Here is a 57,671-nt window from a genome sequence, read left to right as displayed (position 1 = left end):
AGAGTAATGCGCTGAACAGCACCATCAGAGCACAGTGCATCAGAAAACGCCCAAGGTGAGCCGCCTGCCCAACAAACCAGGTCGTTGTCGTACCAATATAGGGTTTTACTTTGGCAAGCAGAGTTGTACCGCCGCCATCAAGCAAGGCATGCCAGGAACTATAAAGCTTATCCCCAAAGAACGGGATGCTTTGCAGCCAGGCAAAATCGGGTGGAGACAGTTGGCCGGAACTGGCTGATTTAACCAGTGGTGCACTGGTATCCACCAGACTGTTGACTAACAACGAAATGGGGATGACAAACAGCAGTATCAGCAACAGTGTCATGACCAGAACGGCCAAAATACGTTTTCCCCACAGCAGTTTTTGCAGCCGAATCAACACCGGCCAGGTGGCAATAACCACAGTTCCGGCCCAGGCAAAGCCCAGAATGAACGGTTGAACTATCCAGATACACGCGATAATCATTAACGAAATAAACAGCACAGAGATAAGGACCCGTGCAATGTCCTGGTGAGGCTTTATCGTTTCCATAATAGTGTCATCAGCCGGTAATTACGCCATGATGCCCGGTAAAAAGCATCGTGATTAGCATAAGTGTCCATAAGGTATTGCAGATCTAATGATGATGTATTCCGCTATCTTTTTACAACTTAAAAGCGAAATAAAATCCCCCAAGCGTGGCATACAAAAATGTGATAAAACCATGAGTGCGCAACGCAAACGATAACTCATCTCTTTTTTCGTCAGACAGAGTCAAGTGCGAATGATCCCACAAATTTCTCAGGCGCCAGGTTTAGTGCAACTGGTGGTGAATTTTTTAGAAGCACTGGAGCAACAGGGTTTTACCGGCGATACCGCTACAAGTTATGCTGATCGCCTGACAATGGCGACAGATAACAGCATTTATCAGCTACTCCCGGATGCCATTCTTTTTCCACGTTCCACTGCTGATGTGGCGTTGATTACCCGCATTGCCAGTGAAGAACGTTTTGCGAGCCTGGTGTTCACCCCGCGCGGTGGTGGTACCGGCACCAATGGGCAGGCACTGAACCACGGCATAATTGTCGACCTGTCGCGGTATATGAACCGCATTATTGAAATTAACCCGGAAGAAGGCTGGGTCAGAGTCGAAGCCGGGGTAATTAAAGATCAACTCAATCAGTTTCTGAAACCTTACGGCTATTTTTTTGCGCCTGAGCTGTCTACCAGTAACCGGGCAACGCTCGGAGGCATGATTAATACAGACGCTTCCGGCCAGGGTTCACTGGTCTACGGAAAAACCTCTGATCATGTGTTAGGTGTCAGGGCTGTTCTGCTGGGCGGCGATATTCTTGATACCCGCCCAATGCCCGTAGCTTTGGCCGAATCTCTGGCTGAAGAAACAACTGCAACGGGGCGCATCTACAGTACGGTACTGAATCAGTGCCGTAATCAGCGTGAATTGATCCTCGAAAAATTTCCTAAGCTCAACCGTTTTCTCACCGGGTATGACTTGCGCCATGTATTCAGCGATGACATGCAACAGTTCGACCTGACACGCATCCTCACCGGCTCAGAAGGTACGCTGGCGTTTATCACTGAAGCCAAACTGGATATCACGCCCATTCCTAAAGTGCGCCGCCTGGTGAATGTGAAATATGACAGTTTCGATTCAGCGCTGCGCAGTGCGCCTGTCATGGTAGAAGCCAGTGCTTTGTCGGTTGAAACCGTCGATTCGCGGGTACTCAACCTCGCTCGTGAAGATATTATCTGGCATTCAGTGAGTGAGCTTATTACGGATGTGCCGGATAAAACACTGCTTGGCCTGAACATTGTTGAATTTGCCGGCGATGACGAAGCTCTGATAGAAAGCCAGGTCAGCGAATTGTGTGAACGCCTGGATGGCCTGATTGCCCGTGGGGAGTCTGGTGTTATTGGCTGGCAATTATGCAGTGAATTACCCGGTATTGAGCGTATTTACGCGATGCGTAAAAAAGCGGTTGGCTTGCTGGGTAATGCCAAAGGTGCAGCGAAACCTATTCCATTTGCAGAAGATACCTGCGTGCCACCAGAACACCTTGCTGACTATATTGTGGAGTTCCGCGCCTTGCTTGATAGCCATAATTTGAGTTATGGCATGTTTGGCCATGTGGATGCCGGGGTACTGCATGTTCGCCCGGCACTGGATATGTGCGACCCGCAACAGGAAATGCTGATGAAGCAAATCTCTGATGACGTGGTGGCGCTTACTGCCAAATATGGCGGGTTATTGTGGGGGGAGCATGGTAAAGGCTTTCGTGCGGAGTACAGCCCGGCGTTCTTTGGTGATGTTCTCTACAATGAGCTGCGGCGTATCAAAGCAGCTTTTGACCCTGGCAACCGCCTGAACCCGGGGAAGATTTGCCCACCGTTGGGTGTGGATGCACCCATGATGAAAGTGGATGCACCCAAGCGTGGCACTCTTGACCGCCAGATCCCTGTTGCAGTGCGCCAGTCATGGCGTGGGGCGATGGAGTGTAACGGTAATGGACTGTGCTTCAATTTTGATGCGAAAAGCCCGATGTGCCCGTCAATGAAAGTCAGCCAGCACCGGATCCATTCGCCAAAAGGGCGGGCAACACTGGTACGTGAATGGTTGCGCTTACTGGCCGACAGAGGCGTAGACCCGAACAAACTGGAAAAAGCGTTGCCGGGTGGGCACAGCAGTTTACGTAATTTGGTGGAGCGTGTTCGTCACACCTGGCATGCGCACAAGGGTGAGTACGATTTTTCACACGAAGTGAAAGAAGCCATGTCCGGGTGCCTGGCCTGTAAAGCCTGCTCCACCCAATGCCCGATTAAAATTGATGTCCCTGAATTTCGTTCACGCTTCCTGCAACTTTACCATACCCGCTATCTGCGTCCTGTGCGGGATCACCTGGTTGCCAGTGTGGAAAGCTATGCGCCGTTAATGGCTCGGGCCCCCAGGACATTTAACTTCTTCTTGCGCCAGAACTGGGTGCGTGATCTGACGGCAAAACATATTGGCATGGTTGACCTGCCGTTATTATCGACTCCCACACTGCAACAACAACTGGTGGGGCATCGTTCTGCCAACATGACACTGGAACAGCTTGAAGCGCTGCCAGCCGAGGCCCGTGAAAAAACGGTGCTGGTAGTCCAGGACCCATTCACCAGCTATTATGATGCGCGTGTCGTGGCGGATTTTGTCAGCCTGGTGGATAAACTGGGTTACAAACCGGTTGTCCTGCCTTTTTCCCCGAATGGTAAAGCGCAGCACATTAAAGGGTTCCTGGCGCGTTTTGCCCGGACAGCGCAGAAGACATCAGACTTCCTCAACCGCATTGCAGCGCTCGGTATGCCGATGGTGGGTGTGGATCCGGCGATTGTGTTGTCGTATCGCGATGAATACCGCCAGACACTGGGCGACGCCCGTGGCGATTTTTCTGTGCTGCTCGTGCACGAGTGGTTGTCTCAGTCACTGGATAAACTCAGCGCTCGTGAGCCTGCTGGAGAAGCCTGGTACCTGTTTGGCCATTGCACTGAAGTGACGGCACTGCCTGCATCCACCAGTCAGTGGGCGGGAATCTTCAGGCACTTTGGTGCCCGGCTGGAAGGTGTCAGTGTTGGTTGCTGTGGTATGGCCGGTACTTATGGCCATGAACAGAAAAATCACCAAAAATCCCTCGATATCTATGCGCTTTCCTGGCAACAGGCAATTGAACGTCTGCCACGCCAGCGTTGCCTGGCGACAGGTTACTCATGCCGTAGCCAGGTAAAACGTATTGAAGGAAGCGGTATGCGTCATCCCCTACAGGCTCTATTGGAGATACTTTCATGATTTGGCTGCGAGCAACAACTTTGCAAACGCTCAATACCATGGGCGAGGGTAATATGGTCGGGCACCTTGGGATTCGTTTTACGCAGTTGGGGGACGATTATCTCGAAGCAACCATGCCCGTTGATTCGCGTACCCAACAACCTTTTGGGTTACTGCATGGTGGGGCATCCGTTGTGCTTGCTGAAACCCTTGGTTCAGTAGCCGGGTACTTGTGTACGGAAGGGGAGCACAAAGTCGTGGGGCTTGAAGTTAACGCCAACCATTTGCGAGCAGTCACTCATGGAGATGTTACAGGGCGCTGCCAGGCGGTACATCTGGGAGGGCGGCACCAGGTCTGGCAAATTGATATCTATAACGATAAAAACCAGCACTGCTGTACTGCTCGCCTGACAACTGCAGTCGTCTGATAATACCCGCTGTTTACTTAACTGCACCTGGTGTGAAAACGTTCACCGGGTGCAGTTTTTGCTTGCCAGTACACCATTTCAGTTATGCCTTGTGCCAGATAAATCAGGCCATCAATGTTGGGTTATGTTGCCTGTTTGATAAATAGGTATTGCCTATGCATGTTTTATTTCCCCCATATTGATGCCTTTCTGTAAGCAAAAAAAACTTGAGTATCAATCAATTAAAAAACGTGACTGACATCAGGTAGTACGTTTTTTGAACGTCTATGCTTATTAAAAAGCACCAAAAAATGATAACCCGGCAATACCCTTGGTATTTCTGGGTTGAAGTGATAATACGTATCATTAACATTGGCTTTACAGGCTAAAGATAAGTTGAGGTGATACATGGCAACAGACTCCGGTTTATTCGACCCTGCAGAGATGAACTGGCAGGGCATAACACTGACAGATGCTGCAGCGCAACAGATAGTGCACTTAGTTGAAGTGACCCCCGGTCTTCAGGGGTTGCGGCTTGGTATCAAAGTATCGGGTTGTGCGGGTTTTGCTTATGTACTGTCCGAGGTAATGGCTCCACCACCAGACTGCCTGCTGTGTGAGCATGGCAGCGCCAGACTCTGGGTTGAACTGGCAGCCCTGCCTGTTATCGATGGTACCCATGTGGATTATGTGCGTGAAGGCCTGAATCAGGTGTTTAAATTTCACAACCCAAAAGCACGGCATGAATGTGGATGTGGCGAAAGCTTTGGGGTTGAAGCGGAGTAATTATGGCACGAGACACACAAGCAACAGGCTACTGGCAAGGGAAACTGAATTACAAGGAAGGTTTTTTTACACAGTTGCCAACCGATGAGCTGGGCAAAGGCCTGAGCGAAGAGGTAGTCAGGGCGATTTCAGCGCGTCGTAATGAACCCGACTGGATGCTGGAATTTCGCCTTAATGCCTTTCGTGCCTGGCAGAAAATGGAAGAGCCGCACTGGCTGAAAGCCCATTATGACAAACTGAATTACCAGGATTTCAGTTATTACTCAGCCCCCTCTTGCGGGCACTGCGATGATAACTGTGCCTCCCAGCCGGGGGCTGTTCAGCAGGCCAGTGGTGAGAATTTTCTGACTGAGGAAGTTGAAGCTGCGTTTAACCAGTTGGGTGTTCCGGTGCGTGAAGGCCAGGCGGTGGCGGTTGACGCCATTTTTGATTCGGTGTCTGTAGCCACCACTTACCGTGAAACGCTGGCAGAGCAGGGCATCATCTTCTGCTCTTTTGGCGATGCCATCGCGCACTACCCGGAGCTGGTAAAACAGTACCTGGGAACGGTGGTTCCGGCCAATGATAACTTCTTTGCGGCACTCAATGCGGCAGTCGCTTCCGATGGCACATTTATATACATACCCAAAGGTGTGCGTTGCCCAATGGAGCTCTCCACCTATTTCCGCATTAATGCGGAAAAGACCGGGCAATTTGAGCGAACTATTCTGGTTGCCGATGAAGGCAGTTATGTCAGCTATATCGAAGGTTGCTCTGCGCCGGTTCGCGAAAGTTACCAGCTACATGCGGCCGTGGTGGAAGTCATTATTCTCAAAGACGCTGAAGTGAAATATTCCACGGTACAAAACTGGTTTCCCGGGGACAACAATACCGGTGGCATCCTGAATTTTGTTACCAAGCGTGCATTGTGCGAAGGCCAAAACAGCAAAATGTCATGGACCCAGTCAGAGACGGGCTCGGCCATCACCTGGAAATACCCCAGTTGCATTCTTAAAGGCGACAATGCCATTGGTGAATTTTTCTCTGTGGCCCTGACCAGCGGGCACCAACAGGCGGATACCGGTACCAAAATGATCCACATCGGGAAAAATACCCGTTCGACCATTATTTCAAAAGGTATTTCCGCCGGGCAGAGCCAGAACAGTTATCGGGGCCTGGTGAAAATCATGCCTACAGCTACTAACGCCCGTAATTACACCCAATGCGACTCCATGCTGATTGGCCCTGATTGTGGCGCACATACCTTCCCTTATGTGGAGTGCCGCAATAACAGTGCACAACTTGAGCACGAAGCGACGACATCACGCATTGGCGAAGATCAGTTGTTTTACTGTCTACAAAGAGGGATTAGCGAAGATGATGCTATCTCAATGATTGTGAATGGTTTTTGTAAGGATGTGTTCTCCGAGTTGCCTCTCGAGTTTGCCGTCGAAGCACAAAAATTACTGGCTATCAGCCTTGAACACAGCGTTGGCTAAAACTCAAGGGTAAGGAAAAAAGTATGTTGCAAATTAAAGATCTCCACGTGAGCGCAGAAGGGAAAGCGATTCTGCAAGGGCTGAGTTTGTCCATCAGACCTGGGGAAGTCCATGCCATTATGGGCCCGAATGGTTCGGGCAAGAGTACCTTGTCAGCCACTCTCGCCGGGCGAGAAGATTATGAAGTTACTGAAGGAAGCGTCCTGTTTAAAGGAAAGGATTTATTAGCTCTGTCACCGGAGGATCGCGCCGGAGAAGGGGTCTTTATGGCTTTCCAGTACCCGGTTGAGATCCCGGGGGTGAGTAACCAGTTCTTCCTGCAAACTGCGCTGAATGCTGTCAGAGAATACCGGGGGCAGGAGAAGCTGGATCGTTTTGATTTCCAGGATTTACTGGAAGAAAAAATTCAGCAACTGGGCATGCCGGAAGATTTGCTGACTCGCCCGGTAAATGTCGGTTTTTCCGGGGGGGAGAAAAAACGTAACGATATTCTGCAAATGGCCGTTCTTGCACCGAGTTTATGTATCCTCGATGAGACTGACTCCGGGCTGGATATTGATGCGCTGAAAATTGTCGCGGCAGGTGTTAATGCACTGCGTGACGGGCAACGTGCCTTCATTATTGTTACCCATTACCAACGGATCCTGGACTACATCCAGCCAGATAAAGTGCATGTGCTCTACCAGGGGCGCATTGTTAAATCTGGCGATTTTAGTCTGGTAAAACAACTGGAGGAGCAGGGTTATGGCTGGCTTAGCGAAGGGAAATAATCCACTGCAACAGTGGCACCATTTATTCGCCGCCAGTGATAACAGTAAAAACGGCGAAGCACAGGCGCACATGCAACAGTTATTGCGAGAAGGGTTGCCAGACCGCAAGCAGGAAAACTGGAAATACACCTCACTGGACGCGCTGTCACGTTATGTATTCGTGCCACCAGAAACAGCTCTGCCCGGGCGTGATGTTCGTGACGGCCTGGCATTACCCATGGATGCCATATGTGTGGTACTGGTGAATGGCCGTTACTCGCCGGAATTAAGTGATGACCCAACAGCCTGTGGCTTCAGAGTACAGTGGCAAAACCATCCGGGTGGCGTGCCTGATGCGATACAACCAGAAATTTTCCTGCACCTGACGGAAAGTATGGCCCCGGGTGTTTTGTACATAGACGTTCCACCAGAACGGGTTACTGACAAACCACTGGTGTTGATGAATATCAGCACGAGCAGTGGTAATGACCATGGCGCTCTGCCAGCCAGCCATACGCGTTGTCATCTTACGTTGGGGCGCAACAGCAAGGCCACGGTAATTGAATACTATGCCAGTCAACATACCCAGGCACATTTCACGGGAGCACGCCTGAGCATCGTTGCCGGTGAAAACAGTGAACTGCACCACGTTAAACTGGGGTTTGAAAACCCACAGGCCTGCCACTTTGCCCACAATGACCTGTGGGTGAACCAGGACTGCCGCGTATTCAGTAATAGTTATCTGTTAGGCGGGCAATTAGTGCGCCATCACACCAGTGGGCGCATTGACGGAGAAAATGCCACGGTGCGGATAAACAGCCTGGCATTACCGGTGGGGCGTGAAGTGTGCGATTCCCGTAGCTGGCTTGCCCATAACAAAGGCTATGGCAACAGCCGGCAATTGCATAAAACAATCGTTCAGGATACTGGTCGGGCGGTGTTTAACGGTCTGATTACGGTCGCACCCCATGCAATCAAAACCGACGGGCAAATGACCAACAACAATTTATTACTTGGTCGTCTGGCTGAAGTGGATACCAAACCACAATTAGAAATTTATGCCGATGATGTGAAATGCAGCCATGGCGCCACGGTCGGGCGCATAGATGACGAGCAATTGTTTTACCTGCAAGCCCGGGGAATAAGCCGGTCAGCAGCACGGCGCATGATAATTTATGCGTTTGCTGCTGAACTGACCGACGCCATCACCGATGAATCACTGCATGGCACAGTGCTTGAGCGCATTGGGTTGCGGCTGCCGGAAGAGGGGCAATTATGAATGAACAAATAGCGCAGGCCCGGTTCGATTTTCCTGTACTGGCGCAGAGGGTGAATGACAAACCACTGGTGTATCTCGACAGTGCGGCAAGTGCACAGAAACCGCAGTTTGTCATAGAAGCTCAGGCCGACTTTGAGCGGCACCACTATGCGGCAGTACATCGGGGGATACATACTCTGAGTGCAGAGGCCACGTCGCGCGTAGAAGCCGTACGCCAGCAGGTTGTTGATTTTATCCACGCTCAAACCCCCAGTGAAATTGTATTCACCAGCGGAACCACCGAAGGGATTAACCTCGTGGCAAACAGTTGGGGCAACCAGCATGTGAGGGCTGGCGACAATATTATTATTAGTGAGATGGAGCACCACGCTAATATTGTGCCCTGGCAAATGCTCTGTGAGCGCACAGGCGCCTCTGTGCGCGTTATTCCCCTTAATAGTGATGGAACCCTTCAGATTGACGCGCTGGACACGCTTATCGATAGCAGAACGCGCCTGCTGGCTGTTGCTCAGGTTTCAAATGTGCTGGGCACTATTGCACCACTTGAAGCCCTGATAGCCAAAGCAAAACAGGCGGGAGTGGTTGTTCTGGTTGATGGTGCACAAGGGGCGGTTCATGGCCCGGTAGACGTTCAGTCAATGGGGTGTGATTTTTACGTGTTTTCCGGCCATAAGCTGTACGGGCCATCGGGCACCGGGGTGTTATATGGGCGGGCTGATATTCTGGAATCTATGCCACCCTGGTCTGGTGGTGGGGCAATGATTGAATCTGTAAGCCTTACGGAGGGAACCCAGTATGCCTGTCCGCCGTGGCGCTTTGAAGCCGGAACGCCCAATATTACCGGAATTATTGGTCTGGGTGCGGCAATAGAATATGTCACCCGCCTGGGTATGGGGGTTATCCATGACTGGGAAGCTGAGCTTATCCGCTATGCCATGGAAATGCTGCAAACAGTGCCCGGTCTGCACATCTATGGCCCGGCTGACCGGGAAGGGGTCATTGCCTTCAATCTGGGGGCGCACCATGCTTACGATGTCGGCAGTTTTCTGGATAGCTACGGTATTGCCGTGCGTACCGGCCACCACTGTGCCATGCCGCTGATGTCCCATTACCAGGTACCGGCAATGTGCCGGGCATCGTTTGCGCTGTATAACACACGTGAAGAAGTGGATACGCTGGTTACATCCCTGCACCGTATTCAGCAATTGCTGGGCTGAGCAAGAAGTGCTAATGGAGGCATTGAGTGGCTGTATTACCGGACAAAGACAAACTGGTTAAAAATTTTTCCCGGTGCGCCAACCGTGAAGAGAAGTACCTGTACATGATTGAACTGGGCCAGCGGCTTGATACCCTGGCTCCTGAGATGTACAGCAAAGACAACCTGATTTCAGGCTGCCAGAGCCAGGTATGGCTGGTTCTGGAGGTTACCGGGGGCAATTTAGTGCGCTTCAGTGGTGACAGTGACGCAGCTCTGGTTAAAGGGCTACTGGCTATCGTTTTTTCCCTTTACCAGGGGATGACGCCAGAACAGGTGGCGGTATTTGATGTCCGCCCCTGGTTTGAGCGGCTCGATATGGCACGCCAGCTCACTCCATCCCGGACACAAGGGCTGGAAGCCATGATTCGCGCGGTCAGAATAAAAGCCGGGCAGTTAAAGTAGCCGGGTATGAGTCGTGTTTACCTGCCTTAATAAAAATTAAAATACAGAACAGTCTTAATTTAAACAGACTGTCCTGTTGTCTGATTTTTATTCCTAAAAATTTGGCACAACACCTGGCGCTAAAACTTTTTTAAATAACTCCGGCTTCAGGTAACAACAATACCTGGCGTATTAATACAAAAGTTTTATGTAAAAATAACTGCTGTAAATATTGACAGTGAAACTGACCGGCCTGTTAAAAAAGTGGGGCCGGAAGCGTTTGTCAGTACTTTTGCCAGGGGGAAACTCTGGTTCAGGTGCCGTGGGGCAATGGCAGAAATTATTGCGCTTACAGCTGGTGGTATGGAGCCGGGAAACTTAAAGGGAAGTCACACAGAGGACACATGAGAAACAGCGGGAAGAAGAAGGCATAAGAAGGCAGACTGATTTACAAATAAAAATGCCGCACAAAGTGCGGCATTTTCATCACATGGACTCTTACTTACGGTAAGAGTGAGCCATGTTGTCCAGACGCTGGTTAGCGCGAGCTGCGTCATCTTTAGCAGCCTGAACGTCGGAACGCATTGCGTTCACGTCGTTGCTCAGTTGGTCAACTTTAGCGTTCAGAGTCTGAACGTCAGAAGACAGCTGATCGATTTTAGCATTGCTGGAGCAACCAGCCAGCAGAGTAGAACCCAGGATTACCGCGCCCAGTACCAGTTTAGTACGATTCATTATAAATACCCTCTAGATTGAGTTAATCTCCATGTAGCGCTACAAGTATTACACAAACTTTTTTAGTATGAGAATATTTTTTTGATGGGAATACACCTATTTTTGATCGTTCGCTCAAAGAAGCATCGAATGTACACTTCCAGTTAAAAAATCGCGATTAATTCTGTTCTTTTCATCGGATTAAACTTCCATTAACGGAATTTAAATAGTGAAGGCCTATTGGTATTTTTTAAAAAGTGTAATGGGAAAATAAAAAAAGGCGCCAGAGGCGCCTTTAGCAAAGCATAAACTACGTAAAATAAATTTAAAGTACGTGCACAGATGCCGTGTTGGTGGTGCCACTTGGTACTAAAGCACCAGAAACCATGACCACAACATCGCCTTTGCGTGCTAAACCGCTGGCGAGTGCAGCTTCTTTACCCTGGCGGTAGAAATCGTCAGTAGAGGCAATTTCAGTGACCTGCTGTGCAATAACACCTTTGCTGAGTACCAGCTGGCGAGCAGTTTGCGGGTTAGTTGTCAGCGCCAGAATGGTTGCATTCGGGAAGTATTTGCGAACAGATTTTGCAGATTTGCCACCCTGAGTTGCTACAACAATCACAGGTGCATCCAGTTTCTCAGCCGTTTCTACCGCGCCACGGCAGACTGCTTCGGTGATGCGCAGTTTACGGCTGTCGTGGTTATCATCAAGGCGGCTGCTCATCACACGGTCAGTGCGTTCGCAAATGGTTGCCATGATAGAAACGGCTTCCAGCGGGTATTTACCTTTGGCTGATTCGCCAGACAGCATAACGGCATCAGTACCATCGAGGATGGCGTTAGCCACGTCACCAGCTTCAGCACGGGTAGGACGCGGGTTCTTGATCATAGAATCCAGCATTTGCGTTGCAGTGATAACCACTTTGCGTGCGCGGATACATTTTTCGATCATCATTTTCTGAGCGAAAATAACTTCTTCTACTGGGATCTCTACACCCAGGTCGCCACGGGCAACCATGATGCCGTCAGAAGCTTCAAGGATGTCGTCAAAATTGTTCAGGCCTTCCTGGTTTTCAATTTTGGAGATGATCTGAATGTTGTCACCACCATGGGCTTTCAGGTGGGCACGAATTTCTTCAACGTCGGAACGTTTACGAATAAAAGATGCTGCAACAAAGTCAACGCCTTGTTCGCAACCAAAGATCAGGTCTTGTTTGTCTTTTTCAGCAAGTGCTGGCAGCGCGATGGAAACACCTGGCAGGTTAACCCCTTTGTTTTCACCCAGGTCGCCGTTGTTCAGTACATTACACACCACACGGTTGCCATCGATGGCGGTTACTTCCATACCAATCAGGCCATCATCAACCAGGACGGTATTACCAACAGACAGGTCAGCCGTAAAGCCTTCATAGGTAACAGCAACAATTTCGCTGTTACCAACCACAGTCTTGTCAGTAGTAAAGGTGAATGTCTGGCCGGCTTTCAGAGAAACATCATTACCGCCTTCCAGTTTCATGGTGCGGATTTCAGGGCCTTTGGTATCCAGCAGAATTGCTGCGTGCTTACCCGTTTTTGCCACGACATTACGCATGTTTTTGATGCGCTGACCGTGTTCTTCGTAATCTCCGTGAGAGAAGTTTAAACGCATCACATTCATGCCCGCTTCGAGCATTTTAGTCAGCATTTCTTCAGATTCGGTTTTTGGGCCGATAGTACAAACGATTTTGGTCTTTTTCATGACAATCTTATCTGTAAGTTGAGAAGGTTGAGGAATTGTTCTCCAGCCGCCGGTTGATAGCGGCAAGAGCGGAAATCAGAATTACAGTGTTGCGACACCACCCGAAATTTAAGGATAGGTGACGAAAGAAAAGCGTGCAGAATTAAGTGTGCTTGAGTTTCAGGCTGTGGAGGCGAGTAAGGGCAATTTTGCAGAAAGAAACTGTCCAATTTGCTGAAACCATTCAAAACCAATGATAGGCGCTATTATAATCCTAAATCACAGAAGAATGAAAATAAAAACGGCGTTTCATAAGGAATTCAGGCACAGTCACAATGATTTGTTATCATCAGGTTAGTTTTGTTTTATGCGCTATGAGAAGAAAAGGGCGCGTGAGCTGAAAGGTGCACAACAAAAGGGCTGAAGCGTTACTTAATAGATGGCTGGCAGAAAAAGTATTCAAAATAGCTGTTTTATACATTTACTTGCCTGAAATGGGTATTTCTTACTTCTTTTAACAAAAAATGCCTTGTTCCCTGCCGGCAAAAGCGCACGAAGCACACAGAGAACATGTGTGACTGAAAAGGTAAATTCAAACGGGAGATAATACGGAACTGGCGAAGAGAAACACTTGAATGGTGCGTCCGAGTGGACTCGAACCACCGACCCCCACCATGTCAAGGTGGTGCTCTAACCAACTGAGCTACGGACGCACAAAAGTAAGAATGGTGCGTTCAATTGGACTCGAACCAACGACCCCCACCATGTCAAGGTGGTGCTCTAACCAACTGAGCTATGAACGCATCACAGTGCCTTACAGCGGGACGCATATTAACGGCAGTGCCGTTTGGTGACAAGAGAAAAATAACAATTTTCTTTTGCCATTCACGCAATTGCTGGACAAGTGTGCAGAACGATGCAAAAACAGCCACCAATATATGGCGGCTGTTTGATTAGTGAGCTGCCCGGCGCAGGATGCGTTCAGCAGGTTGTTTTTGCAGGAAGCGCATCCGTATCATCATTAATATGGCGGCGGAAGTTAACCCAAGGATGAACCCGGTCCAGAAGCCTGCGGGCCCCATCGGTGCAACGATAACATCTGTGAGTGCCAACAGGTAGCCCGAAGGCAGGCCAATAACCCAGTAGGCAATAAAAGTAATGTAGAAGATGGAGCGGGTATCTTTGTAACCGCGTAGTATCCCGCTGCCAATAACCTGTATTGAGTCTGAAATCTGGTATACCGCTGCCAGCAACATAAGGTGTGCTGCCAGCGCCACAACTGCGGGGTTTTCATTATACAGCGTGGCAATGTGATACCGGAAAGTGACGGTAAACACTGCGGTAACAGCTGCCATACAAACGCCAAGCAGCAGCCCGGACAATGCGGAAATTTTAGCCGCGGGCGTGGATCCTTCCCCAAGACGAAAACCGACCCGAATCGTGACAGCAGCCCCAAGAGACATGGGTAATACAAACATCAGTGAACTAAAGTTCAGGGCAATCTGGTGGCCTGCAACATCAACAATACCCAGCGGTGCAACCAGCAAAGCTACCACGGCAAAGAGTGTCACTTCGAAGAACAATGCCAGTGCGATAGGCAGACCGAGTTGCACCAAACGCCATATTAGCTTCCAGTCCGGGCCACCGGAAATCTCTACCGCATAAATATCGCGCAGGCTGCGTGCGCGATGCGACCACCACAACATGCAACCGAACATGACCCAGAACACCATCGCGGTGGCGATACCACAACCGACACCACCCAGTTCAGGGAAACCGAAATGACCATAAATGAACAAATAGTTAACCGGTATGTTGACCAGCAGACCAATAAACCCCATCACCATACCGGGTTTAGTTTTTGCCAGCCCCTCACACTGGTTACGCACGACCTGGAAGAAGAGATAGCCAGGGGCGCCCCAGAGCAATGCGCGCAAATAACCCACGGATTTATCCGCCATTGCCGGGTCGATATCTTTCATGGCATGGATGATATAGCCTGCGTTCCACAACACGGCCATTATCAACACGGAAACAATGCCAGCCAACCAGAACCCCTGGCGAACCTGGAGCGCCACTTTTTCACGGCGACCAGAACCATTAAGTTGCGCAACAACCGGCGTCAGCGCCAGTAACAGACCATGACCAAACAGAATTGCGGGGAACCAGATTGAAGTCCCTATCGCAACGGCTGCCATATCCGTGGCACTGTAACCCCCGGCCATTACGGTATCCACAAAGCCCATTGCTGTTTGGGCGATTTGCGCAAGAATAACCGGAATAGCCAGTGCTAATAACTGACGCGCTTCTGTTAGATACTTCTGCACGAGTACACCTATATCTTTTTGTTTCAGGAAAGAATTAAATGCCGCCTCACCTGGCAGCAGGGGGATAAGACTGAGGAAATCGCCAGACTATTGTAGCGGGAGTTTACTATTACGCCAGTGAAAAAAAATAGTGCCGTTAATGGTTAGCTGGCATGCACCAGGGCCACCTGTTATTGTGCTTCTTATTTTGTAAAATTCAGGCGGGGTGAAACCGCTGCGGGAGAGAATATGTTTACGGGTATTGTGCAGGGAACAGCCACCGTAGTGGCTATCGATGAAAAAGAAAACTTTCGTACACATGTTGTGGAACTGCCAGACTCAATGCTACCGGGCCTGGAAGAAGGGGCTTCAGTCGCACATAACGGTTGTTGCCTGACAGTAACGGGAATAGACGCCAATCGCGTCAGTTTTGATTTAATGAAAGAGACACTGCGTATCACCAATCTTGGTGATGTTACACCAGGCTCGCTGGTCAATGTTGAGCGTGCGGCAAAATTCAGCGATGAAATTGGTGGCCACTTAATGTCTGGCCATATTATGACTACTGCTGAGGTGGCGAAAATTATCACCTCTGAAAATAACCGCCAGATTTGGTTTAAAATTCAGGATGCCTCCCTGATGAAGTACATCCTGCATAAAGGCTACATCGGTATCGATGGCATCAGCCTGACAGTAGGCGAAGTTACTGCCACCCGTTTTTGCGTACATTTAATTCCGGAAACATTGCAACGTACTACGCTGGGTACGCGTAAACTGGGGCAACGGGTTAATATTGAAATCGACCCGCAAACCCAGGCGATTGTTGATACTGTGGAGCGCGTATTGGCAAGCCGGGACGCAAGTGCTGCCAGCCTGAGCCAGGTTTTGGCCGAAAAGCAGGACTGAGTCAGGTATCCCGGCTCACGTATTAACGCGTTGGTTGAGCCGGGTATAAGCGAATACTCCGCGTTCAAATAAAAAACCACCTGCTGGTGGTTTTTTAACATATCGGGCATTTATTCAGCGCGGAACACGCAGGCCATTTTCAATGCCGCGGCTGAAGACAACCTGCCACAATTGAATATCTCGTGCACGAAACGCACCTGCACAGGCGTTCAGGTAATAGGTGAACATCCGTTTAAACCGATCCGAATAGTTATCTGCTATTTCGGGCCAGCATTCCTGGAAGCGCTGGTACCAGGCCATCAGTGTTTTATCGTAATCTGAACCAAAATTATGCCAGTCTTCCATAACAAAATAAGGTTCACTGGCCTGAGCGATATGCTTCACTGAAGGCAGACAACCATTGGGGAAAATGTATTTATCTATCCATGGGTCGACATTGTTGTCTGTTCTGTTGGATCCAATGGTATGCAGCAGGAAGATCCCTTCGGGCTTAAGACACCGGTTAGCTACAGCAAAGTAGGTGGCATAATTTTTAGGCCCGACATGCTCAAACATACCGACAGAAACAATACGATCAAATTGCATCGTCAGGTCACGGTAGTCTTGCAGCAATATTGTGACATCCAGCCCTTCACAACGCGCCTGTGCCAGTTTTTGCTGCTCAGCAGAAATTGTTACACCGTACACCGACACACCGTAATTTTTCGCTGCAAATGCTGCCAGCCCACCCCAGCCACAACCTATATCCAGCAAGGTCATTCCCGGCTTGAGCTGCAGTTTTTCGCAGATCATTCTCAGTTTATCCTGCTGTGCAGTTTCCAGGTCAGTGGCTTTTTTCCAGTAGCCACAGGAATACTGCATAAAAGGATCGAGCATTCGGGTGAAGAGGTCATTACCCAGGTCGTAATGCTCTTTACCAACAATCCAGGCACGTTTACGGTTTTGCAGATTAAACAGACGAGCGGACAAAATACGCAAAGTATCTTTAAAATGATGGGGTATCTGGTTTTCCAGACCATTTCTGAGGACTTTGGTGAAAAACAGATCAAGACGGTCGCAATCCCACCAGCCGTCCATATAACTTTCACCCAGCCCCAAAGAACCTTGCTGCAGTATGCGTTTAAAGAAATCAGGATTTTTGACCTGGATGTCCGCAGGACTATTACCATTTATCGCGACACCCGCACGTGACAGCAACTCACTGACAATGCGGAACCATTCATTATCTTTTATCGCGGCTTCTTCTATACACGATGAACTCATAGTTTCTCCATCACCTGACTGTGAGCAGACACTAAAAAAAGCGTAGTCGCTAATTTGACATTGTGAGTTGTCTCACAGCAAAAACATAAGCCCGGAACCGGACACGGTATAAAAGCAGGTGGTCGCCTGACGACAGGCCATCTGAAAAGCGGGAGTCAGATCCCCCGAAAAATGATTGCAGGCCCGGTATCCCGAGCCTCATATCAGTATATGCCGCGTAAAAATGTGATTCAATAGAAAATTGTTAGCAAACTAATTACAAAAAAATGACATTATCGCTAACGTGAGGACCCGGCGGGATGAGGGTTTTTGGCAATGGCGATTGCCTGTAACTGGTAACCAACCCATACGAGAACCAGCGTGCTTAACATAATGCTGGTGGTGGCTATCAGGGGTGTGGATACCATCATGGAAACCAGCAGGCTTGCCAGGAAACACAAGCCTAACTGAAGGGTGCTTTGTAATGCAGCGGCCCGCCCGGCAGCCTGGGAAAACGGCTGCAGAGCCTGTGCAACGACAATAGGGTAAATTGCACCATTTGCCAGCGCCATCAGGCAGAAGGGTGCCAGCAGGCTGGTCAAAGAAGGGGATGTGGTCAGCGAGACACCAAAAACAGCGGACACACTCACAGCAAATATCCCCAACAACCAGGGTAGCATTTGCTGCCCTTGCCACTTTTTCAGTGCACTACGGCAACCAAAACCGCCCAGCAAAAAAGCCAGAGTTTGTGGTACGTAACTCAGACCAATTGCTTCAGGCTCATAACCCATTTGGTGAAGAATAAAGGGGGAACCCGTGAGCCAGGCGAAAAAGCTGGCTGAGCAGGCTGCATAAATAATGACATTCCCACAATACCCTTTATGGCGCAGTAAAGAGGAATAAAGGGTGGGTTGAGCATGCGCTGTACGTTGTGGGCGTTGTGCACTGGTGTAATGCCAGAGGGGTAAAATCAGCAAAAGTGTGATGAGCAGCAGGCAGCCGAATATCGCCTTCCAGTCAAAATGGCGCAGTACCCAGCTACCGGCAAGAGGAGCCAGTGCCGGGGAAAGCGCAACCAGAGGCATGATAGTGGCAAAAACACGATTCGCCTGCTGCCCGGAGAAACGGTCAGTAACCAGCGCCTGCCAACTTACTGTTGCGCAACACACCCCAACCGCCTGAATAAACCGCAATACCAGAAATGCGGTTGGCGAAGTGACGAAAAAAATCCCGGCACAACTCAGTGCAAAAATCACCAGCCCGCTTAACAGAACAGGGCGGCGGCCAAAATGGTCAGAAAGCGGGCCCCAAATTAATTGAGCCAGAGCAAAACCGGCGAGAAACACACTCAAACTGGCGCTGATGGCCGACGGGGGAGCCCCCAGTGAAACCTGAATGGCACTAAATGCAGGCAGGTACATATCGGTTGCTAAAAAGCCCAGCATGCTAAGTCCGGCAAGCCAGGTAATAAAGAGGCGAGAGGCGCTCATGGTCAATCCTGCTATAACAAAATTCGTGGCGTGAGTGTAAAAAGTGCATCCGCCGTTGTGAAACGCTAAAATTTGGATGTTCCTTTCAAAAATTTTGCAGGCAGGTTATGTGGTCAGAATATGCGCTTGAAGTGGTGGATGCCGTGGCTCGTAATGGCAGTTTTACTGGTGCGGCACAGGAGTTGCACCGTGTCCCTTCGGCAATCAGTTATACGGTGCGGCAACTGGAATCCTGGCTGTCGGTCGAGCTGTTTGAACGCCGTCATAAAGATGTAGAACTGACCCCCGCCGGGCGCTGTTTTTTGCAGGAGGGCCGCAGTGTTATCAAAAAAATGCATGAAACGCGCCTGCAGTGCCAGCAAATAGCGAATGGCTGGCGTGGTTCACTGGCGATTGCGGTTGACACCATCGTTCGCCCGGCAAGAACCCGTCAATTGGTACAAGATTTTTATCACCATTTCCAGGATGTGGAATTGCATGTGCGGCCGGAAGTGTTCAATGGTGTGTGGGATGCACTGGCTGATGGCCGGGTAGAACTGGCAATTGGCGCGACCCAGGCTGTGCCTGTTGGTGGGCGTTACGGCTTTCGTGATATGGGTAGCCTGGCATGGTGCTGTGTGGTTGCGGCATCGCATCCGCTTGCGCAGATAAACGGTGCAATTGGTGATGACATACTTCGCCAGTGGCCGTCTCTGGTTCTGGAAGATACATCGCGTGAACTACCGAAAAGGATAACCTGGCAACTCAGTAATCAGCGCCGGATAGTGGTACCAGACTGGCAGTGTGGTTTCGCCTGCCTGAGTGACAGCATCGGTATCGGCATGGTTCCGGCACATATGGCGCAGCCGTTTATTGACCGCGGGGAATGGGTTAGTGTGCAACTTGAAAACCCTTACCCGGACTCGGCTTGTTGCCTGACATGGCGGCAAAGTGATGCCTCACCGGCTTTACAGTGGGTACTGGATTACCTGGGCGACAGCAGCACACTGAACAGTGAGTGGTTGCGGGAGCCAGGCCAGCTCCCGCAAGGTGATTAACGGCGATAATCTCTGAACGGGCCATCGGCCACTGAACGGCGTTCAATCAGGCGGGGATGAACCTCAATTGTCTGAGACTCCTCGCGCTTATTGATAATTCTGTCGAGCAGCATATTAAATGCCGTTTCGCCGAGAGAATCTTTGGGCTGATGAACGGTGGTCAGTGCCGGGGTAAAGTAACGCGCGTTGCGCACGTTATCGTACCCAATAATCGAGATATCCTGTGGCACACGCAGCCCCATTTCGTCTGCCGCGCAAATAGCACCCATCGCCATAATATCTCCGCCACAAAACACAGCTGTAGGCCGCTGCGGGCGGGTAAGAATTTGCTGCATGGCGTTGTAGCCGGATTCAGGTTCGAAATCGCCGTGAACAATCCATGACTCAGGGACATTGATACCGGCTTCGTTCATTGCTTTCATGAAGCCGGAAAGCCGCCCTGAACCTGTGTTACGTTCCAGTTGGCCTGATATCACGCCAATTTCCCGGTGCCCGCGTTCGACCAAATACCGGCCAGCCATGTAACCGCCTTCGAAGGCGTTATCAATGACCGAGTCGGTAAAATCTGCCCGTGCTTCACCCCAGTCCATAACCACCATCGGAATGTGGCGGTACTCTTCCAGCATAGAAAGCAGTTCCTGAGGGTATTCTGAACACATAACTAACAGGCCATCGACACGCTTTTGCGCCATCATGGACAGGTAGGCGCGCTGCTTTTCAAAGTTATTGTGCGCATTGCCGAGAATCAGGGTGTAGCCTTTGGCGAAACAACTGTTCTCAACCGCTTCAATAATTTCAGCGAAATAGGGGGCCTCACTGCTGGTAGAAAGCAGGCCAATTGATTTTGTGTGGTTCACCTTCAGGCTGCGGGCTACCGCGCTGGGTGAATAATGCAGCTCTTTGATTGCTGCCCACACCGCATTACGGGTGTCTTCCGCAACAAAACGCGTTTTGTTAATAACGTGTGATACGGTTGTAGTGGAAACGTTTGCGCGTTTCGCGACGTCTTTTATAGTTGCCATTTGATGTCACTCCAGACCATATCCTAAACTCCTGAAAACTAATTGGTTAAACGTTTGCCTGGGCTTCCCCCTGTAAGCAACGAATTGGGTTGCCAGCATGCCGGGATTGCGACATAAAACGAAAAGGAGGGGATAATGGCCGGTACGTAATAAGTCAGCGTGCGATTTTGTCTTATATTGAGTAAAAGTGGAAGTGCAAAAGCACATATCAAACTAAATCTTTAAGGATTTTACGGCCAAACTGTGTAAAAATGATCTACACCCACTTTTTACAGGGAATAAGGAATTAATCATGCCAACTGAATTGAAATATTCACTGACTACGACTGTTATTACCTTAGGTCTGATTGTTGCAACCGGGCTGATTGCTATTCTGCATTAAGGCTTGTATTGCTTTCACTCAGATATCATTGCTCAGGCGATGGCGTTGTTAGTTTTGTGCCTGTCTAAGGGCCTGCTAATACACTGTCGCCTGGCTGTTGTCCTTCCTCCCTTCCAGGTATTTTCTTTACTGCCACACGGATTCTTTACCATTTAGCAAAACTCTATTATCACTATTGCCACTTTTCAAAGTGAAGTGTGACTGACATCATGTTTTCATCTTTTTTGTCTTTGCCAGCGCTTATTTGCGCAGGCTAAAAATTGAGGTAGTGATGAAAGTCAATTTGCCATTACTTGCCCTGGCGATAGGGGCCTTTGGGATTGGTACCACTGAGTTTTCACCTATGGGGCTATTGCCGGTTATTGCTGAAGGGGTTCATGTGTCGATTCCCGCCGCCGGCATGCTGATTAGCGCCTATGCCGTTGGGGTAATGGTTGGGGCACCACTGATGACCTTGTTGTTATCTCGTTATTCACGGCGAAACGCCCTGGTTTTTCTGATGAGTATTTTTACTCTGGGTAATGTGCTTTCTGCTGTTGCTCCGGATTATGGCATGTTGATGTTTGCCCGTGTGATAACCAGCCTGAACCATGGAGCATTTTTTGGACTTGGGGCTGTGGTGGCTGCCAGTGTCGTCCCTGCGAATAAGCAGGCCAGCGCTGTTGCAACAATGTTTATGGGGCTGACAATTGCCAATATTGGTGGGGTGCCCGCGGCAACCTGGCTTGGGCAGTATATTGGCTGGCGTATGGCTTTCCTGGGGATCGGTGCGCTGGGGCTGGTAGCTATGTTCAGTTTGTTTATGACTATTCCGGCAAGTATCAAAGGCCACAGGCCGGATGTGGCGAAGGAGTTGAAGGTTCTTGCCCGGCCGCAGGTACTGGCGGCACTGCTTACAACGGTATTGGGTGCCGGTGCGATGTTCACGCTGTACACCTATATTGCCCCGGTACTGGAAGCCATTACAGGCGCAACACCTGGGTTTGTCACTGCCATGCTGGTGCTGGTCGGTGTTGGTTTTTCTATTGGGAACTACTGGGGCGGGCGGTTAGCGGATAAATCGGTTACTGGCACGCTGGTTGGTTTCCTGGTGCTGCTGATTGCCAGTATGGCACTGGTGCCGCTGGTGGGTAAAAGCCATGCCGGAGCCGCATTGATGATGATCGTTTGGGGGGCTGCAACATTTGGCGTAGTTCCGCCTTTACAGATGCGAGTAATGCGTGTTGCCAGTGAAGCGCCGGGTCTTGCCTCATCAGTTAATATTGGTGCTTTCAACCTGGGGAATGCGCTGGGGGCTGCAGCTGGTGGTGGGGTAATAACTGCGGGCCTGGGTTACAGTACTGTACCTGTTATGGGGGCTATAGTTGCCGCAACAGGGTTGCTACTGGTATTGATTAACCGCCAGGCGGATAACCGTGTTTGTGAAACAACTGACTGAAGTCATACTTTTCCCCGCCCCAAAAAAAAGCGAAGCACAGGCTTCGCTTTTTACTGTTAGTACGATTATGCAGCGAGGTTCTTCGCAACAAACTCCCAGTTTACCAGAGCCCAGAAGTGCTCCAGGTAGTTAGGGCGAGAATTACGGTAGTCAATGTAATAGGCGTGTTCCCACACATCAACAGTCAGTAATGGTGTCGCGCCTGCAGTCAGCGGAGTGCCGGCATTAGAAGTGGAAACGATAGCCAGGCTGCCATCTGCTTGTTTAACCAGCCAGGTCCAGCCAGAACCAAAGTTCTTAGCTGCGGCATCGTTAAATTTCGCTTTAAAGTCAGCAAAGCTACCGAAAGCAGCATTGATGGCATCAGCGATTGCACCAGTCGGTTCGCCACCGGCGTTAGGTGCCAGGCAGTTCCAGTAGAAAGTGTGGTTCCAAACCTGTGCTGCGTTATTGAACACACCACCTTCAGAAGAGCAGATGATCTCTTCAAGGGATTTGCCCTCAAAAGGGGTACCTTTAACCAGGTTGTTCAGGTTGGTCACGTAAGTTTGATGATGTTTACCGTAATGGTATTCCAGTGTTTCCACAGAAATGTGCGGTTCAAGCGCATCTTTTGCATACGGTAATGCAGGTAATTCAAATGACATTGCTTCACTCCTTGTTATTGTGTACTTAACAAAAATAACACATTTTATAAGGTTTTATATTACCAATATAAAACTAGAATAAAAAGAAAGCATTGCCTGCCAAAACAAGGGCAGGCAATGTTTTATCGCAGGGTTTTTGGTGTCATTACCCGGCGTGCACCTACATAGTGGCGCTGCCAGTAATCTTCACTCAGGGAGGTTATCTGGATGTCCTGCCCGCTACGCGGAGACTGAATAAATTTCCCACCACCAATGTACACACCTACGTGGTCTGCAGTACCCCGGCCTTCAGTACGGAAGAACACTAAATCACCACTTTGTAGTTCCCCGCGGTCAACAGGGGCGGCGTCTCTCAGGTGATACATTTCATTGGCAGTACGCGGAATATGGAATTTAACTAAATCTTTGTAGGCGTAATAGACCAAACCGCTGCAGTCAAACCCGGTGCGTGGGGAACTTCCCCCCCAATGGTAGGGTTTGCCAATCTGATTCATTAAGGTGGATATTGCCGCAGTTTTAGCGCGTAACACTTTTTTATGTGCGGCTGTTGCTAACGGACGTGTTGTTTTTACCTTCACACAATGTTTTTTATGGCCTTTGCGTGCCCGTGAACATTGCTCTGTCCACACCGTTTCCATTTGAACTTCATTGCGCACCAGGCGAGAAGCCTTGCCTTGATGAACAGTGGCTCTGGTATGATTTTTAGCGGTGCGCGTAGTGTGTTTAGTGGTTTTTGTAACTGGTTTTTTTGCAGAAGCCGAAACACTGTGGGTTTTGCGGCTGGTGGATTTGGTGCTGTGGGTACTGGTTTTTTTGCTGCTGTGTTTGGGAATAACGTTGCTGTGTTGCGCCTTCTGCAAAGCTGAATGGCGGGTATGTTCCGACGCCTGAGTTAAAGGCGTCCAGGGCAAGGTTATTAGCAGTGCACAGAACGAAATAGAGAGTTTGCTTATCCGCGCCACTCGTCTGAGTCCCCTGAAAAAGCAGGCCGCATTGCCTGCCAGAAAATGATTAAACCAAAGGATTCTAATATAGATAAAACGATAATGTTAATAATCTTTTTATATTGCCTTACGGTTTTGTGTTCATACGCGAAAAAAATAACCAATATGACGTTTATCTGACCAGTGTTTGACCTGGCGCAGGGTATTCTCTGTTTGAGAAAACTGTTATCCTTAAGGCATGTTTAACGGTTTCGGTATTGCCGGCCAGGTGAAACCGCAGGCCAGAGTCTTGTGGCCTGTTTACTGTGACCAGCAATGCCTTTCTGCCGCTTTGAGGAAGTAAGATAATGAGCTCTACAATTGAAAAGATTCAGCGCCAGATAGCTGAAAACCCAATCCTGCTTTATATGAAAGGCTCCCCTAAATTACCGAGTTGCGGTTTTTCTGCACAGGCGGTACAGGCGTTATCTGCTTGTGGTGAGCGCTTTGCTTATGTCGATATTTTGCAAAACCCGGATATCCGTGCCGAGTTACCGAAATATGCTAACTGGCCGACTTTCCCGCAATTGTGGGTAGAAGGTGAACTGGTTGGCGGTTGTGATATCGTGATTGAAATGTACCAGCGTGGTGAGTTGCAGTCGCTGATTAAAGAAGCTGCAGAACGCCACCGCGAAGACAGCCAGAGCGAGTAATTAATTACCCGCAAATAAAAAGGCGCCAATACGGCGCCTTTTTATTGCCCGTAGCCTGAAAAAATGTAGCCTGGGCCCGTAGAACGTTATACCTGCTCGCTCTCTGCGGTATCCTGCGGCAGTGCCACAGGCCAGCCACCAAGGCGTTTCCAGCGGTTAACAATTTCACAAAACAGTAGTGCAGTCTGTTCAGTATCATATAAGGCGGAATGCGCCTGAGCGTTATCAAACGCGATACCTGCAGTCTGGCAGGCTTTAGCCAGCACTGTCTGGCCCAGCGCCAGACCGCTGAGTGCGGCGGTATCAAAAGTACCAAATGGGTGAAACGGGTTGCGTTTGAGTGAGCTACGCTCCGCCGCCGCCATTAAAAAACTGTGATCAAAATTAGCATTGTGCGCCACGATAATAGCTCGCGAGCACCCGTGATCCTTGATTCCCTTACGCACCATTTTAAAAATGGCGTGCAGCGCTTCGTACTCTGTAACCGCGCCGCGCAATGGGTTGTGAGGGTCGATCCCCGTAAAAGCCAGTGCTTCCGGGTTAAGAATGGCACCTTCAAACGGTTCGACATGGAAATGCAGCGTCTGGTCAGTTGAAAGCCAGCCTTCTTCATCCATTTTTAACGTGACAGCGGCAATTTCCAGCAGTGCGTCCGTCTGGGCGTTAAAACCAGCCGTTTCGACATCAATCACAACAGGATAAAAACCACGAAAGCGGTCATTCAGACCGTTTAGTTGAACATTTTCCGACATCAGCGTCTCATTATTGCGGTAAAAGCTGCGGGCATTATGGCAAATTTCAGGAGGGGATGCAGCAGGCGGGCATAAAAAGCCCGCCAGAGAGTGATTATGCGTTACCCAGGCCTTTGCCTGCGTCTTTGGCTTCAATCAGCTCGATTTTATAACCATCCGGATCTTCAACAAAAGCGATAACTGTTGTACCGCCTTTTACCGGGCCTGCTTCACGGGTGACTTTACCGCCGTTTTGGCGAATACGCTCACATGCCTGTGCGGCATCATCTACGCTAATGGCGATATGACCAAAAGCCGTACCCATTTCATAACTGTCAACGCCCCAGTTCCAGGTCAGCTCAATCACTGCTTCATCGCTTTCCTGACCATAGCCAACAAATGCCAGGGAGTATTTGTATTCTGGATTTTCACTGGTACGCAGGAGTTTCATACCCAGAACTTCAGTATAAAACGCAATAGAGCGCTGGAGATCCCCGACGCGGAGCATAGTGTGGAGTAAGCGCATAATTTTCCTCTTCCGTTAGTGTTTCATCAGTTGGTACACAGGGGAACCAAGTATAGCGGCGAACCTGCGCCGCTATCAATGCAATGAATCAGAGAGTGGGGTAATCGGTGTAACCCTGAGCATCCCCGCCATAAAAAGTTTCCGGGCGCGGGGTATTGAGTGGGGCGTTATGCTGGAGGCGAGCCACCAGGTCAGGGTTTGAGATATAGCTACGCCCAAAGGCGACGGCATCAATCAAACCGCGTTCAATAAGCGCCTGTGCTTTCTCAGGCGTGTAAGCTCCGGCACCAATGATAACACCACTGAAACGGTCACGTACCGCCTGACGGAAGGCATCGCTGTATGGTTTGCCACCTGCCCAGTCCGGTTCGGAAATGTGCAGGTAAGCCAGGCCGCGTTTATTCAGCTCTTCAATAAAATACAGCGCAGCAGCTTCCTGGTCTTCACCATTATCCAGCCCATTAAACGGGCCAAGAGGTGAAATCCGGATACCAATACGGTCGGCTGACCAGGCTTCACAGGCCGCATCGACCACTTCAAGAGCCAGGCGGGAGCGGTTTTCGATACTGCCACCATACTGGTCTGTGCGCTGGTTCGATGACGGAGACAGGAACTGATGCAGCAAATAACCATGTGCGCTGTGCAACTCGATAAGATCGAACCCGGCTGTTTTGGCATTTACTACCGCCTGGCGAAAATCCGCCACTATCCCCGGGATTTCCTCTGTTGTCAGTGCTCGTGGTTCTGTGGTGTCCACCCTTACTGCATGCCCGTTTTCATCCCTGAGCGTAGTGCGTGTTTCTGCCCGAATAGCAGAAGGCGCGACCGGGGCTTTACCCTCAGGTTGCAGGGAAGAATGGGAAATACGGCCTGTATGCCACAGTTGAACAGCAATATGGCCGTGTTCCTGGTGAACACTGTCAGTGATTTTGTGCCAGGCGGCAATCTGTGCTGCGCTGTGAATGCCGGGCGCACCTTCATAACCCCGGGCTTGTGGGGAAATGTTAGTCGCTTCAGAAATAATCAAACCCGAAGATGCGCGCTGGCGGTAGTATTCGGCCATCAGTGCGGTTGGCACCTGTCCTGGTTCAATGCTACGCAGGCGAGTAAGTGGCGCCATTAATACGCGGTTAGATAAGGTAACGGCGCCCACTTTCAGTGGAATGAATAATTTATCTGCAGACATAAAACCTCTTTAATAGACCGGTCGTCTTGTTGAGAAGAAAAAATTAATAGAACGACTGGTCGCACGCAAGAGACTGGGCTTATCCTTGCGTGCGGTTTCTTTACTCCGGTCCTTACTGGCGGCAGGTGGCCAGCAAGTCCAGACCTGGCTGGTAGACGTGGGTGCGAATATCCATCATACCAAGCAGCGTGGAGAAAAGGTTGTCCTGAGAAACCTCATCATTTTTGCCTTTTTGTTGCAGGCAGGGGCGATTGATATGGAAACCCTGAGAGTAATTATCCGACAACCAAAATAACAGCGGGATATGGGTTTGCTGGTCTGGCGCGATAAGCCAGGGAGTACCATGCAAATAGATCCCATTTTCGCCCAGAGACTCACCGTGGTCGGATAAATACACCAGCGCGGTATTCATGTCAGTGTGCTGTTTCAGCATATCTATTGTGCGGCTGACAATATCATCTGTATATAAAATTGAATTGTCATAAGTATTGATGAGCGCGTCACGGCTGCAATCCTGAATCTGGTTGGTATCACAAGTTGGCGTGAAGCGGCGCATTTTCTGTGGGTAGCGTTCATAATACGCCGGGCCGTGGCTGCCCATTAAATGCAAAACAATAACAGTATCATGCTGAATACCATCCAGAATATTTGGCAGGCGATACAAGTTGGCATCATCCAGGCAAATACCATCGTGGCAGACATCATTCAGGTTCCATTTAGTCATGTCTGTATGAGGGATGCGAGTGCAGGCACCTTTACAACCACCGTCGTTTTCCCGCCACAGTACATTAATTCCACCATGAGCCAGAACGTCCATCAGACCTTCTTTGTGGTGTGCCAGGTCTGCATCATACTGGCTGCGGGTCATTCCGGAGAACATGCAGGGCACCGAAACGGCTGTTTCCGTTCCGCATGATGTAGCATGGTTGAACCAAATAACATCACGCTTGCTCAGTTCCGGGTTGGTATCACGCGAGTACCCGCCCAGCGAATAGTTTTGTGCCCGGGATGCCTCGCCCAGAACCAGAATTACCACTGTTTTTTTGCTCTGGCTGCGAATTAACGCGCCTTTGGTGGCATCTTCACCCTGCCTGATAAGTTGGCTGGTATTACCTGCCAATTGCTTGTGCGTGAATTGAATGAAACCAGTGACATAATTGGGTGGGGTCACCATTTTGACCACTTCTTTGTTGTTACGAAACAGTGACGCGTAATCTTTGTACAACGTGCTGGCAGACAAAAGAATAACCATAATGGCGCTGATGACCATCAACCCACGCAATAACAGCACGCCCCACCAACGTTCCTTGCGCACTTTAATGGCACACAATAAAGCCGCAGGAGCAACCCCGGTAAGTCCCAGCCATACAAACAGTTGCGGTGTTAGCAGTGCCGTGGCTTCTTGTGTATTGGTATCAAAAATGTTGAGCATCATGTTGCGGTCAATAACCGCACCATAGGTGAACATAAAATAGTTACTTGCGGCGCTGCCAACGAGCAACAATACAAGCAGGGGCTTTCTCAGCCAGGGCAGGGCGAAGAGACTGAAAATAATGGTCCATGCCGCAAACAGTACCAGAGGAATACTCAGGGCAAACAGTATGGTATGCAAATTGTTCGGGTGAATAATTCCCCAACAACGAGCAATAAACAGGCTGTTAATCAAAGTGAAAATGAGCGCGCTGAAAAGTGTAAACTGCGAATCGTTACACTGTAACTTTTTAAACATTATTGTATTCATTGTCAGGGAAGTGAACAGCATCTCACTTTATCCGGCAAAGATTAGTAAAACCTTAATCCTTTGATTAATGGCTAATCAGGATAAATAAAGCACATCAGTGACCGGATAATATGATATGAATGAACTGCTGCTTTTTTATGCACTGTGACCGGTCTCATGGCCTGCGAAACTTGCACCACTGGCAGATAACGTCTTCAATAACTGAATGGGGTTGATGAGGTTGAATTGTGGCTGAGCAGTTAGAGTTTTTTCCGGTGCCAAGCCCGTGCCGGGGAATTTGCCAGAGCGATGATAAAGGTTATTGTCGTGGCTGCATGCGCAGCCGCGAGGAACGTTTTAACTGGCAAAAAATGTCAGATGCGCAAAAACAGGATGTTATCAGGCTGTGCCGCCAGCGTATGCTGCGCAAATTGCGGGCAGGTAAGCCAGTATCTGATGATACAGACCAACAACCGTCACTGTTTTAACCGGCGAGGCGGGCTATACTCGCCTGAATTATTTGTTAAAACAGGAACGAACTATGCAGCGTTTAGCCATCGCGCCTCAGGGGCCAGAGTTTTCACGTTTTGTCATGGGGTACTGGCGGTTAATGGACTGGGGGATGTCACCTCAGTCGCTGGTTACATTTATTGAGCAACATCTGGAATTGGGTATTACCACGGTTGACCATGCCGATATCTATGGTGATTACCAGTGTGAATCTGCTTTTGGCGAAGCGTTGAAACTGGCACCTGCGCTGCGCGAAAAACTGGAAATCGTCACTAAATGCGGTATTGCCACGCTGGCTCGACCTGGCAATACGATTGGGCACTACATAACAGATAAACAGCATATTATCAGCAGTGCCGAAAACTCGCTGCGCCACTTCGCCACAGATTACCTTGATTTACTCCTGATACACCGCCCGGACCCACTGATGGATGCAGACGAGGTCGCACAGGCTTTCCTTGAGCTGCACCAGAGTGGCAAAGTGCGCCATTTTGGCGTATCGAATTTTACACCGGCCCAGTATTCCCTGCTTCAGTCAAGGTTGCCTTTCTCCCTGGTCACTAACCAGGTGGAAATCTCTCCCGTACACCAACCTCTGTTACTTGATGGCACACTGGATCAGATGCAGCAATTGCGTGTCCGCCCTATGGCATGGTCGTGCCTGGGAGGCGGGCGTTTGTTTTCTTCTCCTGAATTTGCTGCACTGCGGGATATGCTGGGGAAAGTTGCCGGGCAAACCGGCGCTCAGAGCCTTGAACAGGTTGTATATGCCTGGATTCTTGCACTCCCGAGCATGCCACTGCCTATTATTGGCTCTGGTAAAATTAACCGGGTGCGTGATGCTGTTGGGGCGCTGGACGTTAAATTAACCCGCACACAGTGGTTCAGTATCCGTAAAGCCGCACTGGGTTACGATGTTCCCTGAAGAAACCATTTTTCCCGTAGCTAAAAAAAAGCCCGTCCAGAGGACGGGCAAACAATACTGGAAGCAATGTGAGCAATGTCGTACGGCACGATTGAGGTCGTTACTCGCCATGCCGTGGAAAATAAATTAACAGTAATGATAATCATTATCAACCATGAATTATGTAAGGTTGCGGTTCAGCATTGTGTATTTTGCTCAATAGCAGGGAGAACGGGTGCCAGTTGTAACTGAGACAGCGAGCAATATAACATCCAGATATGGGAAGCCAGATTACGGGCATCCTCCCGGTGATGGCGCTCAAGTGTTGTAGTCAGCGTTTTCAACGTGGTGAGAGCATTGTCCAGGCTACGGTGGTGAACCCCCCGCTCAGTCATAACGCCCTGCACTAAGTGAAGAGCAACGTCACGTACCTGGGTAAGTGGGTCGCCAGGTGCGCCCCAGGAGCGCAATTGCCATACAACGTGTGAACAATTCAGTAGTACCACACCCCAGCGCAGCAACCAGCGCCGGCTTGCTTCGTCTTTACTACTATTCAACTGACTCACCAGGTGATACACCAAAGATTCGAACATTGACTGTGTACGCGCAGGCCTGCGACTTAACTGGTCAATAAAAGCCCGGCGTAATGCACGAATATGGCGACGGCTTTTCAGGTTATCCGACCCCGGCCTTAATACAGAAAAGGCGACCCACGCCAGACCAACACCCAATATTTTAGCCAGATTCTGGTTCAGGAAGTCTGCAAAGTCATAAACCGGCGGGTTAGTGACGGCAATAAATGATCCCATAAAAACAATGAGCTGCCCCCAGAGCCCGGCAAATTTGGGGTGCTGTTGCTTTATCAATTGCATGGTCAGTAATAAAGGGAACAGAAACAGCAGAAATTGCCACAGCTGAGTTATCTGTACCATAAGACCGAATTTCACAGCAAAGCTGAACAAAGACAGCAACAAGAGTGTGCGCAATAACAGAGTTAAGGAAAATAATGCTGTGGGTGTGGTGGCATAAAGAACACAACAAATGGCTGCCAGTGTCAGGGCCGCGCCGCCTTCATCCCACTGGCTGCCAATACTCCAGGCACTGGTCACGCTAATCACGCAAAAAGTGCGCAGTGCGGCCCAAACGGATTCAAGCCAGTCGGTATGGCGTGCAAGCGCAGGCGTTCGCGGTACAGCTTTAACCGGGCGGCCTTCCGGCAATGTGAGTTGCAAAAGCTCCCGGCGGCAGTTTTGCAGTAACTGGCAATAATGCGACAGCCGAAACCAGAAAGCTCGGTAGTGGTAATCTGCGTGTTCTGGTGGTTTCAGGCTGGCAAGACTTCGGGCGATATGCAGTGCATCTGCTTGTGGATTGCCTAACTGCGCCAGTAACTGTTCAATTGCCGGCCAGAGATGTGCTGGCGCGTTGGGCCAGTTAATTAATAAACGGCGAATACCCGAAGTGACACTGATTGCCCGCAAGTACTGGTGCAGCAGGTAGTTAATGCGTGGGTTTTGGTGGCGAAAACGGTAATGGCTCCAGAATGCCTGAACCCGTAGCAGGTTCGTGGTCAGGATCTGGCTTATCATACGTTCGTGAGCAGTACGGATCTCATCCGTTGTTTCCTGGCGCCAAAGTAATTTAGCGTGCTCAAGTAACCGTTGGTGCAGGTTGGTAAGTGTATTGAGCAGGGTTGTCCCGTCGGCGGTACCCGGCAACACCATCATCATTAACCCACCGCATAAAATACCGACAATCACTTCACACACCCGCGATTGCGCAACATCCCAAAGCTCGGTGGTTGATACCGTGTTGAGTAATGGAAATGCGATAATAGCCGCGGTATAGCCCGCCAGCGAGAAACTGTATGCGACATTGTATTGAAACTGACTGGCCATCAGCGTGCACACAGCCAGCCAACTGGCCATCGCCCAGGTAAACAACCAGGGGTCATCAAGTGTGTGCCCGGCAATAAACAGTGCGGCAAATGCGCCCAGAATACTGCCTGCAATTCGCCCGAGACTTTTGCTGATAACGCCACCCTGAGTGGGAAAACTGACAACGGCTGCCGATGTCATGGCCCAGTAGGGTTCATCCAGTTGCAACGCATAGGCGATGGCAAGCGCCAGGCACATGGCGATGGCATTGCGTAAAGCATAACGCCATTGCCCGGGACTGGCGTTAAACCAGGGCAGGGATGTAAGCCGCAGACTGTTCAGTGTCATCGTTTTTGTGGCTCAATGGCAACAGTACAGGTAGTACCGGACACCAGAGTTACACCCTGAGGAATGGTGTCCAGAGTAATTCTTACCGGGACACGTTGCGCCAGGCGCACCCACGGCACGTTGGGTTTGATATCGGCAATCAACCCGGAGTCAGCTTCCACACTTTGGTCATATATCGCCCTGCCAATACTTGCAACTCTGCCTTGTAACGGGGTGTCATCGCTGTACAGCAGGATTTTTGCCGGGTCTCCGGGTTGTATGTGGCGAAGTTTGGTTTCTTCAAAATACCCGACAACATAGAAAGAGTGGCTTTCAACCAGAGCAAATACAGCATTACCTGCCGTGGCATAATCCCCAACACGGGTGGATAAGTTAGTGACCCAGCCATCCTGCGGGGCACTGACAATCGCCTGGCTAATTTCCCAGTTGGCCTTATCCAGTGCGGCTTGCGCCGCATTAACCCCGGCCTGTGCTGTCTTCACACTGATGTTGGCGTTATCCATCTCTTCACCCGCCAGCAGGTTTGCCGGGAGGTTATGGCGGCGAGCGGCTTCCCGTGTTGCTTTTGCCAGTCCAGCCTGGGCGCTGGCAAGTTTGGCTGTCGCATCAAGTTTGGCAATTTGCCAGGGGGTGTCGTCGAGCCGGAACAGGACGCTACCCGCACGGACATACTGGTTATCCTTAACATTAAGGGCAACAATTCGCCCCGAAACCTGGGGAGTAATACCGATTTTTTCAGCCCTGACTTTACCATCGCGGGTCCAGGGGGATTGCATGTAGTAATTCCAGACCATCCATCCGGCAACTACTGCACAAGCAAAAATCAGCAGGCCAGAAAAATACTTAAGCGTCTTCAGGTTCATGCGATGTTATCCCAATGCCAGCATTAACATACCGCTGCTGACACACAGGGCAAAAAGGGAAAGGTCCATAAGCGTGGGGTGCCAGATGTCACCTGAGTACATCCAGTCCCGGAGTATTCGGTGTAAAATTAGCCAAATAAAAAAACCGATAAGTACTGCTTTAAATAACGGAGGAAAGTAGACCGACGACCCGGCAACCAGGTCCCGGGAAACCAGGCCAGACGAGAAGGCAAAAAAATTCACAGGAATATCCCTTTAAACCATGCTGATGACTGCCATTCATTCCACAACTATGTAGAATAAAGTAACGATGCTTGTTTAACTTCACTAAAACTAAGGGTTTGTATTGAAATCTGAACGTCTGCAAACTAGTCTGTAACAAGTATAATAACTTAGCAAGCTAATTATAAGGAGATGAAATTGGAATCACCACTCGGATCTGACCTTGCTCGTTTGGTGCGCGTATGGCGTGCTCTGATTGATCTGCGCCTGAAACCACTGGAATTAACGCAAACGCATTGGGTTACTTTGCATAATATTCACCAGCTTCCGCCGGAACAATCACAAATACAGTTGGCCAAGGCTATCGGGATTGAACAGCCTTCACTGGTTCGTACTCTCGACCAGCTTGAGCAAAAAGGCCTTATCTCACGCCATACTTGTGCTAATGACCGCCGTGCCAAACGTATTAAGCTCACAGATAAAGCACAACCGATTATCGAACAAATGGAACAGGTGATTAGCCGTACTCGCGGCGAAATTTTAGGCGGAGTCAGCCAGCAGGAAATTGATACCCTGATTAGTCTTATTGGTCGGCTGGAACGAAATATTCTTGATTTACAAGCAAAAGAATAAATGATTTAAACGGGGTAATAGCCAGAAGAACAAAGAAAAATTAAAAATAGCTCAGAATGATGATGATACAGGCCATAAGCCGCAATAGTGACTTTGCTCAAGTGCTGTGGCCAGTTTGAGCACCTGCTCGTTCACAAAAGTGTTTCTGCGTGAAAGAAAGGAAATGCTTTTCTGCCGTGGCACGGGCCACCACTGAGTTCGTGCTCCCCACATTTATGCGATGATCTGTATCATACTCAAAAGTGAGTGTGATAAATGATACAGATCATCAGTCTGGAGTGGCCTGAACAGACCACCACTTAACGTATTAGTTTGGCGAAACGGTGATTTGGCGGCCATTAGTGGCCATTTTCACACGCTGACCCGCAGAGAAACGGGTATCACCCTGTTTCTGAACAACCTGGATGGTATTCCCGTCATCTTTACGAATAACCAGTTCTACCCCCTGAGTTTTGTTCATGGCGCCCTGAACGCTCTGGCCTGCTACACCACCGGCAACGGCGCCTGCGGCTGTAGCCAGAGAACGACCAGTACCGCCGCCAACTGTATTACCCAAAAATCCGCCTAACACAGCACCGCCAATTGCGCCAATAACGTTGCTGTCGTCACCGCCCTGAATCTGAACCGGACGAACGGACACCAGGGTACCATAGGTCACGCTTTGTACTTGCTTAGCTTCAGACGCGCTGTATACATCCCCTGACAAGGTATCATTGTTAACACAGCCCGCCAGCGTAAGCCCGACGAAAGAAATAACCAGCACACGTGAAATCATCTATGACTCTCCTTTTTCCTGGTAATGCCCGGACAGGGCATCATCCTGGATAAATTATACGGTAATAAAGGGACGAATTTAATGCCGTCGCCAGGAAACATGCTCAAAATAATAAAAGTCCATGTTTGAACCGGACGTCAACATACGTCAGAGAGGTGGAGAACGGCTGTAGCGAGTTGTTAGAAAATATTACGCTTTCATGGCAATACCAGGGGATATGTGGTGCAATTGTTAATGTAAAATAATGACAAAGGACGGTATATGAGATCGGGGCGATACATCGGCGTAATGTCCGGGACCAGTCTGGATGGTGTGGATGTGGTGCTGGTGGCGATAGACAGCCATATGGTGGCACAACAAGCCAGTATCACCTGGCCTATCCCTCTGGAAATAAAACAGGCGGTGCTGGATATCTGCCAGGGGCAGGCATTAACACTTTCGGCACTGGGGCAACTCGATTCCCGTCTTGGGCAACTGTTCGCTGAGGCCATTCTCGCTTTAATGCATAACGAAGGCGTGCAGGCGAAAGACATCGTGGCAATAGGCTGCCACGGCCAAACAGTGTGGCACGAGCCGTTGGGTGATACCCCTCATACTCTGCAGATAGGCGATAATAATATTATTGCGGCGCGCACTGGTGTGACTGTCGTTGGCGACTTCCGCCGCCGGGATATCGCTGTTGGTGGGCAAGGGGCCCCGCTGGTGCCTGCTTTTCATGCCGCATTGTTATCCCACCCGGTTGAGCGCCGTGTTGTGTTGAATGTTGGCGGCATCGCCAATATGACTATCCTGACGCCAGGTTTACCTGTCCGGGGCTACGATACAGGCCCGGGAAACATGTTAATGGATGCGTGGATTTGGCGTAACAAAGGCAAACCTTTCGATAAAGACGCCGTGTGGGCTCGCAAAGGCCAGGTCGTAGTACCGTTGCTACAACAAATGCAAAGTGACCCGTACTTTGGGTTGCCGTCACCTAAAAGCACTGGCCGTGAATATTTTAACCTCGGCTGGCTGGAACGGCATTTGGCGGCTTTCCCTGTGTTACCTGCCGAAGATATCCAGGCGACCTTACTGGAGCTTACGGCCGCGACTGTGGCTGAGCAAATTCAGTTGAGTGGTGGTTGTGAGCGGCTGTTAGTCTGTGGTGGTGGCAGCCGCAACCCGCTGCTGATGGCCCGGCTGGCTGCGTTATTGCCGGGTACGGAAGTGGGAACAACAGACAACGCCGGGATCAGTGGCGATGATATGGAAGCACTGGCATTTGCCTGGCTTGCCGCCCGCACTATTGCCGGGTTACCAGGCAATATGCCTTCGGTGACTGGCGCGCGGGAGGAAACTATCCTTGGTGCGATTTATCCGGCTAATAACAGGATAAATCAGAGTTAACTGACAGGGATGGCTTGCTAAACAGGCTAGACTCAAACAAACGGAGTGATTGTGGCTCCGCTTGTTTGCGGATGGACTGCATTATGAAAAAAAGCCTGCTTATTCTCCCGCTCTTATTGAGCGGCTGTACCACTTACCAACACCTTATCGATGAAATTCACACCGATACCCTTAACTACCAGTGTGATGAAAAACCTCTCACCGTTGATATCAACCAGCAAAGGCAGTCTGCCAGTTTTGTGCTGGACAATAAACTATTGCACCTGCAACAAGGCTTGTCTGCTTCAGGAGCCCGGTATACAGATGGCATATACGTCTTCTGGTCTAAGGGTGATAAAGCAACAGTATACCGCCGGGATACAGTGGTGTTACACAACTGCCAGTTAGTGAGCAACAAGGATTGAGATTTAACGATGTGGGGCGCAGAATAGACCAACCTGTTGATTTCTGAATACCTGCTATGTCTGACAACGAATCCTTACAGCAGATTGCCAGTCTGCGCCGTGAATACACCCGAGGCGGGTTACGCCGTAAAGACCTGACCGACGACCCGCTGACTTTATTTGAACGCTGGCTTGGGCAGGCGTGTGATGCACGCCTTGCAGACCCAACGGCAATGGTTGTCGCCACTGTGGATGAGAACCAGCAACCCTGGCAGCGTATTGTTCTGCTCAAGCATTTCGACTCCCGGGGCATGGTGTTTTACACCAACCTGGGCAGCCGTAAGGCCGCTCATCTGGAGCATAACCCACGTATCAGCTTATTGTTCCCCTGGCATATGCTTGACCGCCAGGTCGCTGTGACGGGTAAAGCTGAGCGCCTGTCCACTGTGGATGTAATGAAGTATTTTCACAGCCGCCCGCGCGACAGCCAGATTGGCGCCTGGGTTTCCCGGCAGTCTTCGCGCATCAGTGCGCGTAATATCCTGGAAAGTAAATTCCTGGAGATAAAACAGAAGTTCCAGGCCGGAGAAATTCCGCTGCCCAGTTTCTGGGGGGGATTCCGGGTGAGTATTGAGCAAATGGAATTCTGGCAGGGTGGAGAACACCGCCTGCATGACCGTTTTTTATACCAGCGCGATGCGGATACCTGGAAAATCGACCGCCTGGCACCTTAATCACCGGAAATAGTCATGTTAGCGCTGGCGCAATGCAGGCCAGCGCTTTATTCTATTGCCTCCCTGACTTTTAATGTCTCAGCGCCAGTGCGCGCAACAGACTTGTGTGCCGGTAAAGGTGCAATCGTATAAAACATGGAGAATTTGATGGCAAGCAGCAACTTGATTAAACAATTGCAAGAGCGTGGGCTTATTGCTCAGGTGACGGATGCAGACGCGCTGGTGGAACGACTGGCGCAGGGGCCAATCGCACTCTATTGCGGCTTTGATCCGACTGCCGACAGCTTGCATTTGGGCCATCTGGTTCCATTGTTGTGCCTGAAGCGTTTTCAGGAAGCAGGCCACAAACCGGTTGCACTGGTTGGTGGCGCTACCGGGCTGATTGGCGATCCCAGTTTTAAAGCAACAGAACGTAAGCTCAATACCACAGAAACCGTTCAGGAGTGGGTGGATAAGATTCGCCGCCAGGTAGCGCCATTCCTTGATTTTAACTGTGGTGACAACGCCGCTATTGCTGCAAATAACTACGACTGGTTTGGTAGCATGAACGTGCTGACTTTCCTGCGCGATATCGGCAAGCACTTTTCTGTTAACCAGATGATTAACAAAGAAGCGGTGAAACAACGCCTTAACCGTGACGATGTCGGTATCTCCTTTACTGAATTCTCCTATAACCTGCTGCAGGGCTATGATTTTGCCTGCCTGAATGATTTACACGGTGTTGAACTGCAAATTGGTGGTTCGGATCAGTGGGGAAACATTACATCGGGTATCGATTTAACCCGCCGTCTTCACCAGAAACAGGTATTTGGCCTGACGGTACCGTTGATTACTAAAGCAGACGGCACTAAATTTGGTAAAACAGAAGGTGGTGCGGTGTGGCTTGATCCGAAGAAAACCAGCCCGTACAAATTCTACCAGTTCTGGATTAATACCGCCGATGCGGATGTTTACCGCTTCCTGAAGTTCTTTACTTTCATGAGCCTTGAAGAAATCAATGCACTGGAAGAAGAAGACAAAAACAGTGGCACTGCACCGCGAGCACAGTACGTGCTGGCAGAACAGGTTACTCGCCTGGTACATGGTGACGAAGGGCTGGCTGCGGCAAAACGTATTACTGAAAGCCTGTTCAATGGCCACCTGGAAGACCTGACTGAGAATGACTTTGCGCAACTGGCGCAAGACGGCGTGCCGATGGTTGAACTGGATAAAGGGGCGGATCTCCAGCAGGCTCTGGTAGACAGTGAACTGCAACCTTCTCGTGGTCAGGCGCGTAAAACCATCGCGTCCAACGCAGTTTCTGTTAATGGGCAAAAACAGAGCGATGCGGAGTACAGCTTTACTGACGCAGACTACCTGTTTGGCCGTTACACCCTGTTACGCCGTGGTAAGAAAAACTACTGCCTCGTTTGCTGGAAATAATTAATAATCACAAGGCGTGGAAAACCACGCCTTTATTTTTTCTCAACAACACTCACTACACTCATCACCAGGTTAGTCATGAAAAATATCCTCGCTATACAATCACACGTGGTTTTTGGCCACGCGGGGAACAGTGCGGCTGAATTTCCGATGCGACGTCTTGGCGCCAATGTCTGGCCGCTGAATACCGTTCAGTTTTCCAACCATACGCAATATGGCAAATGGACTGGCATCGTCATGACGCCGTCGCATTTAACCGATATTGTGCAGGGCATTGCGGACATTGGCGAATTAGCACGTTGTGATGCTGTGCTGAGCGGCTACCTTGGCTCGGCAGAGCAGGGACAACACATTTTACGTATTGTGGAACAGGTAAAGCAGGCTAACCCTTCAGCCCGTTATTTCTGTGACCCGGTTATGGGCCACCCGGAAAAAGGCTGCATTGTAGCGCCAGGTGTGGCGGAATTTCATGCCCGCAGTGCGTTGCCTGCGGCAGATATTATTGCGCCGAACCTGCTGGAGCTGGAAATGCTCAGCGGCCACTCCGTCAGTAATGTTGCCGAAGCTGTCAGTACCGCGCGTGAACTGATTGCCAAAGGGCCGGAAATCGTCCTGGTGAAACATTTGGCACGAGCCGGTTATAACCCGGACTGTTTTGAAATGCTGCTGGTAACCAATGATGCGGCCTGGCATATCAGCCGCCCGCTGGTTGATTTTGGTGCGCGCCAACCCGTGGGCGTAGGTGATGTAACCAGCGGTTTGCTGTTGGTGAAATTGCTGCAAGGGGCAACAGTCCAGGATGCGCTGGAACATGTTACTGCTGCGGTGTATGCCATCATGCAAACCACAAAACAAATGGGTGAGTATGAGCTGCAAGTTGTTGCTGCCCAGGACGAAATAGCCCGCCCTGAGCAGTGGTTTCACAGCAAACAGCTTTGACTGCCCGCAAGAAAATTATTGATACGGTGCTGCCAGCAGTACTGTAAGCTCCAGGGATGGAGCAATTATATGAGCCCTTCAGCTTTCAGTGCCGCTATAACAGCCGGGCGGGCACGCATCCTTTCCATAAACGCATTAATATGTTCAAACTGGTTCATATCCAGTGACAGTGCATATCCCCAGTTGAGCACAGTAAACAAATAAGCGTCAGCTACGCTAAAGCGCTGCCCCATTAGCCATGGTTTATCACTAAGTGCGTCGTTAACCAGGCCCATCTTTTTCAACAGTTTGGCAATACAGGAAGCTTTGTATGAATCAGGTGTTTCGGATGAAAACAAAGGCGTGAACCCTTTGTGTAACTCCGTAGCGATAAAGTTAAGCCAGGATAGTGCCTGGTAGCGTGACAGAGTGCCAACTGGTGGGAGAAGCTGGCGGTCTGGTACCTGGTCCGCAATATATTGCACAATAACTGCACCTTCTGTCAGTAATGTATCGTTATCTAACAGCAGTGCCGGAACCTGCCCGGTGGGGTTAATAGACCAGAAATCTTCACCACTTTCAGTGGACTTTTCCTGCAGGTTCACCTGTGACAAGGTGAAATCAAGCCCGCTTTCACGCAGAACAATATGCGGCGACAGTGAGCATGCGCCTGCTTTATAAAACAATTTCATTGGTAAGACTCCTTGTGTAAGCGCCTGGTAGTTAGAAATCGCTTAGAAGGATGGTAGTTGGCAAGGCAGAGAAAGAAAAGCAGAAAGAGAGCAGATAAACGCGGTAATCACAAGGTCCGATGAGTGGTCATTCGCCACTGTACCTGAGTACAGTGACGATAACGCTGTTTCCCCAGAAAAATCAGGCAGTCGCGGTTTGCGGCGCGCTGGCTTTTTTATCGTCATCCTGCGTCATGCGGTTTAATTTAGGCGCAGTCAGCAGCATCAACAGGGCAATGATGCCGGTGGTAATCCCAATTTGCAGGAAGACATGACCGTAAACCTGCAGAGATTCTACCGGGTTTGTAACATTCTCTGGTACAGCCATCAGGCTGGCGACTTTACCGGCAATAATGGCCGCGCCAGCTGTGGTCAGGAACCAGCTTCCCATGATGAAACCCATCAGGCGCTGTGGAACTAATTGCGCCACCATTGCAAGGCCCAGGCCGGAGATCATCAGTTCACCAATACTTTGCAGTGCATAGCTGGCGATTAACCAGTTTACAGACACGATGCCTGCATCGGTCGCGAAGCTGGCGCCCAACGGCAGGATAAGGAATGCGCCGGAGCACAGAACCATACCAATCGCAAACTTAACTGGCATTGGCAGGCGGTCGCCCATTTTGTTGTAAATCGCCGCAAGAATTGGGCTGCCAATCATAATCCAGAATGGGTTCAGTGCCTGGTATTGCTCTGGCTCGAAAGCGATACCTAAAATACTGTGCTCAACGTTACGGATAGCAAAAAAGTTCAGCGAAGTTGGCATCTGGCTGTAAAGCACAAAGAAGACCACGGCTTCCAGCATCAGCAGAAAGGCAACAATCATTTTACGGCGCGCCGCGCCTTGCAGGGCAGAGGCTTCTTTGGCAAAGATGGCGATGATACCCAGAGCGATGACGCCCAACGCAATACGCGCGATTTGCTGGTTATGCAGCAACCAGGTAGCAAGGGCAACCAGAACCAGAACACCAACCAGGGTGGCAAACAGTTTACGCAGGTCAACCGGTGCAAAATCCGGTTTGGAACCGAAATCTTTTACCCATCTTTTACAGAACGCAAAGTTCACTACGGTAATCAGCATACCCACAACACTCAGTGAAAATGCGATACTCCAGCCGAACTGTGCTGCCAGCCATGGAGTGGCAAGCATGGAAAAGAATGAACCAATGTTGATGGCCATATAGTACATCGTAAATGCGCCATCAAGACGTGGGTCATCTTTCGGGTAACAGGTAGACAGCAAAGCCGACGGGTTAGCTTTAAACAAACCATTACCGACAGCGATAGTTGCCATACCTGCGTAGACGATGGCGGCATTGTGCCCGGACCAGGCAACTAACGCGTAGCCAACGACCAGAACGAGCGCACCCAGCATAATAACGCGTTTGGTACCCAGTACTTTATCGCCTAACCAACCGCCAATAGCAACCAGCCCATAGACAAGTGCACTGAAGGAAGAGAAGAGCGTAATTGAATCCGCTTCAGACATACCCAGTTGTTTAACCAGGTAAACAGCCATGATTCCTTGCAGGCCGTAGTAACCAAAGCGTTCCCATAATTCAATTGAGAATATGAGATAAAACGATTTCGGTTGTTTGAAAGCATTCAGACTAATGCTTTCTGCTGGTTTATTGTTTGCGGTCGACACATATACCTCTTATTTTACATCCCGTACTAACAGGGCGTTATTCAACCAGATGGCGTTTAAGACGACTCTGATTTTGTTATGGGAGGGGAAAACGGCAGGTACTTTTCCCTAATCTGAAGCATCTGGCAAGTTATTTGTCATATTCTTTTACATTTACCTTAGGCGGAGTATTGCCTGGGTAGATGAATTGTTATGCAGATTTAAATTTTGCCTGATTAAAAAATATGAGGTTTTTCTTTCGCTAATCTGAGTTTTTTATTATATAGAGATTTATGTGTTGTGGTTTTTGGTTATATCCAGTTGATATGACTGTATTTTGCATATTAGATGGTTGTATTGATTGATGCTGGTGATTTTTCCTTATTAAACCATAAGTTGGGAAGAGTTTGTGTGATAAATTTTAACATTTATCCTTGTGTAAATCTGCACATGAAAAATCTATAGAAATTTTGGATTTTAAAAAAACAATTAACCACATGAGCTGCTTTATGGCATGTTTTATGTAGCTAAAATCTGCAAAGAAAAGCATTTATATTGCTGAATGAGGTTTTTTTAGTGATGGAGGTAAACGTTTGCGCCAGCGCGTAGCGCAAACGAATATCAATGTTGTCAGGTCAGATTTCGGTCTTCTCTTTGTACTCACAAAGATCTTCAATCAGGCAGGAGCCACAGCGGGGTTTACGTGCTACACAGGTGTAGCGCCCGTGCAATATTAACCAGTGGTGGCAGTCAACTTTAAATTCGGCAGGAACGACTTTTAGTAGTTTTTCCTCTACCTGCTCAACATTCTTGCCCGGGGCAAAACCCGTTCGGTTACACACCCGGAAGATATGTGTATCCACAGCGATGGTAGGCCAGCCAAAAGCGGTGTTAAGCACTACATTCGCAGTTTTCCTGCCAACACCAGGTAATGCTTCCAGTGCAGCCCGGTCTTCAGGTACTTCGCCACCATGTTTTTCGAGCAAAATTCGGCAGGTCTTAATCACATTTTCAGCTTTACTGTTAAACAGGCCGATTGTCTTGATATATGACTTCACGCCTTCCACCCCCAGCGCGAGAATGGACGCTGGTGTGTTGGCTACCGGGTATAGCTTAGCGGTAGCCTTATTGACGCTGACATCAGTTGCCTGTGCGGAAAGCAGAACAGAAATAAGTAACTCAAAAGGCGATGAGAAGTGTAACTCCGTTGTTGGATGGGGGTTACTCTCTCTGAGGCGCGATAATATATTGATGCGTTTTTCTTTGTTCATCAGGCTTTTTCTGCTCCCTGAACATTGTTTTCCCGGGCGTGAGTTGCAGCTCTGCGTTTACTACGCTCATCAATCACATATTTAGCGGCAAGCATTAACCCCAGGCCAAAAAAGGCGCCTGGCGGCAACATGGCGAGTAAAAAGGGAGTGTCTGTATGGTAGATTTGGATACGCAGAATCTTAGCCCAGCTTCCCAGCAGCATATCTGCACCATCAAATAATGTCCCGTTGCCTAAAATTTCACGCATTGCCCCCAAAACAAACATGGCGCACGTTGCTCCCATGCCAATGGCAAGACCATCAATGGCTGCAAGGCCTGGCGGATTTCTGGAGGCAAAGGCTTCAGCGCGCCCAATGACAATGCAGTTTGTGACAATTAGCGGAATAAAGATCCCCAAAGACTGGTAAAGCCCGAAAGCAAAAGCATTGATTAACAGCTGAACTGAGGTGACCACGGAAGCAATGATCAGCACGTAAATCGGAATGCGGATTTCACTGGGTACAAAGCGGCGCAGTAATGAAACAGCCGTGTTCGTCAGCACCAGTACCAGTGTGGTTGCCAGACCAAGCCCCAACGCGTTGGTGGCAGTGGACGTGACAGCGAGCAGAGGGCACAAGCCAAGTAATTGCACCAGAGCCGAGTTATTTTTCCATAACCCCTGGATAAAAATTGTTTTTACATCACTCATGAAGATGCTCCACAAGAGGGGAATGTTGCCAGTTCAGGTGGCAGAGTTTTGGCAAACATTGCGGCACGCTTAACGGCGTTAACCACTGCTCGTGGAGTAATGGTCGCACCAGTGAACTGGTCAAATTGCCCACCGTCTTTTTTCACGGCCCACGCCGCATCGTTGGGGCCGGTTACCTGTTTACCGGCAAAACCCAGTATCCAGTTTGATACCCGCACATCAATTTTGTCGCCAAGGCCCGGTGTCTCGTGCTGCTCAGTGACCCGGGTACCTAACACGGTGCCAGAGAAATCGGTAGCAACCAGCAACTGAATAGCCCCGCCATAACCATCAGGTGCTGTAGTTTGCATAACCACAGCAACCGGTTTGCCCTGGTTACGGGCAATATAGATATCGTGAGCACCAGAACCCAGTGGCGTATTGTTCGCAACCACGCAATCTTGCTGGATAGCATTATCATAGCTGTCCGGTGCGATAACCTGGTCGAACAATTTCTTTTGTTGCAACATGGCCTGATGAGCAATAACTGGTTGCGTCAGTGTATTCACTACGGCAACCAGGCCGGTAAAACCCGCCGCGAACAGCGCCAGGGTGACACCGTGTTTACGCATTGTGTTCAGCATCACGAGTCTCCTTAGCGGTGCCCATAAGTTTGCGGGCGCGTAAAGTAATCAATCAGTGGTACAGTGATATTTGCCAGCAAAGTTGCGAAAGCTACAGCGTCAGGGTAGCCGCCAAATGAACGAATCAGCCAAACCAGTAACCCCGCCAGCGCACCGAAAATCAGCCTGCCTTTTGGTGTGGTGGATGCAGTTACCGGGTCAGTAAAGATAAAGAATGCGCCCATCATGGTTGCCCCGGAAAACAGGTGAATCGCGGGTGATGCACAGGTTTCGGGAAGTAGCCACCAGCCAAGTGTTGAGCAAACCAATAAAGTCAGCAGGAAACTCACCGGAATATGCCAGCGTATAGTCCCTTTCATTAACAGGAAGAGACCACCTGCCAGCCATGCCACGTTAACCCATTGCCAGCCAATACCGGCAAGTATGCCGCCATAAACTGGTGCCTGTTTAAGCTCAGCAACGGAATGCCCGGCACGCAGACCGGTTTTAAACGTGTCGAGAGGGGTCGCCTGGCTGATGCCGTCAATGCCCATTTTTAACTGGGTAACGGTGTCACCTGCCAGTGTGTGACCGGTGAAAATGGTATGCAGCACATCACTGACACCGGGCACTGTTGCTGCCAGTGACTCGGGAGGTAACCAGGATGTCATGGATACCGGAAACGCAATAAGTAACACTACATAACCGGTCATCGCAGGGTTAAAGGGATTATGGCCCAGCCCGCCATACAGTTGCTTGGCAAAAATAATGGCAAATAAGGTACCAACAATCACCATCCACCAGGGAGCCAAAGGAGGGATACTGACTCCAAGCAACAAACCTGTGAGCAGTGCCGAGTTATCGCCCAGTACGGACATCGATTTATTGCGCAACTTGAGTATGGCGCTTTCACCGGCAAGTGCCGCCAGGCACCCGAGGATGACCTGCACCAGGCTCCCCGGCCCGAACCACAGAGTCTGGACAATAATGGCAGGAACCGCCGCCAGAGTAACCAGCAGCATAATGCGGCTGGTTTGGCGTTGGTTATGGGTATAGGGTGAACTGGCAATACGAAAAACCATTTATTCCTCACTGACAGCAGACTGCGCTGCACGTTTTGCTTTGGCACGGGCTATTGCTGCTTCTACAGCGGCTTTACGCGGGTCCACCGCAGTTGGTTCACTGACTGGCTCTGGCGTGGCGCTTGCTTCCGGTGCCGCATTTCCTACCGCCTGCGCTTTGCGTGCTTTGGCACGGGCTATTGCTGCTTCTACCGCGGCTTTACGCGGGTCCACCGCAACTGGTTCACTGACTGGTTCAGGAATGGCGTTTGCTTCCGGTGCTGTATCTCCCGCCGCCTGCGTTTTGCGTGCTTTGGCACGGGCTATTGCTGCTTCTACAGCGGCTTTACGCGGGTCCACCGCAGTTGGTTCACTGACTGGCTCTGGCGTGGCGCTTGCTTCCGGTGCCGTATCTCCCGCCGCCTGCGTTTTGCGTGCTTTGGCACGGGCTATTGCTGCTTCTACAGCGGCTTTACGCGGGTCCACCGCAGTTGGTTCACTGACTGGCTCTGGCGTGGCGCTTGCTTCCGGTGCCGTATTTCCCGCCGCCTGTGCTTTGCGTGCTTTCGCGCGTGCCAGTGCAGCCGCAACCGCCGCTTTACGTGGGTCTTCTGAGTCTGTATTACTGCTGGTGACGGCTTGCTCAGTGACTTGTAATGCGGCTTTCTCTTGTTGGCGTGCGCGAGCTTCGGCTTTACGTGCAGCACGGGCCGCAATTGCGGCCTGGTTATCTGGCTGGGCGCCAGCCTGAATCACAACGGTGTTGGTCGCGGCAGTATGTTTTTCTTTGACTCGCGCCAAAGCAGCTTCAATTGCCGATTTGTCTTGTGTTGTGCCTGGTTGTACCGCTGCCTGTTGGTGGCGAGCCTGTCGCGCCTGTTTTTCGCGCTCAAGGCGAGCCTGACGCGCCTCAAAACGGGTTTTTGCCTCTGCCGCACGGCGGGTTTCGTCGGCAATGGCCTTGATCTCTGCTTTTTCCTGACGGAAATATTGCACCAGCGGGATTTGGCTGGGGCATACCCAGGCACAGGCACCGCATTCAATGCAATCATTCAGGTGGTGAGCCGTGGCTTTATCATGTTGCTGCCCTAAGCTGAACCAGTATAACTGCTGGGGTAACAGGTCCGCCGGGCATGCTTCGGCGCAGGCGCTGCAACGAATACAGTGCTGCTCTTCTTGTGCCGGTTCCATTTCCTGCACAGAAGGCGCCAGCAGGCAGTTAGTGATTTTAACTGCAGGAACATCGAGTGAGGGCAGTGTAAACCCCATTAATGGCCCGCCCATAATTACCATGGGCTGCGCATTACTGCGGAAGTCTGCAAAATTAAGCAAATGGCGTACCGGAGTACCGATTCGTGCCCAAACGTTACCGGGTTTGCCAACCGCTTCCCCGGTCAGAGTCACAACACGCTCTGTGAGTGGTTCACCATCAATAATTGCCCGCTTAATGGCATAAGCAGTACCGACATTTTGCATTAATACGCCGATATCGGCAGAACGCCCACCATGAGGAACCTGCTTGCCTGTCAGGATCTGAGTTAACTGTTTGGCTCCACCGGAAGGGTATTTTGTGGGAATAACCCGCAATTGCGTCTTGTGTTCATTACACAAAACCGCTTTGAGCATGGAAATTGCCTGAGGTTTATTGTCCTCAATACCAATCAAAATCTGGCGTGGATTAAGGATATGGTCGAGGATTTTTATCCCTTCGAGTATTTGTGCTGCGCACTCCTGCATTAAGCGGTCATCTGCCGTGATATAAGGTTCACATTCAGCCGCATTAATTATCAGCGTCTCAATGCGGTCAGCCCCACCACGTAATTTCACGCCAGTAGGAAAACCTGCGCCGCCCAAACCGGCAATGCCAAACTGTTGAATTCGCTCTATCAGGCTCGCTTTATCACGCTGCTGGTAATCACTCCAGCCCTCGCGTGGGAACCATTCGTCTTTACCGTCTGCTGCGAGAAAAACACAAGGCTCCATCAAACCGGAAGGGTGTGCAGTAATATGAGGCGCGATTGCGGTAATCGTCCCGGAGGTGGGAGCGTGTACTGGTAACATTTTCCCCCAGCCACGCGTCAGTGGTTGCCCACGCAACACAATGTCGCCGGGTTTTACGCACAGTTCACCTTCATCGCCAATATGTTGCCTGACGGGGATAATATAATCCGTGGCCAGCGGTACCTGCCGCAAAGGGGAGCCACTGGACTGGTGCTTCATCTCTGGAGGGTGGATCCCGCCATGAAAGTCCCAGATTCTGTCTTTTTTAAACGCTGAAAAAAACTTAAGCATGGTTTTCCACAGGGATAATCTTCACGGGGATAGTTTGCAGATCCCATTTCCAGGTTGACGGAGTCGGGTTTACAGGCACCAGAGTAATGCATTGTGTCGGGCAAGGGGCGACACATAAATTACAGCCAGTACACTGGTCACTGATTACGGTGTGCATTGCACGAGTGGCTCCCACAATCGCATCAACCGGGCAGGCCTGAATGCACTTGGTGCAGCCAATGCAGTTATCTTCATCGATAACAGCCAGCACCCGTTCAGGCTCTGCGGCGTCACCGCCTTCGGTTGGTTGCGGGTCAACCCCCATCAAACCAGCAATTTTTAGCATGACAGCTTCGCCGCCTGGCGCACAACGGTTTATGTGTTCACCATTTTTACCAACCGCTTCAGCATAAGGGCGGCAACCCGGGTAGCCACACTGGCCGCACTGGCTTTGTGGCAATATTTCATCGATCCTATCGACAATAGGATCATCTTCCACTTTAAAGCGGCGCGAGGCGTAGCCAAGAATCAGCCCAAAGAACAGGCCGAGCAACGCAAGCGGGATGATGGCTATCCAAATCATACTCATCAAAACTTCACCAGTCCGCTAAAGCCCATAAAGGCAAGGGACATTAACCCGGCCGTAATCAAGGCAATGGCATTGCCACGAAAAGGGGCGGGAACATCAGCAACCGCCAGGCGCTCACGCACGGCGGCGAATAATACCAAAACCAGGGAGAAACCCACTGCCGCAGAAAACCCGTACAGAGCAGCCTGGAAAAAGTTTTGCTTCAGGTTCACGCTCAGTAACGGCACAGCCAGCACCGCGCAGTTAGTGGTGATAAGTGGCAAAAAAATGCCCAGCAACCGGTACAACGCCGGGCTGGTTTTTCTTACCACCATTTCAGTGAACTGAACCACAACGGCAATCACCAGAATAAAACTCATGGTGCGCAGCCAGGTTAAATCCAGAGGGATGAGGATTAAGTTGTCGATTAACCACGAACTGATTGACGCCAGTGTCATGACGAATGTTGTCGCCAGCCCCATGCCAATGGCGGATTCCAGTTTTTTGGACACCCCCATGAAAGGGCACAGGCCAAGAAATTTTACCAGCACATAGTTATTAACCAGCACCGTGCCAATAAAGAGCAACAAATAATCAGTCATAATCAGGTCTGAAACTAACGCCATTGGTCACCCGGCGCACCCGGGCGTGATAAATGTAAAGTACTGCTCTGCAATCAGTTATTAACAAAAGTATGTTTAACCCGCTGCGATTTCCTGAAGTAAGGCGCAAATATGGCTGCCGCCAGCAACGGTAATAATAACTGGCGAACGGCAACTGCATCGGTTACTGGGGAAAATGCAAAGGCTTTTACCGCCAGCAGAACACAAACCAGTAACCATAAAATATAATGCCGCGGTACTTTGCTCCGGCGTTTAAAAAACGCGATAACCAGCCACAAACTGTAAAGCCACATAGCTACGGTAAAGGCCAGTGAGAGGTACCACATCACCACTGTTTGTGGGAGTTGCGCCGCCAGAGCCAGGTGTGTCTCTGGTATACTGAGTGCCATTATATACATCACAATACCCAGTGATGTGCTCAATAGTGTCATCAAAAGCCAGGCCAGTGGTATCAGTAACCACCCGCCAATTCGTAACGCTGTTGCGTTATTCATTAATTACCCCGTGTCAGGCCAGCCAGAGAAACAGCCTGTAAGAATACGAATCAGCGCGGAATTATAAGGATTTTACCCGGGAATACCAGATTCAACACGTTACAGAACGTACTTCCGTGCAGTGCGAGCCTGGCATGCCTGCTTCAACTGCCACAAGGTGCCTGCCTGGGAATTTGGCGGAAATTCAGAGCATTCTTTACCGGTTTAACATTGGGGCGGTGAACTACCGTTACATGATGCCCTGGCGTGTGCCGGTTGAGCAGAATAATGGTGGTTTCTGTTTTTCCTGGCGGTAAAAAATGCGGGTAATCCGCGCAAATCAGCGCCAATGGTTTAATCTGATGGCAAGCTGTGTTAACTATGGCTGCACTCAATGCTTATGGGAACGGTGGGGAGCTTCACCCGCTGTTGTCCTGGCTTTCGGCTGAGCCGTCATACCAGTTATTAAGAACTAAGGAACGAGTGTAATGAAAGATATTATTCGGGTGGGTATTTTAGGCTATGGTTATGCGACAAAAACGTTCCACGCGCCGCTGGTTGCAGGCACACCGGGTATGGAACTGGCGGTAATCTCCAGCAGCGATGCCAGTAAAGTTCATGCGGACTGGCCTGGTGTAACTGTGGCTGATACTCCGGAAGCAGTTATCAACGCTGATGATATTGATCTGGTAATTATCCCCACGCCGAATGATACCCATTTCCCGTTGGCAAAAGCGGCGCTTTTGGCTGGCAAACATGTTGTGGTGGACAAACCTTTCACAGTGACATTATCGGAAGCCCGTGAGCTGGATGCACTGGCAAAACATACCGGGTTGTTGCTCTCCGTCTTTCATAACCGCCGCTGGGACAGCGATTTCCTGACGCTTAAATCATTACTGGCTGAAGGCTCGTTGGGTGAAGTTGTGTATGTTGAATCCCATATGGATCGCTTCCGCCCACAGGTGCGCAACCGCTGGCGTGAACAGGCCGGTGCAGGTACCGGGATCTGGTATGATCTGGGGCCGCATTTGCTTGATCAGATGCTGGCGCTGTTTGGCATGCCTGTCAGCATTCAGGTTGATCTTGCTCAACTGCGCCCGGGAGCACAAACCACTGACTATTTCCATGCAGTACTTACCTGGCCGCAACATAAAGTCGTATTGCACAGCACCATGCTGGCCGCCGCAGAAACGGCACGCTACATTGTGCATGGTACGCGCGGTAGTTATGTGAAATATGGTGTAGACCCGCAGGAAGACCGTTTAAAAGCAGGGCAACGCCCTCCTCAGGACGACTGGGGGTATGACATGCGTGATGGCGTCCTGACGGTTGCTCATGGCGATACCATAGATGAAACACCGGTTCTGACTGTACCCGGGAACTACCCTGCCTATTATGCTGCTGTGCGTGATGCACTCAATGGTAAAGGTGAAAATCCGGTACCGGCAAGTCAGGCTATCAAAGTGATGGAGCTTATTGAGATGGGGATTGAATCCGCCCGTCACCGCACGGCTCTTTGCCTGGTTTAGTCGTCTGTTAGTGTGTTAACAGGGGGCTTGCTGATTTGCTCCGGCAAGCCTTTACTCTGTTTATGGGTAAAATTTATATTCAGCACCTTCCCGTTTTTGACAAGTGTTAACCTGTTATCGGCTTTTAACGTGGAGTTTGTTGGTTGTAGCCAGGCATGTACCTGGTTCAGATTGGTGAAAAAGAAGGAAAAAAGCGTGGTTTTTCCTTCTTTTTAGTTAGCGGGCGAAAATCAATGAATTGATTTTCCTGGTTTTTTATTGGGTGATATCCTCTTGTCCTGTGCGGGCATGAGGTTTGTCATCAGATTCAGCCAGGTATGTACCGGGCTTATTTATCTGCAAGGAAAAAGAATGGATTGGTTCCAGCGCCTTAAAATTGACAAATTTTTGCTGGTGATGATCTGTGTGGTGGTTGTCGCATCGGTATTACCTTGTGAAGGCTATGTAAAAACAGGTTTTGAGTACCTGACTACTGCAGCCATCGCGTTACTATTTTTTATGCACGGAGCCAAGTTATCCCGGGCTGCGATTCTTGCCGGAGCGGGGCACTGGCGCTTACATCTGGTGGTCTTTCTCAGCACTTTCGTACTGTTTCCTATTCTCGGGCTGGGTATGTCTGTACTGGAGCCCGGTATTCTTAACCAGCCGCTTTACATGGGGTTTCTGTACCTGTGTGCGTTACCAGCCACAGTGCAGTCTGCTATTGCCTTCACGTCCGTAGCGGGTGGGAATGTAGCCGCGGCGGTATGTAGTGCATCGGCATCCAGTATTCTGGGGATTTTCCTTTCGCCGGTATTAGTGGGCATGCTGATGAACACCCAGGAAGGGGCGACAGATACCCTGCACGCGATTGGTAAAATCATCATGCAGTTGATGGTGCCATTTGTGGTGGGGCATTTATCTCGCCCACTTATTGGCCGCTGGGTTGATAAGCATAAGAAGCTTATTAATCTTACTGACCGGTCATCAATTCTGTTGGTTGTCTACGTGGCATTCAGTGAAGCGGTGGTGGGCGGTATTTGGCAGCAAATTGATGCAGAGGCTCTGTTGTGGGTAGTGGCCTGTTCAATTGTGTTGCTGACTATCGTGCTGGTTATCAATACCTGGGCGGCCCGTTTACTGGGTTTTAACACTGAAGATGAAATTACTATTGTCTTCTGTGGTTCGAAGAAAAGCCTGGCGAATGGTATCCCGATGGCAAATGTTTTGTTCCCGGTGAGCACTGTCGGGATTATGGTGCTGCCACTAATGATCTTCCACCAAATCCAGCTTATGGTGTGCGCTGTGCTGGCACAACGTTATGCGAGAAGGCTGAAGAAAACCCCGTCACCCAGGTAACGGGGGAACAGGTGTTAACGGGTGCTGGCTTTCAGGCGCAGCGCCTGTTTTTCTTCTTGTGACAGGAACGCAATTTCCAGCCCATTTACCTGAGCCTGGCGAATTTGCTCCACAGACAGACCTGCTGCAGGCGCTGCATGTTCATATTCGTGGCGAATATCAACCCCCTGTACCGCAGGGTCATCTGAGTTAATGGTTGCCAGCACGCCGTGGTTCAGGAATGTTTTTAGCGGATGAACGCCAATGGCGCTGACGGTACTGGTCTGGATATTCGACGTAATACAGGACTCAATACCAATACGGTGTTTTGCCAGGTAATCCATTAATGCCGGGTCTTCAACAGCCTTAACACCGTGGCCAATCCGTTCAGCCCCCAGTTCCTGAATGGCCTGCCAAATACTCTCCGGCCCGGCCGCTTCCCCTGCATGGACAGTGATGCGCCAGCCCACATCCCGGGCTTTACGGAAGTGTTCACGAAAACGGCTTCCAGGGAAACCCAGTTCATCGCCAGCCAAATCCAGTGCAGTAATGCCATCCCGATGAGCCAGTAACCCGTCCAGTTCTTTCTGGCAGGCCTCTTCACCAAATGTCCGGCTCAGAATACCGGTAAGCCTGGCAACAACCCCGAAGTCTTTGCTCCCCTGGCGTACGCCATCGATAACGGCTTCAACAACACCCGCGATGGGGAGATTATGCGCCATCGCCATATAACCCGGCGAAAAGCGTAATTCTGCGTAATCCAGCCTCTGGAGGGCGGCATCTTCCATATTTTCCCAGGCTACGCGACGGCATGCTTCCAGAGACCCGAGAACGTTGACTCCCCAGTCCAGCTTTGCCAGAAAACTGACCAGGTCTGGTTCAGTTGATGTGACCTGCACATGAGGGATCAGCGCATCGAGTGTTTGGGCTGGCAGGGCAATATTGAATTCACGCCCAAGGCTCAGGATCGTGTTCGCGCGGATATTGCCGTCAAGATGGCGGTGCAGATCAGTTAACGGAAGGGTGGTATCAATCATGGTCGCACTCATTTCAGGTAAAGTGCAGAACATTATAAAGCCAGACCCGGCAGTATGCGCAAGTCACCTTGTGTGTTGCGCATGCTGGCCGGGCAGGGAATAACCAATTAAAGAAACTTTTCCATCAGCCAGATGGCGAACTGCTGGCCGCGTAATTCGGCCTGAATTGGATGCACCACCTGGAACCCCTGGGCAAGAAAAAAAGGCCGGGCGGTTTCACTGGCTTCAACAAACACTCGTGCTAACGACTGTTGTTGCGCCACCAGTAACAAGTGGTTCAGCAATAAACGACCAATACCCTGGCGCTGGTAGCGGTAGTCGCAAAAGAAGCAGTGAATCAACCCCGAGGGTTGTACATCCCCCCAGGCAAGGAGCGTTTGCGTTTGTGTGTCCTCCACCACCCATGGGTTGTGGTCAAAAATAAGTTTCTCCCACCAGTGCGGATCCGGCTCTGCTGGTGCCCAGGCGTCAAGTTGCGCGGGGGTGTAATCCCGGCAATTAACCCGGTGGATGGTATGCCAGGTGAGTGACCATAACCGGGGGATATCTTCACTTCGCCAGGGGCGAATAACCCGGTGTGTGGGTGTGGTGTAGTGAGGCATACTCATTCCTTACGTATGGCGCGTGTTGGTACAGAGTACGTTCCCGGAGCGGGTTTAAGGTAATGGCAAAGACAAAGCGCCTACTGATTGATAAAAGAGAAGGAAAAACGGGGTTTTCCTTCTCTTTAGTTATCAGGGGGAAGTCAATGAATTGATTTCCCTTGTTTACTATTCGGTGACATTCTCTCGTTCATGCGCAGACTTGAGACTGGCAAACAGAGAAAAAACCGCCTTACTGCGCTGGGGCTGCTTCTGGCTGAGCAGGAGCGGCAGGTGTTGCAGGTGCCGCGTTGTCTTCTGGCACTGGCGGCATAATGTCGCCACCAAGGCCAAACATGCCAACAAAATCGCTCAGTGGCATTTTTTGCCCGTTCAACGTCACTTCACCATTTGCATAATCCAGGCTGGTGGTGATGTTGTTGTCTTTTACTGTCGTGATACGGAACATTTGCCCCATAGCAGCCAGACCTTTGATCTGTTGCTCTGCAAGCCTGGCTGCCGCGTCATCCTGATACCCTTCAATACGAGCCACCTGGGTCATCAGTTCAGTTGCCATATCCAGCGGGATAACCAGGTTGCTGTCCAGATGCTTGATGTAGCGGTCTGCTGCCTGGTCGAGTGTTTTTGGTTCGGCACTTTTCGCCGGGTCATTGAAGTTAAGGTTAAGCGTAAAGCGGCTTTCACCTTTGGCATTCTTCCAGCTCAATGGTGAAATATGAATAGCGGGTTCCCCTTTAAGCAATTCAGGCAGGCCAGACGCCAGAACTTCAACCAGTTTTTGCTGATAAAGCTCGGAATTCTCAGCTACATCAGGCTGAGCCATTAACGCTTCTACCTGCTGATTATACTGCTCGCGGAATTGGTGCAGTGCAGCACCATCCAGATTGCTGACAGCAACAGAGAGTTGCCCGCTACCCAGGTTCTGGTTTTGCACTTTCAGGTCATTCAGCGCGTAATCAATCTGGCCTCCCAGGTGTTTACCATCGGCCGCGGGTTCAGATTTGGCGGCAATATTCAACCCACCCAGTTGCGCCATTTCTTTGCCTTCCACACTCAGGGTAAGACCTTTAGCCTCCAGGGATTGCGTACCAACGCGCTCAGCAAACGAACTGATGTGTGTTTCACCACGGGCACTGATACCACTGATAGCCAGGCCGACTTTCTGGTCAAACTCATTGACACTGTCAATCTTCAGACTGCCCAAATCACCACTGCTGGAGACTTTATCGCCCTGGTTATCAACGCTGACATCAAATTTCCCACCCGCAAAAGCAACTTTGTACGGCGCTTTATCATAATTGAGTGCTTCAAGTGTGATACCTGAATCGGTATCGCCGCTGTAACCGATGCGAGTATCAACGACCAGTGGAGACTTGCCTTGTGTTAATGCAAACAGTGGTTTGGTGGTGTCGTTATTGACCAGAGTGGTGCTTACCGAAGCCATAGACGGCACAATGCTTCCCGGGAACGGCCCGTGGCGCACAGTTTCGTCCAGCACGATTTCTTTCCCTTCAGGCAGAAGAGAAGATTTTTCACCTGCCTGCGGTTTAATGACAAGTTGAACATGGCTTGAGAAAACGCCACGTTGGTAATCACGTGGGGTGACAGTGAGCGCGGCAAGGGGCGCGACTTTTTTGAGTTGTGCATTCACCTGGGCGATGGCATCGTCCATATGGCTTTCAATCATTTTTCCTGTGTACCAGGATGCACCTGTCCACACCACACCCAGCGCGACGATAACACCCGCTGCAACCATCGATTTTTTCATTAAACCATCCCTATTAGCAGTTAGCCGGGCAGAGCGCCCGGCCAGATAAGCAATTTACGAAGCTTATCAATCCTGAGGTAAAAAATCAGTACCTTAGTTAAGTTTGTTATATACGCGCGCCAGTCGCCCGCTGCCAGTAACCTCAACATTCGGCTCATTGGCGGGAATAAACGCGGATTCGCCTGGTTTCAGTACCAGAGATTCATCACCCGATTGCAGGCGGGCTTCGCCTTCCACACAAAAGACAATCGCAGCGCTGTTTTGATCTAAAACCTGGGGTTGCATTACCAGGCTATGCAGTGAAAACGCAAAATCATCCACCGGAATAGGGAATGCCAGTGAGCCTGCTTCATGAACGGGCTGGGTTAGCAGTGAATTGGCTGCACGGGGTGCAAATTTGACATTGGCTACTAACTCCGGAATATCAATGTATTTAGGTGTCAGCCCGGCGCGCAGTACGTTGTCTGAGTTCGCCATAACCTCCAGAGCCACACCGTCGAGGTAGGCATGAGGTGTTTCGGCGAACAAGAACATTGCTTCGCCCGGCGCCAGTTCCACAACATTGAGCAGGAGTGGTGAAAATAACCCACTGTCGTCCGGGTAGATGGTGGCAATTTTGCGAATTGTATCCCAGGGTTGCCCGCTTCTCCCTTCCAGGACGGCATTCAGGCGGGCGAGGGCGTGCTGTTTTTCCTGCTGCGGCATACTTAACAGTGCGGCAAACAGCGTTTGCATATGGCTGGCATCAGGGCTGGACAAAAATGCCGCGATTGCCGGGTGTGCATCTGCCAGAGGCGCAAGTAGTGCTGCGCTGTCGCTGAATTCACGGAAGGCATTCATGGCAAGAAATGGCGTCAGTGCAAACACCAGTTCCGGTTTGTGATTAGGATCTTTGTAGTTACGTTCCGGTGCACTCAGCGGTATACCTGCCGTGTTCTCACGGGCGAAACCGGCTTCAGAAGCCTGCTTATTCGGGTGTACCTGAATCGAAAGTGGCTGGGCGGCGCACAGTACTTTGAACAAATATGGCAGCTCACCAAAACGTTGTGAGACAGCTTTGCCCAGGAGGGCATCGGGTTGTTGGGCAATTACATCGCGCAGTGCCAGTTTTTCACCCTGACGCGTTTCAATAAATGAACTGCTTTTAGGGTGCGCTCCCATCCATAACTCTGCCATCGGTTGCTGTTCCGGGTTGGCGATACCATACAATTCGGTTAATGCGGTTTTACTTCCCCATGCATAGTTTTGCACTGAATTGATGAGTTTTTGCATAATCAGGCCCTGTAATAAAAATAGATTACCACAGCATCAGATAACCCCGCCGACACACAACTTGTGCCCTGTAAGGCTACGAAGTGACGGAAAACGAGTGTGCTAATCAATTGAGGTAGAATAACTTCCCGCTATTAAAGCAGTTTCTGCCGGGCAGGGTAACTGCGCAGACAAAAAGTCGTATTAATCTCAGTTTTTGTTAAAAAAATGTGTACACTTGACCGGTGACTTTGTGGTTGCCGCGCAGATGCAGATGTGGCGCGGAGTGCTGGAATGCAATACAACGGATTTAGCGAGTGAGAGAACAATGTCAACTAAACCCTTCTACTATCAGAATCCTTTTCCTGTAGCAAAAGACGATACCGAATACTATCTGTTAACCAAAGACCATGTCTCTGTCAGTGAGTTCGAGGGCGA

Annotated in this window: 55 protein-coding genes and 2 tRNA genes (1 of these 57 running past the window's edge); 24 read left to right on the top strand and 33 right to left on the bottom strand. The window is 50.2% G+C overall.

Annotated elements, in window-relative coordinates; translation table 11 throughout:
* Positions 1–532 carry the 5' portion of an AI-2E family transporter YdiK gene (ydiK, locus tag DES37_RS18540; protein WP_036108580.1) on the bottom strand. 560 nt of this gene lie to the left of the window's left edge, so 532 of the gene's 1,092 nt are visible here — the first part of the coding sequence; it begins with the start codon at positions 530–532; its stop codon lies off the left edge, out of view.
* A gap of 232 nt (positions 533–764) precedes the next feature.
* On the opposite strand from ydiK, the gene ydiJ reads away from it, so the two are divergent.
* The 8 genes from ydiJ to sufE all read left to right on the top strand — a co-directional run bounded on the left by ydiJ (position 765) and on the right by sufE (position 10,159).
* A complete protein-coding gene (ydiJ, locus tag DES37_RS18535; protein WP_110027228.1) occupies positions 765–3,821 on the top strand; it encodes a D-2-hydroxyglutarate dehydrogenase YdiJ in 3,057 nt (1,018 codons plus the stop codon).
* The gene (gene menI, locus DES37_RS18530; protein ID WP_110027226.1) at positions 3,818–4,228 is read left to right on the top strand and encodes a 1,4-dihydroxy-2-naphthoyl-CoA hydrolase; all 411 of its coding nucleotides are present in this window, start codon (positions 3,818–3,820) and stop codon (positions 4,226–4,228) included. The genes ydiJ and menI overlap by 4 nt, the downstream gene beginning before the upstream one ends.
* 387 nt (positions 4,229–4,615) lie before the next feature.
* The gene (gene sufA / locus DES37_RS18525) at positions 4,616–4,993 is read left to right on the top strand and encodes a Fe-S cluster assembly scaffold SufA (protein WP_110027225.1); all 378 of its coding nucleotides are present in this window, start codon (positions 4,616–4,618) and stop codon (positions 4,991–4,993) included.
* Positions 4,994–4,995: 2 nt separating this feature from the next.
* Positions 4,996–6,471: a Fe-S cluster assembly protein SufB gene (gene sufB, locus DES37_RS18520; protein ID WP_036108595.1), complete on the top strand. Its 1,476-nt coding sequence runs from the start codon at positions 4,996–4,998 to the stop codon at positions 6,469–6,471.
* 23 nt (positions 6,472–6,494) lie between these two features.
* Positions 6,495–7,241: a Fe-S cluster assembly ATPase SufC gene (sufC, locus tag DES37_RS18515; protein ID WP_110027223.1), complete on the top strand. Its 747-nt coding sequence runs from the start codon at positions 6,495–6,497 to the stop codon at positions 7,239–7,241.
* Positions 7,216–8,499 (top strand): Fe-S cluster assembly protein SufD, encoded by a 1,284-nt coding sequence (sufD, locus tag DES37_RS18510; protein WP_110027221.1) that lies wholly within the window; start codon positions 7,216–7,218, stop codon positions 8,497–8,499. Before sufC ends, sufD begins: the two co-directional genes overlap by 26 nt.
* Positions 8,496–9,716, top strand: coding sequence for a cysteine desulfurase SufS (gene sufS / locus DES37_RS18505; RefSeq protein ID WP_110027219.1), 1,221 nt, complete (start codon positions 8,496–8,498; stop codon positions 9,714–9,716). Before sufD ends, sufS begins: the two co-directional genes overlap by 4 nt.
* A gap of 26 nt (positions 9,717–9,742) precedes the next feature.
* The gene (gene sufE / locus DES37_RS18500) at positions 9,743–10,159 is read left to right on the top strand and encodes a cysteine desulfuration protein SufE (protein WP_110027217.1); all 417 of its coding nucleotides are present in this window, start codon (positions 9,743–9,745) and stop codon (positions 10,157–10,159) included.
* A 477-nt stretch (positions 10,160–10,636) separates the two neighbouring features.
* Here the strand turns inward: sufE and lpp are convergent, their stop codons facing one another.
* From lpp to mdtK, 5 genes are all read right to left on the bottom strand, one after another.
* Positions 10,637–10,873 carry a murein lipoprotein Lpp gene (lpp, locus tag DES37_RS18495; RefSeq protein WP_036108615.1) on the bottom strand — a complete coding sequence of 79 codons (237 nt, stop codon included), beginning with the start codon at positions 10,871–10,873 and terminating at the stop codon, positions 10,637–10,639.
* Between the two features lie 304 nt (positions 10,874–11,177).
* A complete protein-coding gene (gene pykF / locus DES37_RS18490) occupies positions 11,178–12,590 on the bottom strand; it encodes a pyruvate kinase PykF (RefSeq protein WP_036108618.1) in 1,413 nt (470 codons plus the stop codon).
* A gap of 615 nt (positions 12,591–13,205) precedes the next feature.
* Positions 13,206–13,282 (bottom strand) — tRNA-Val (locus tag DES37_RS18485).
* 13 nt (positions 13,283–13,295) lie between these two features.
* Positions 13,296–13,372, bottom strand: a tRNA-Val gene (locus DES37_RS18480).
* Positions 13,373–13,522: 150 nt separating this feature from the next.
* The gene (gene mdtK, locus DES37_RS18475) at positions 13,523–14,896 is read right to left on the bottom strand and encodes an MdtK family multidrug efflux MATE transporter (RefSeq protein ID WP_036108620.1); all 1,374 of its coding nucleotides are present in this window, start codon (positions 14,894–14,896) and stop codon (positions 13,523–13,525) included.
* Positions 14,897–15,124: 228 nt separating this feature from the next.
* Between mdtK and DES37_RS18470 the strand changes: the two genes are divergently transcribed.
* Positions 15,125–15,781, top strand: a complete 657-nt coding sequence (locus DES37_RS18470) for a riboflavin synthase subunit alpha (RefSeq protein ID WP_110027215.1) — start codon at positions 15,125–15,127, stop codon at positions 15,779–15,781.
* Between the two features lie 114 nt (positions 15,782–15,895).
* On the opposite strand, the gene cfa is transcribed toward DES37_RS18470, so the two are convergent.
* The gene (cfa, locus tag DES37_RS18465; protein WP_110027214.1) at positions 15,896–17,044 is read right to left on the bottom strand and encodes a cyclopropane fatty acyl phospholipid synthase; all 1,149 of its coding nucleotides are present in this window, start codon (positions 17,042–17,044) and stop codon (positions 15,896–15,898) included.
* Positions 17,045–17,322: 278 nt separating this feature from the next.
* Positions 17,323–18,513: a purine nucleoside transporter PunC gene (gene punC / locus DES37_RS18460; RefSeq protein WP_110027213.1), complete on the bottom strand. Its 1,191-nt coding sequence runs from the start codon at positions 18,511–18,513 to the stop codon at positions 17,323–17,325.
* A gap of 107 nt (positions 18,514–18,620) precedes the next feature.
* Between punC and punR the strand changes: the two genes are divergently transcribed.
* On the top strand, positions 18,621–19,550 hold the full coding sequence (gene punR / locus DES37_RS18455) for a DNA-binding transcriptional activator PunR (protein ID WP_036108628.1): 930 nt from the start codon (positions 18,621–18,623) through the stop codon (positions 19,548–19,550).
* Here the strand turns inward: punR and purR are convergent.
* Positions 19,547–20,572: an HTH-type transcriptional repressor PurR gene (gene purR, locus DES37_RS18450; protein WP_110027211.1), complete on the bottom strand. Its 1,026-nt coding sequence runs from the start codon at positions 20,570–20,572 to the stop codon at positions 19,547–19,549. The genes punR and purR overlap by 4 nt on opposite strands.
* A 292-nt stretch (positions 20,573–20,864) precedes the next feature.
* Here purR and cydH point away from each other — a divergent pair, with 292 nt between their 5' ends.
* The gene (gene cydH / locus DES37_RS18445; protein WP_110027209.1) at positions 20,865–20,954 is read left to right on the top strand and encodes a cytochrome bd-I oxidase subunit CydH; all 90 of its coding nucleotides are present in this window, start codon (positions 20,865–20,867) and stop codon (positions 20,952–20,954) included.
* Between the two features lie 271 nt (positions 20,955–21,225).
* Positions 21,226–22,392, top strand: coding sequence for an MFS transporter (locus DES37_RS18440; RefSeq protein WP_110027207.1), 1,167 nt, complete (start codon positions 21,226–21,228; stop codon positions 22,390–22,392).
* A 65-nt stretch (positions 22,393–22,457) separates the two neighbouring features.
* Here the strand turns inward: DES37_RS18440 and sodB are convergent, their stop codons facing one another.
* Together sodB and DES37_RS18430 are read right to left on the bottom strand one after the other, a co-directional pair.
* Positions 22,458–23,039 carry a superoxide dismutase [Fe] gene (gene sodB, locus DES37_RS18435; RefSeq protein ID WP_036108636.1) on the bottom strand — a complete coding sequence of 194 codons (582 nt, stop codon included), beginning with the start codon at positions 23,037–23,039 and terminating at the stop codon, positions 22,458–22,460.
* A 122-nt stretch (positions 23,040–23,161) separates the two neighbouring features.
* Complete coding sequence (locus DES37_RS18430; RefSeq protein WP_425451726.1) at positions 23,162–23,962, bottom strand: C40 family peptidase; 801 nt, start codon at positions 23,960–23,962, stop codon at positions 23,162–23,164.
* 368 nt (positions 23,963–24,330) lie between these two features.
* On the opposite strand from DES37_RS18430, the gene DES37_RS18425 reads away from it, so the two are divergent.
* Positions 24,331–24,675 carry a Grx4 family monothiol glutaredoxin gene (locus DES37_RS18425; protein WP_036108641.1) on the top strand — a complete coding sequence of 115 codons (345 nt, stop codon included), beginning with the start codon at positions 24,331–24,333 and terminating at the stop codon, positions 24,673–24,675.
* Between the two features lie 86 nt (positions 24,676–24,761).
* Here DES37_RS18425 and rnt read toward each other — a convergent pair whose 3' ends face one another.
* The 4 genes from rnt to eptA form a co-directional block, all read right to left on the bottom strand.
* The gene (gene rnt, locus DES37_RS18420; protein WP_036108643.1) at positions 24,762–25,427 is read right to left on the bottom strand and encodes a ribonuclease T; all 666 of its coding nucleotides are present in this window, start codon (positions 25,425–25,427) and stop codon (positions 24,762–24,764) included.
* A gap of 94 nt (positions 25,428–25,521) precedes the next feature.
* Entirely contained in the window at positions 25,522–25,932 is a 411-nt protein-coding gene (gene gloA / locus DES37_RS18415) for a lactoylglutathione lyase (protein WP_036108645.1), read from the bottom strand.
* An 88-nt stretch (positions 25,933–26,020) separates the two neighbouring features.
* On the bottom strand, positions 26,021–27,118 hold the full coding sequence (nemA, locus tag DES37_RS18410; protein ID WP_110027203.1) for an alkene reductase: 1,098 nt from the start codon (positions 27,116–27,118) through the stop codon (positions 26,021–26,023).
* Between the two features lie 112 nt (positions 27,119–27,230).
* Entirely contained in the window at positions 27,231–28,847 is a 1,617-nt protein-coding gene (gene eptA, locus DES37_RS18405) for a phosphoethanolamine transferase EptA (RefSeq protein ID WP_235234483.1), read from the bottom strand.
* Between the two features lie 239 nt (positions 28,848–29,086).
* On the opposite strand from eptA, the gene DES37_RS18400 reads away from it, so the two are divergent.
* Positions 29,087–29,326 carry a DUF1289 domain-containing protein gene (locus tag DES37_RS18400; RefSeq protein ID WP_036108651.1) on the top strand — a complete coding sequence of 80 codons (240 nt, stop codon included), beginning with the start codon at positions 29,087–29,089 and terminating at the stop codon, positions 29,324–29,326.
* 53 nt (positions 29,327–29,379) lie between these two features.
* Positions 29,380–30,273 carry an aldo/keto reductase gene (locus tag DES37_RS18395; protein WP_036108653.1) on the top strand — a complete coding sequence of 298 codons (894 nt, stop codon included), beginning with the start codon at positions 29,380–29,382 and terminating at the stop codon, positions 30,271–30,273.
* 176 nt (positions 30,274–30,449) lie between these two features.
* Here the strand turns inward: DES37_RS18395 and DES37_RS18390 are convergent, their stop codons facing one another.
* From DES37_RS18390 to DES37_RS18380, 3 genes are read right to left on the bottom strand one after another with little or no spacing between them, the layout of a single operon-like run.
* Positions 30,450–32,477, bottom strand: coding sequence for an FUSC family protein (locus tag DES37_RS18390; RefSeq protein ID WP_110027201.1), 2,028 nt, complete (start codon positions 32,475–32,477; stop codon positions 30,450–30,452).
* Entirely contained in the window at positions 32,474–33,340 is an 867-nt protein-coding gene (locus tag DES37_RS18385) for an efflux RND transporter periplasmic adaptor subunit (protein ID WP_110027200.1), read from the bottom strand. The genes DES37_RS18390 and DES37_RS18385 overlap by 4 nt, the downstream gene beginning before the upstream one ends.
* Before the next feature lie 6 nt (positions 33,341–33,346).
* Positions 33,347–33,583: a DUF1656 domain-containing protein gene (locus DES37_RS18380; RefSeq protein ID WP_036108659.1), complete on the bottom strand. Its 237-nt coding sequence runs from the start codon at positions 33,581–33,583 to the stop codon at positions 33,347–33,349.
* A 171-nt stretch (positions 33,584–33,754) separates the two neighbouring features.
* Between DES37_RS18380 and slyA the strand changes: the two genes are divergently transcribed.
* Positions 33,755–34,195 (top strand): transcriptional regulator SlyA, encoded by a 441-nt coding sequence (gene slyA, locus DES37_RS18375; protein ID WP_036108661.1) that lies wholly within the window; start codon positions 33,755–33,757, stop codon positions 34,193–34,195.
* 307 nt (positions 34,196–34,502) lie between these two features.
* On the opposite strand, the gene slyB is transcribed toward slyA, so the two are convergent.
* On the bottom strand, positions 34,503–34,970 hold the full coding sequence (slyB, locus tag DES37_RS18370) for an outer membrane lipoprotein SlyB (protein WP_036108663.1): 468 nt from the start codon (positions 34,968–34,970) through the stop codon (positions 34,503–34,505).
* A 261-nt stretch (positions 34,971–35,231) separates the two neighbouring features.
* On the opposite strand from slyB, the gene anmK reads away from it, so the two are divergent.
* From anmK to pdxY, 5 genes are all read left to right on the top strand, one after another.
* On the top strand, positions 35,232–36,356 hold the full coding sequence (anmK, locus tag DES37_RS18365; protein ID WP_036108664.1) for an anhydro-N-acetylmuramic acid kinase: 1,125 nt from the start codon (positions 35,232–35,234) through the stop codon (positions 36,354–36,356).
* A gap of 83 nt (positions 36,357–36,439) precedes the next feature.
* Positions 36,440–36,760: a C-type lysozyme inhibitor gene (mliC, locus tag DES37_RS18360; protein ID WP_110027341.1), complete on the top strand. Its 321-nt coding sequence runs from the start codon at positions 36,440–36,442 to the stop codon at positions 36,758–36,760.
* A 56-nt stretch (positions 36,761–36,816) separates the two neighbouring features.
* Complete coding sequence (gene pdxH, locus DES37_RS18355; protein ID WP_110027198.1) at positions 36,817–37,473, top strand: pyridoxamine 5'-phosphate oxidase; 657 nt, start codon at positions 36,817–36,819, stop codon at positions 37,471–37,473.
* 147 nt (positions 37,474–37,620) lie between these two features.
* The gene (gene tyrS / locus DES37_RS18350) at positions 37,621–38,895 is read left to right on the top strand and encodes a tyrosine--tRNA ligase (protein WP_036108669.1); all 1,275 of its coding nucleotides are present in this window, start codon (positions 37,621–37,623) and stop codon (positions 38,893–38,895) included.
* Between the two features lie 78 nt (positions 38,896–38,973).
* Entirely contained in the window at positions 38,974–39,834 is an 861-nt protein-coding gene (gene pdxY / locus DES37_RS18345) for a pyridoxal kinase PdxY (RefSeq protein WP_110027196.1), read from the top strand.
* Positions 39,835–39,899: 65 nt separating this feature from the next.
* Here pdxY and gstA read toward each other — a convergent pair whose 3' ends face one another.
* From gstA to DES37_RS18295, 10 genes are all read right to left on the bottom strand, one after another.
* Complete coding sequence (gene gstA, locus DES37_RS18340) at positions 39,900–40,505, bottom strand: glutathione transferase GstA (RefSeq protein WP_036108672.1); 606 nt, start codon at positions 40,503–40,505, stop codon at positions 39,900–39,902.
* A 181-nt stretch (positions 40,506–40,686) separates the two neighbouring features.
* A complete protein-coding gene (gene dtpA, locus DES37_RS18335; RefSeq protein WP_110027194.1) occupies positions 40,687–42,192 on the bottom strand; it encodes a dipeptide/tripeptide permease DtpA in 1,506 nt (501 codons plus the stop codon).
* A 614-nt stretch (positions 42,193–42,806) separates the two neighbouring features.
* Positions 42,807–43,442, bottom strand: a complete 636-nt coding sequence (gene nth / locus DES37_RS18330; protein WP_036108674.1) for an endonuclease III — start codon at positions 43,440–43,442, stop codon at positions 42,807–42,809.
* The gene (locus DES37_RS18325; protein ID WP_036108675.1) at positions 43,442–44,131 is read right to left on the bottom strand and encodes an electron transport complex subunit E; all 690 of its coding nucleotides are present in this window, start codon (positions 44,129–44,131) and stop codon (positions 43,442–43,444) included. The genes nth and DES37_RS18325 overlap by 1 nt, the downstream gene beginning before the upstream one ends.
* Positions 44,128–44,754: an electron transport complex subunit RsxG gene (gene rsxG, locus DES37_RS18320; protein WP_110027192.1), complete on the bottom strand. Its 627-nt coding sequence runs from the start codon at positions 44,752–44,754 to the stop codon at positions 44,128–44,130. The genes DES37_RS18325 and rsxG overlap by 4 nt, the downstream gene beginning before the upstream one ends.
* Positions 44,755–44,765: 11 nt before the next feature.
* Positions 44,766–45,815, bottom strand: a complete 1,050-nt coding sequence (gene rsxD / locus DES37_RS18315; protein WP_110027190.1) for an electron transport complex subunit RsxD — start codon at positions 45,813–45,815, stop codon at positions 44,766–44,768.
* Positions 45,816–48,086, bottom strand: a complete 2,271-nt coding sequence (gene rsxC, locus DES37_RS18310) for an electron transport complex subunit RsxC (protein ID WP_110027188.1) — start codon at positions 48,084–48,086, stop codon at positions 45,816–45,818.
* Positions 48,079–48,654 (bottom strand): electron transport complex subunit RsxB, encoded by a 576-nt coding sequence (gene rsxB / locus DES37_RS18305; RefSeq protein WP_036108682.1) that lies wholly within the window; start codon positions 48,652–48,654, stop codon positions 48,079–48,081. The genes rsxC and rsxB overlap by 8 nt, the downstream gene beginning before the upstream one ends.
* Positions 48,654–49,235, bottom strand: coding sequence for an electron transport complex subunit RsxA (rsxA, locus tag DES37_RS18300; RefSeq protein ID WP_036108832.1), 582 nt, complete (start codon positions 49,233–49,235; stop codon positions 48,654–48,656). The genes rsxB and rsxA overlap by 1 nt, the downstream gene beginning before the upstream one ends.
* Positions 49,236–49,309: 74 nt before the next feature.
* Positions 49,310–49,750 carry a DUF2569 domain-containing protein gene (locus tag DES37_RS18295; protein ID WP_036108684.1) on the bottom strand — a complete coding sequence of 147 codons (441 nt, stop codon included), beginning with the start codon at positions 49,748–49,750 and terminating at the stop codon, positions 49,310–49,312.
* A 467-nt stretch (positions 49,751–50,217) separates the two neighbouring features.
* Here DES37_RS18295 and DES37_RS18290 point away from each other — a divergent pair, with 467 nt between their 5' ends.
* Together DES37_RS18290 and DES37_RS18285 are read left to right on the top strand one after the other, a co-directional pair.
* Positions 50,218–51,258 (top strand): oxidoreductase, encoded by a 1,041-nt coding sequence (locus DES37_RS18290; protein ID WP_036108687.1) that lies wholly within the window; start codon positions 50,218–50,220, stop codon positions 51,256–51,258.
* A 351-nt stretch (positions 51,259–51,609) separates the two neighbouring features.
* Complete coding sequence (locus tag DES37_RS18285; protein WP_110027187.1) at positions 51,610–52,596, top strand: bile acid:sodium symporter family protein; 987 nt, start codon at positions 51,610–51,612, stop codon at positions 52,594–52,596.
* Positions 52,597–52,610: 14 nt separating this feature from the next.
* Here the strand turns inward: DES37_RS18285 and add are convergent, their stop codons facing one another.
* The 4 genes from add to manA all read right to left on the bottom strand — a co-directional run bounded on the left by add (position 52,611) and on the right by manA (position 57,254).
* Complete coding sequence (gene add / locus DES37_RS18280; protein ID WP_110027339.1) at positions 52,611–53,612, bottom strand: adenosine deaminase; 1,002 nt, start codon at positions 53,610–53,612, stop codon at positions 52,611–52,613.
* A gap of 107 nt (positions 53,613–53,719) precedes the next feature.
* Complete coding sequence (locus DES37_RS18275) at positions 53,720–54,214, bottom strand: GNAT family N-acetyltransferase (protein ID WP_170123792.1); 495 nt, start codon at positions 54,212–54,214, stop codon at positions 53,720–53,722.
* Positions 54,215–54,446: 232 nt separating this feature from the next.
* The gene (locus tag DES37_RS18270) at positions 54,447–55,982 is read right to left on the bottom strand and encodes a YdgA family protein (protein WP_110027183.1); all 1,536 of its coding nucleotides are present in this window, start codon (positions 55,980–55,982) and stop codon (positions 54,447–54,449) included.
* Between the two features lie 93 nt (positions 55,983–56,075).
* Complete coding sequence (gene manA / locus DES37_RS18265) at positions 56,076–57,254, bottom strand: mannose-6-phosphate isomerase (RefSeq protein ID WP_110027182.1); 1,179 nt, start codon at positions 57,252–57,254, stop codon at positions 56,076–56,078.
* A 307-nt stretch (positions 57,255–57,561) separates the two neighbouring features.
* Between manA and DES37_RS25915 the strand changes: the two genes are divergently transcribed.
* The coding region (locus tag DES37_RS25915) for a hypothetical protein (RefSeq protein ID WP_245930132.1) at positions 57,562–57,671 on the top strand (110 nt) is incomplete at its 3' end.

Origin of the sequence: Mangrovibacter plantisponsor (genome assembly GCF_003182475.1) — a bacterium.
Lineage (GTDB): Bacteria > Pseudomonadota > Gammaproteobacteria > Enterobacterales > Enterobacteriaceae > Mangrovibacter > Mangrovibacter plantisponsor.
This window is presented reverse-complemented; position numbering and strand designations above follow the sequence as displayed.

What these genes read in the sequence shown, in the direction of transcription:
- mliC (WP_110027341.1), top strand. Translation starts at nt 36,440, where the DNA reads ATGAAAAAAAGCCTGCTTATTCTCCCGCTCTTATTGAGCGGCTGTACC.
- DES37_RS18325 (WP_036108675.1), bottom strand. Translation starts at nt 44,131, where the DNA reads ATGAGTGATGTAAAAACAATTTTTATCCAGGGGTTATGGAAAAATAAC.
- sufB (WP_036108595.1), top strand. Translation starts at nt 4,996, where the DNA reads ATGGCACGAGACACACAAGCAACAGGCTACTGGCAAGGGAAACTGAAT.
- slyA (WP_036108661.1), top strand. Translation starts at nt 33,755, where the DNA reads ATGAAATTGGAATCACCACTCGGATCTGACCTTGCTCGTTTGGTGCGC.
- add (WP_110027339.1), bottom strand. Translation starts at nt 53,612, where the DNA reads ATGATTGATACCACCCTTCCGTTAACTGATCTGCACCGCCATCTTGAC.
- lpp (WP_036108615.1), bottom strand. Translation starts at nt 10,873, where the DNA reads ATGAATCGTACTAAACTGGTACTGGGCGCGGTAATCCTGGGTTCTACT.
- sufD (WP_110027221.1), top strand. Translation starts at nt 7,216, where the DNA reads ATGGCTGGCTTAGCGAAGGGAAATAATCCACTGCAACAGTGGCACCAT.
- menI (WP_110027226.1), top strand. Translation starts at nt 3,818, where the DNA reads ATGATTTGGCTGCGAGCAACAACTTTGCAAACGCTCAATACCATGGGC.
- tyrS (WP_036108669.1), top strand. Translation starts at nt 37,621, where the DNA reads ATGGCAAGCAGCAACTTGATTAAACAATTGCAAGAGCGTGGGCTTATT.
- gstA (WP_036108672.1), bottom strand. Translation starts at nt 40,505, where the DNA reads ATGAAATTGTTTTATAAAGCAGGCGCATGCTCACTGTCGCCGCATATT.
- sufC (WP_110027223.1), top strand. Translation starts at nt 6,495, where the DNA reads ATGTTGCAAATTAAAGATCTCCACGTGAGCGCAGAAGGGAAAGCGATT.
- sufS (WP_110027219.1), top strand. Translation starts at nt 8,496, where the DNA reads ATGAATGAACAAATAGCGCAGGCCCGGTTCGATTTTCCTGTACTGGCG.
- rsxC (WP_110027188.1), bottom strand. Translation starts at nt 48,086, where the DNA reads ATGCTTAAGTTTTTTTCAGCGTTTAAAAAAGACAGAATCTGGGACTTT.
- pdxY (WP_110027196.1), top strand. Translation starts at nt 38,974, where the DNA reads ATGAAAAATATCCTCGCTATACAATCACACGTGGTTTTTGGCCACGCG.
- DES37_RS18290 (WP_036108687.1), top strand. Translation starts at nt 50,218, where the DNA reads ATGAAAGATATTATTCGGGTGGGTATTTTAGGCTATGGTTATGCGACA.
- DES37_RS18440 (WP_110027207.1), top strand. Translation starts at nt 21,226, where the DNA reads ATGAAAGTCAATTTGCCATTACTTGCCCTGGCGATAGGGGCCTTTGGG.
- rsxD (WP_110027190.1), bottom strand. Translation starts at nt 45,815, where the DNA reads ATGGTTTTTCGTATTGCCAGTTCACCCTATACCCATAACCAACGCCAA.
- pdxH (WP_110027198.1), top strand. Translation starts at nt 36,817, where the DNA reads ATGTCTGACAACGAATCCTTACAGCAGATTGCCAGTCTGCGCCGTGAA.
- DES37_RS18470 (WP_110027215.1), top strand. Translation starts at nt 15,125, where the DNA reads ATGTTTACGGGTATTGTGCAGGGAACAGCCACCGTAGTGGCTATCGAT.
- DES37_RS18275 (WP_170123792.1), bottom strand. Translation starts at nt 54,214, where the DNA reads ATGCCTCACTACACCACACCCACACACCGGGTTATTCGCCCCTGGCGA.
- eptA (WP_235234483.1), bottom strand. Translation starts at nt 28,847, where the DNA reads ATGTTTAAAAAGTTACAGTGTAACGATTCGCAGTTTACACTTTTCAGC.
- DES37_RS18395 (WP_036108653.1), top strand. Translation starts at nt 29,380, where the DNA reads ATGCAGCGTTTAGCCATCGCGCCTCAGGGGCCAGAGTTTTCACGTTTT.
- DES37_RS18270 (WP_110027183.1), bottom strand. Translation starts at nt 55,982, where the DNA reads ATGAAAAAATCGATGGTTGCAGCGGGTGTTATCGTCGCGCTGGGTGTG.
- pykF (WP_036108618.1), bottom strand. Translation starts at nt 12,590, where the DNA reads ATGAAAAAGACCAAAATCGTTTGTACTATCGGCCCAAAAACCGAATCT.
- ydiJ (WP_110027228.1), top strand. Translation starts at nt 765, where the DNA reads ATGATCCCACAAATTTCTCAGGCGCCAGGTTTAGTGCAACTGGTGGTG.
- rsxB (WP_036108682.1), bottom strand. Translation starts at nt 48,654, where the DNA reads ATGAGTATGATTTGGATAGCCATCATCCCGCTTGCGTTGCTCGGCCTG.
- DES37_RS18385 (WP_110027200.1), bottom strand. Translation starts at nt 33,340, where the DNA reads ATGAACCTGAAGACGCTTAAGTATTTTTCTGGCCTGCTGATTTTTGCT.
- cfa (WP_110027214.1), bottom strand. Translation starts at nt 17,044, where the DNA reads ATGAGTTCATCGTGTATAGAAGAAGCCGCGATAAAAGATAATGAATGG.
- sufA (WP_110027225.1), top strand. Translation starts at nt 4,616, where the DNA reads ATGGCAACAGACTCCGGTTTATTCGACCCTGCAGAGATGAACTGGCAG.
- DES37_RS18285 (WP_110027187.1), top strand. Translation starts at nt 51,610, where the DNA reads ATGGATTGGTTCCAGCGCCTTAAAATTGACAAATTTTTGCTGGTGATG.
- rnt (WP_036108643.1), bottom strand. Translation starts at nt 25,427, where the DNA reads ATGTCGGAAAATGTTCAACTAAACGGTCTGAATGACCGCTTTCGTGGT.
- nth (WP_036108674.1), bottom strand. Translation starts at nt 43,442, where the DNA reads ATGAACAAAGAAAAACGCATCAATATATTATCGCGCCTCAGAGAGAGT.
- DES37_RS18425 (WP_036108641.1), top strand. Translation starts at nt 24,331, where the DNA reads ATGAGCTCTACAATTGAAAAGATTCAGCGCCAGATAGCTGAAAACCCA.
- anmK (WP_036108664.1), top strand. Translation starts at nt 35,232, where the DNA reads ATGAGATCGGGGCGATACATCGGCGTAATGTCCGGGACCAGTCTGGAT.
- DES37_RS18295 (WP_036108684.1), bottom strand. Translation starts at nt 49,750, where the DNA reads ATGAATAACGCAACAGCGTTACGAATTGGCGGGTGGTTACTGATACCA.
- rsxG (WP_110027192.1), bottom strand. Translation starts at nt 44,754, where the DNA reads ATGCTGAACACAATGCGTAAACACGGTGTCACCCTGGCGCTGTTCGCG.
- slyB (WP_036108663.1), bottom strand. Translation starts at nt 34,970, where the DNA reads ATGATTTCACGTGTGCTGGTTATTTCTTTCGTCGGGCTTACGCTGGCG.
- gloA (WP_036108645.1), bottom strand. Translation starts at nt 25,932, where the DNA reads ATGCGCTTACTCCACACTATGCTCCGCGTCGGGGATCTCCAGCGCTCT.
- rsxA (WP_036108832.1), bottom strand. Translation starts at nt 49,235, where the DNA reads ATGACTGATTATTTGTTGCTCTTTATTGGCACGGTGCTGGTTAATAAC.
- DES37_RS18390 (WP_110027201.1), bottom strand. Translation starts at nt 32,477, where the DNA reads ATGACACTGAACAGTCTGCGGCTTACATCCCTGCCCTGGTTTAACGCC.
- manA (WP_110027182.1), bottom strand. Translation starts at nt 57,254, where the DNA reads ATGCAAAAACTCATCAATTCAGTGCAAAACTATGCATGGGGAAGTAAA.
- sodB (WP_036108636.1), bottom strand. Translation starts at nt 23,039, where the DNA reads ATGTCATTTGAATTACCTGCATTACCGTATGCAAAAGATGCGCTTGAA.
- purR (WP_110027211.1), bottom strand. Translation starts at nt 20,572, where the DNA reads ATGGCAACTATAAAAGACGTCGCGAAACGCGCAAACGTTTCCACTACA.
- nemA (WP_110027203.1), bottom strand. Translation starts at nt 27,118, where the DNA reads ATGTCTGCAGATAAATTATTCATTCCACTGAAAGTGGGCGCCGTTACC.
- punC (WP_110027213.1), bottom strand. Translation starts at nt 18,513, where the DNA reads ATGAGCGCCTCTCGCCTCTTTATTACCTGGCTTGCCGGACTTAGCATG.
- punR (WP_036108628.1), top strand. Translation starts at nt 18,621, where the DNA reads ATGTGGTCAGAATATGCGCTTGAAGTGGTGGATGCCGTGGCTCGTAAT.
- cydH (WP_110027209.1), top strand. Translation starts at nt 20,865, where the DNA reads ATGCCAACTGAATTGAAATATTCACTGACTACGACTGTTATTACCTTA.